Below are 57,671 nucleotides of genomic sequence, written 5' to 3'. Positions count from 1 at the left end.
GCGCGGCGTCGGCGATGACCTTCACCCGCAGGATCGCGTAGAACGCGACCGAGAGCAGGACCCCCGACATGAGCGCGGACACCGGGGCGGGTGCTTGGCTGTGGGCGTCGGGCAGCCAGGCGTGCAACGGCGCGAGCCCCGCCTTGGTGCCGAACCCGATGAGCAGCAGTACCACGGCGATGCGGGTCACCGCGGGGTCCAGGCCGGACGCGTGCGCGGTGAGCGCGGCCAGGTCCAGCCCCGGGCCGCCGGGCGCGTGCCTGCCGGCGAAGTTGAGCAGGAACGTGCCCAGCAGCGCGAGCGCGATGCCCGCGGAGCAGATCACCACGTACTTCCACGCCGCCTCGACCGCCGCACGGGTGCGCCGCTGCCCGACCAGGAACGCGGTGACGATCGTGGTGGCCTCGACCGCGATCCACACCACCCCGAGGTTCGCCGCCAGCACGGCCAGCGCCATGGCGGCCAGGAAGACCTGCACGAGCACGCTGTGCCGGGCCGCGGTCCGCGCGGTGGCCCGGCCCGCGTCGATCTCGCCGCGCAGATACGCCGGAGTGGCCGCGGTGGCAGGCAGCGCGACCGCGCCGATCACGATCAGCATGAACGTCGACAGCGCGTCGGCCCGCAGCAATCCGGTCTGCCGCTGCGATCCCGGTATGGCGGTGGCGATCGCGGCCGCCAGCACGAGCGCCGACGATCCGGCGCTCACCCAGCGGGTCGCCGGGCGCCATCCGGCGAGCAGGTAGACCGCGGCGCCGAGCAGCGGCACCACCACGGGCACGAGAACGAGGACGCCGGTCATGAGTCGCGCAGCTCCCGTAGTTCGTCGAGATCGGCGTCGCCGAAGGTTTCGCGCATCCGGGTGGCGAGGATCTGCAGCACCAGCACGGCCAGTAGCACATCGAGTGACACCCCGAGTTCCACGACCGGCCCAGCGCCGGCGGTGGTGAGAAACCCGACGGCGGTGATCCCGTTGTCCATCAGCAAGAACCCGACCAGTTGCGAGAGCGCGCGCCGCCGGGTGACGAGCACGAAGAACCCGATCAGCACGACCGTCATCCCGATCGGGATCGCCTGCGTCGCGGGCGAGGGCGCCAGCTCGACCAACGGCTGCGACACCGCGTAGGCCAGCAGCGTCAGCACCGCGGCCGCCAGCAGGGAGGCGGCCACGTTCACCAGCGGCCGCGTCTCCCGCCTGCCTTGCCCGGCGCCCGCCAGCGCGCGGCGCAGCAGATACGGCAGGACCCCCGCGCGCAGCACGGCGATCCCGGCCGCGACCACGGCGAGTTCGAGCGAGCGCTCGTGCGCGGCGAGCACCGCCACCAGCGCGGCGAGCGCCAGTCCCTGCGCGGCGAACACGCGGATGATCACCGCGAGCTCGCGCCGCCACACGATGAGGACCGCGGTCAACAGCAGCGCGCCGCACGCCAGATCCAGCGCCTGCGCATATCCCGTGTCAGTCACGGTCTGAGTCCTCAGTGGACATCCGACGACGGTCCTTTCGTTTCAGGCCAAGAAGAACGACGCGGCGACGGCGAGCAGCGCCAGCAGGAACGAGCCGGCGAGCAGCTCGGGCACCCGGAACAGGTGCAGCTTGGCCACGAACACCTCACCGGCCGCCAGCACGACGCCGAGTACCGTGACCTTGCCCAGCCACACCAGCAGGCCGAGGCCGATCGCCAGTGGTGTCGCCGAGGTCGCGATGCCCCATGGCGCGAACAGGTTGGCCAGCAGGCCGAGGAACACCGTCAGCCGCATCGCCGACGCGAGCTCGACCATCGCCAGATCCGGTCCCGCGTATTCGAGGACCATCGCCTCGTGCACCATCGTCAGTTCCAGGTGCGTCGACGGGTTGTCCACCGGCAGCCGCCCGGTCTCGGCGACGATCACCACGATGAGCGCGACCGCCGCGAGCAGGCTGGCGGGGGAGATCACCCGGGCCGGGTCGTGCAGGGTCGAGGTGACGATCGCCGCGAGGTTCGTCGACCCGACCCGCACCGACAACGCGAAGATCGCCACCAGCAGCGTGGGCTCCACCAGCGCGATGATCGTCATCTCGCGGCTGGCGCCCATCCCGCCGAACGCCGTCCCGGTGTCCAGCCCGGCCAGCGCCAGCGCGACCGTGCCCAGCGCGAGCAGCGCCACCACCGCGAACAGGTCCGCCACACCCGCCGCCGCCGACTCGGTGGTGAGCAGCGGGGTCACCACCGCGACGACCAGCGTGGTCGCCACCAGTACCAGCGGCGCGGCACGGAACACCTCGCTGGTGCCGCGCGGCGCGAGGGAGTCCTTGCGCAGCAGCTTGCGCAGATCACGCCACGGTTGCCAGATCCCCGCGCCTGCCCGGCCTTCCAGCCGCGCCCGGATCTGCCGCATCACCCCGACCAGCACGGGTGACCCGGCCACGACGACGACCGGCTGCAGCACGCCACCGACGACCCCGAGCGCGCTCATCGCGTCACCGCCAGCAGCAGCAAAACCCCGCACACCGTGTAGAAGCCATAGCCGAGATACCGGTGCACACTTCCGGTCGCGAGCCGCCGTCCCGCCCGTCCCCAGGCCGCCACCGCGGCGAGCACCGGCTCGTAGAGGCGGCGTTCGATCCGGTCCGGCACGCGGCGCCGGTAGTCCACGGCCTGCACCAGATACGCGGATTCCCGGTGGTGGGTCACGTCGATGTCGGTCTCGGGGCGCACGACGTCGTCGAACACCCGCTGCAGCGGCTCGGCGAACGACGTCGCGGTGTATTCCATCCGCGCGGACATCGGGCCCGCGCCGCAGTCCCACAGCCGCGCCGCCCGCCGCGTCCGCCGGGTCGCGGCCACCCGCACCGCACCGGCCACGGCGAGGACGGCGGCCACGAGCGCGAGCGTGAGCATCAGCGGCGAGAGGGAGCCCGCGAACCCGGCCAGCCGGAGGGTGACGGTCCCGCTCACCGCCGGTGCCGCGGAGTCCAGCACCGCGGACGCGGCCATGGTGACCGACGGCAGCACGAGCGCGGGCGCGAAGGCCAGTGCCGCGCAGGCCATCGCGGCGATGCCCATCCCCGCGAGCATGGTCGGCGGGCTTTCGCGCGCGTTCAACGCGCCGACGCCGCGCGGGCGCGCCAGGAACCCGACACCGAACGCCTTGACGAACGTCGCCACCGCCAGACCGGCGGTCAGCGCGACCGCCGCGACCGCGACCGGCATCGCGATCGCGGTCGCCACACCCGAGGCGGGCAGGCCGTGGATCAGCGCCTGCAGCAGCAGCCACTCGGACACGAACGCGGTGCCGGGCGGCAGCGCCGACGCCGCGAGCGCACCCCACCCGAACGCCGCGGTCGTCACCGGCATCGTGGCCCGCAACCCGCCGAGCGCGTCGAGGTCCCGGCTGCCGGTCGCGTGCAGCACCGAACCCGCCGCCAGGAACAGCAGCGTCTTGAACGCCGCGTGCCCGAGCACGTGCAGCAGCGCCGCGGCCAGCGCCAGTGCCGCCAGTCCGCGGTCGCCGGAGGTGGTGAACAGCCCGGCCGCGCCGACGCCGATGAGCACCAGCCCCATGTTCTCGGTCGTGGAATATCCCAGCAGCCGCTTGAGATCGGCGCTCATCGCGGCCTGCAGGATCCCGTACACCGCGGAGACCGCGCCGAGCGTGAGCACCAGCAGCCACCACCACCGGGCGCCGCCACCGAGCAGATCCAGCCCGACCCGCACGATCCCGTACACCCCGAGATTCACCATCGCCGCCGACATCAACGCCGACACCGGGCTCGGCGCCTCGGGATGAGCGCGCGGCAACCACGCGTGCAGCGGCACGATCCCCGCCTTCGACGCGAAACCCGCCAGCGTCACCACGAACACCACCCCCGCGACCGCGGGCGACAACCCAGCCGCGCGCAGGTCGGCGAACGAGTCACCGGTGGCGTGCCCGGCCAGCAGCACCAGCCCGATGAGGACGGCCGCGAAACCGAGATGTGTCATGACCGCGTACCACCGGCCCGCTCGGGCGACCTCCGGGCGGCGGCGGTGCTCGGCCACCACGAGCAGCAGCGACGTGACCGCCATCAGCTCCCAGCTCACCAGCACCGTGCCGACGGTGGAGGCGACCGGCACCAGCAGCATCGCCACCACGAACACCGGCAGCACCGCCTGGAACCCGCGGGCGGCCAGCCCGTGGCGGGTATAGGAAATCCCGTAAATGCCGGTGGCCACCGCGACACCGCCGGTCACGGCGACGAACAGCCCGCCCAGCGCGTCCATCGTGAGCGCCACGCCCGACAACGGCAACAACCCAGGCAACGCAAGGGAAAACGACTGACCCGTCATCGCCGCCGCTCCGGCCACCACGCCCGCGGCGCCGGTCACCGTGATCCCGGCGCCCACCACCGCCGCGCGCGCCCGTGCCGGCACCAGCAGAGCGGCGAGTGCACTGAGCACGCCGGACACCACGGCAACACCGAAGGCGGCTGATACGAGGCTCATCGGCCGGTCAGCTTCCGCAGCCCGTCGACGATCTCCTCGGGCCGCGGCGGGCAGCCCGCGATCTCGAGATCCACCGGCACCACGTCCGAGACCGCACCGGCCACCCCGTAGGCCCCGGCGAACGCGCCACAGTTGCGGGCGCAGTCACCGACGGCGACCACCAGCCGCGGCGCCGGGGTCGCCTCGTAGGTACGGCGCAGCGGAGCGGCCATGTTCCGCGTCACCGGCCCGGTCACCAGCAGCGCGTCCGCGTGCCGAGGAGACGCGACCAGCCGCGCGCCGTAGCGTTCGGCGTCATAGACAGGGCCGAACGCCGACCCGATCTCCACCTCACAACCGTTGCACGACCCGGCATCCACATGCCGCACCTGCACCGAACCGCCGAATCCCGCCGCCGTGGGCACGACAGGGCCACGACGAGGCGGCGCGGTTTCGGCCACCCGGCCGGTCCGGCGGATCTTGCGCCACAAACCCAGCACGTCAGCTCCTGACTCTCACCCTCATGCCTCGCGCTGCGCCGGCATCGTATTCAGCACTTGCAAACCTTAGCAAGTGTTGAATTATAGCGCCCGATAGGCCGTGTCCAGCTGACTACAGGGCATGACAAGGGGAGACGCGTGTGCTCGACCTGTCACAGGCCGCGCGGATGGTCGTGGCCGGAAGGCTCGAAGGCGATCGCGGATCGGCTGCGCACCGTGCACGGCTGGACCGCGGTCGTGCCACGAGACGGCGAGCGGGTGCTGCTCTGAGCGCGGCGATGATCCACCGCGTCCGCTAGGTCGTTCGCCCCCAAATGTTCTCGCTGACCGTATGGGCGGTGCTGCACCAGCTCGGCAAGCAAGGCGTGATCGACCTGTTCGATCACTACCTGCGCCACGCCCAGCTGCTGCGGGAGCTGATCAGCGAGCAACCCGACCTGGAGCTGGTCACCGCCGACCCCTGGGCGATCACCTGTTTCCGATACCAGCCCAAGGATTTCACCGGCGACATCGACGAACTCCACGCAGGCAGGCAACTGGTCACCAGCTGAGCCGACCTCCTCGCCGAGGTGTCACCTCGCGGAGGTGGGCCTTTGGTCCCGCCGCGGCGGGACCAAAGCGCGCAGCGGTATCGGTGCCGCGACCGTAGTTTCGAACCAGACATGATCAGGGAGGCGTTTTTCATGCGAGCCCGAGACGTGATGAGTTCACCGGTGATCACCGTGACGCCGCGGACCTCGGTCAAGGAGGCGGCCTTGTTGCTGTCCTCACACGGTTTCACCGCGCTGCCGGTGGTCGACGAGGATGACCGGCTGATCGGCATCGTCACCGAGGCTGACCTGATCCGCGACCGGATCCCGAAGGACCCGCGTTACCGTCACGGTGACACGGGTCCGGGCACGCATCCGTCGATCCCGGTGACCGTGCGCGCGGTGATGACCACCCCGGCCACCGGCATGGGGCAGGGCACCGATGTCAACGATCTGTGCCAGGCGCTGGTCGACGCCCGTATCCGTGCGATGCCCATTGTGGACGGTTCGACCGTGGTCGGGATCGTCACCAGGGGAGACATCGTCCGGGTGCTGGCCAGGACCGATCAGGCGATCGCCGCCGATGTCCGGCACCGGCTGGAGATCTACGGCGGTGCGAACCGCTGGACGGTCGAGGTGAACGACGGCTCGGTGCGTGTCGAGGACGCGTTCGACAGTGAGTCCGATCGGCACGTCGCCACGCTGCTCGCGCTGGCCGTGCCCGGCGTGGTCGACGCGGAGGTCGGCTTCGGGGTCAAGGGAAATCGGCGATGAGCGGGCAGCGGGTCGTGGCCGGGGTCGACGGTTCGCCCGAGTCGGACCTCGCGGTGCGCTGGGCCGCCCGGATCGCGGCCCAGCGCAGGCTGCCGCTGCACATCGTGCACGCGATCCACGTCGCGGGCCTGTACTACGGCGGCGGCGGGATGTCGGGTGTCGGCGCGTTCATCGCACTCGCGCAGGAAGACGCCGCGAAAATGATGAACGAGTCGATCGCGCTCGCCCGCGCGGTCGGGCCGAACCTGACAGTCACGTCTGAGATGCCGAGCATCGCCGCATCTTCCGCGCTGATCGAGCTGTCGCGCGACGCGAAGCTCGTCGTCGTCGGCAAATCCGGCCGCGGCGAGTTCACCGGCATGCTCGTCGGCTCCACCGCCGCGGCCGTGATCAGCCACGCGCACTGCTCGGTCGCGGTGATCCGGCACCGGCCCGATGTTCTCGCGGTCCCCGCCGGCGGCCCGGTCGTCGTCGGCGTCGACGCTGGCCCGAACAGCGACCACGCGATCGCGCTGGCCTTCGAGGAAGCCTCACAGCGCCGTGCGCCACTCGTCGCCCTGCACGCGTGGTCCGACGTCACTTACGACTCGACCGGCGGCGCCACCCGGGTCCCGGTGCAGTGGGAGAGCATCGAGGAGGACGAAAGGCGCGCGTTCGCCGAGCGGATGGCCGGCTGGGGCGAGAAGTACCCCGACGTCGAAGTCCATCGTGAACTCGTGCGTGACCGGCCGCGGCACGCGTTGCTCGAGCAAGCGGAGAAGGCGCAGCTCGTCGTGGTCGGCAGCCGCGGGCGCGGTGGCTTCCGCGGGATGCTGCTCGGTTCGACCAGCCAGGCGCTGGTGCACTTCGCGGCCTGCCCGGTGCTGGTGGCGCGTCCGTACGAGGGCTGATGACCGCGCCGGCGGCGCGGCACCGCTGCTCACGGCGGTCACCGCCGGCCGATTGCAAACTGAAACACGTTCTACTACGCTCGGCGCTGTGAGATACGGGATAGTGCTGTTCACGAGCGATCGCGGGATCGCGCCCGCTGCGGCCGCCCGCGCGGCCGAAGCGGCCGGGTTCGCGTCGTTCTCGGTCCCGGAGCACACGCACATCCCGGTCAAACGCGAGTCGCCGCACCCGCGCACGGGCGATTCGACGCTGCCGGACGACCGGTACCTGCGCACCCTCGATCCGTGGGTCGCGCTCGCCACGGCGGCTTCGGTGACCAGCCGGATCCGCCTCTCCACCGCGGTCGCGCTGCCGGTGGAGAGCGACCCGATCACCCTCGCGAAGACGATCGCCAGCCTCGACCACCTGTCCGGCGGCCGCGTGACGCTGGGCGCCGGCTTCGGGTGGAACGTCGACGAGCTGACCGACCACGGCATCCCTGGGAGTCGCCGCCGCACGGCACTGCGCGAATACCTGGAGGCGATGCGTGCACTGTGGACGGACGAGATCGCCGAGTACGAAGGCGAATTCGTCCGCTTCGGCCCGAGCTGGGCTTGGCCGAAACCGGCGCAGGCGCGGATACCGGTCCTGCTCGGCGCGGGCGGCACGGAGAAGAACTTCCGCTGGATCGCCCGCGCCGCCGACGGCTGGCTCACCACACCGTCCGATGTGGACATCGACGCGCAAGTGGCATTGCTGCACGAAGTCTGGCGCGACGCGGGCCGTTCCGGCACACCCGAGGTGGCGGTACTGGCCGGTCGCCCGGATCCCGAGAAGCTCGCACACCTGAAGTCGATCGGAGTCACGGAAGCGATCTTCGGCCTGCCCGATCGTGACGCCGCCGAAGTCGTGGCCTGGATCGGCCGATTGGCAGGGAAACTCGGTCTCGGCTGAGCCGTATTCATTGGGTAACCGGGGGCGGGCGGCGCGAGCGCCGCCCGCCCCCGGTCTCACCTTGCCCTGAAGTACCGGCTGGTGAGTTCGATGTTCCGGATCGCCTCGTCGACCAGCGGCAAGGTCTCCTTCGTCTGGCCGCTGAGGATGTTGCGGAACTGGAGCTCGAACCGGCCAGCCGCCCTGTCCTTACGCGAGGCCAGCTGCGAGCGGATGCAGTTGGTCAGCGTGTCCGGCCCGGTCAGCACGCAGACCGAACCGTCGGCTCCCTTGTCCAGCAATGGATTGTCGGTCACCGCCGCCTTGCCTGCTCGCAGGTTCGCCGCCTCCTGGGTGTAGATCGCGGGGAGGTTGGTGAGCGAGTTCGTCCCGTAGACGAGCGCGCGCAGTTGGTCGTCGGTCTCCTTCGCCCTCGGGAAACCCAAGTCCGTGTACGCCTTGAGTAGCCGCATGTTGTCCTTCAGTGCGGCGGTCTCCGGCAGCGCGTCCGGGCGGCTGAACTGCGATGCCACGAGGTCGTAGAACGAGGCCCGTCGCTGTGCCAGTTCCTTGTTGGCGGCGGCGACGTGGGCGAAGTCGAAGCGGATCGGCGGATCAGGCGTGCCGAACGTGCTGCTCATGGCCGCTGTCGCGTCGCCGCGGTCGCGGCAGTTCGCGGGCACGGCGTCGCTGGGCTCGTCGTAGCTCTTCCACGAACACAGCGGGATGTTCCGGTGACCGACGACTCCCTGCGCCACCGTGCCACTGGTGCCCGGCTCGGCCATGATCTCCCAGAAGGACGCCTGGTGCGGCGCCAGCCGGGTGTTGACATAGACCATGATCTTTTCGCCGTTGATGGTCTCCCAGTGCCAATCGTGGGCGTTGTACGGATCGGCACTCCACGCCGGGTTCAGCCAGCACGACCGGTATTGCCACTGCGGGTTGAGGTACTGCCCGAACATGGCGGCCTTGGGCAGGTTCTTCCCGGTGAGGAAGTCCGGCTTGTCGATCACCGTGCCTGCGCCGCTGCATGGCCCGACCTTGGTGAACGACGGCGCGGGCAGCTTGTTCACGTCGATGTCCTGCGTCACGTCGGCGAACAGGTCGAACTGGCGCTCCGGCGCCATCACGACGGGGTCCTTGGCCAGCCGTCCGGTAGCGGTCGTGAAGGCGTTGACCGCCGCCGCGTTGTCGTTCAGCAGGCCTGCGAACAAGGGGTTGGTCGCCGCGTTGGGGTTGTTGACCGGCGCGCTGAACCGCTGCGCCGCGTCCCTGATCGCCTTGCCGTTCGCGACGATCTGGTCGGCCCTGACGTTGCCTTCCTTGGCCGCGAACGCGGGGTTCTGGATCGCGGTCAGCGTGTAAGCGCGTGCCGCCTGCGCCCACAGGTCCGCGTTGGGCACCCGGTCGTCCGGCCCGCCCGCGGGCAGCCCGGCCCTGGCCGCGAGGTAGTCGATCGCCCCGACCGGGCCATTGCGCAATGCGTTGTCGAGGTTGCGGTCCTGGTAGTTGCCGAAGGTGAAGTTGTTGTTCCGCGCGGTGGTCTTGGCCGCGAAGGCGAACTTGCTCACCGCGTCCAGGTAGCTGACCGGGCCTTCGTAGTTCTGCAGCGGCATGCCGTTGTTGGTGACGGCGTAGTCGACGTAGCGGTCGGCGGCTTCGAAGAACGCCTGCTTGTCGACGTCGCTGACCCCGTTGAGGATCTGGAGGTTGAAGCCCTGCAGATCCGAGACGGCCTTGATCAGCACGTCGTTGATGCCGTCGAGCTTCTTGTCGACCTTTTCCAGTTCCGCGAGGATTTTGTCGAACCCGGTGAGCATGGTCTGGTAGATCGTGTTCAGGCCCTTTTCGATCCGGTCGAACCGCGTGTTCATCACGTTGTAGACCTTCTCGACGTACTCGCGCATCTGGGCGAAGCCGTTGCGGACCTCCTTGATCACCGCGAGCTGGATCTCCTGGGTCCGGTCGGGACCACTGACCAGCCCGGCGAACGCCTGGATCAGCCCGATGGCCGCGCCCGCGATCGCGCCGATGACGCCGAAGGTGCCCGCGCCGATGCCGGTGCTCACCGCGAGCGTCGCGATGCTGGTGTACAAGGTGTTGACCGCGGTGGCGACCTTGTACACGGTCTCCACAAAGGACGCGAGGTGCTTCGCGAAACCGGTGTCGATGTACTTCGCCAGCGCGACGACGACGTCGAGACCGCCCTTGATCCCGTCGATCTTCTCCTGCTGCGCCTTTTCCCGTTCCTTGGCCTTGTCGAGATCGGCCTTGCTGGGACCGCCGTTCGGCGCGCCGGGGAAGCCCGCCTTGGCGAGCAGGTCGTTGATCGCGGAGGAGACCTTGTTGTTCTCGCCGTTGAGCGTGTCGCGCATTTTGTTGAACTGCTTGCGCAACTCGTCGTAGAACGGAGCCGCGCCTGCCTTGCCCGCGGTGATCAGCGCGTCGATGTTGACGAGATCCTTGAGCGCGCCGAATTTCTTGAGATCGGAGAACGTCCAAGCCGGATTGAGACCCTCAGGGTTCTTCGCAGTCGGCTTGCCGAACTCGCCCTTCCAGGCGTCGCTCAGCACGGCGTCGACCTTGGTGCGGTCGTACACCGAGTTCCACAAGTTGGTCGACGCCAGGGAGTACGCGACGCTGAGCCCGTACTGCTGCTCGGCGCCGCTGAGCCGCTGGCCGACGTGCAGGGTGACGGTGCCCGGTGCGAGATCACGCGCGGTCAGCACGCCGAGCACGCCGGTCAGTTCGGGGCCGCTGAGCTCCGCGCCCGGTGCCGCGTAGACGATCTCGAGCAGCCTGCCCAGCTGGTCCGACCGGGAACGCTGGGCGTCGATCGCGGAGAACCCGGTGTCCATCGCCTGCTGGATGGCGGTGGTGTGCGCGCTGGTGTCCGCCGCGGTCGCGGCCGGGTGCTTGGCTCGCCAGTCGAGCAGCTCGGCGCTGCCGATGACGTGCTTGTCGAACTCCGGCCCCGAATCCTTGACCCGCACGGCCGCGCCGAACAACGCGCTCGACAGCTGCTTGTCGGTGAAGGTGATCGGATCGGCGGCGGCCGCGGGCTGGGCCTGGGTGAGCAGCACCGTGCCCACCAAGGCTCCCGCGATGGCTTTTCGGCGGAAAGGGGATCGCATTGCACTCACTTTCAGTAAACGCGGAATTTGCGTACGCGGTTTTTCTCGGTGCTGGTGAAATAAAGGGTTCCGGTGTTGTCCAGCGCGATCGCGTAGGGATTGATCGTTGCCGCGGTGGCAGGCCCGCCGTCTCCGCCGTCGCCGTACACTCCGGTGCCCGCGACGTCGCTGACGATGCCGTCGGTGCCGATTTTGTGGATGTAGGAATAGAGATCGGCCATGTAGACGTTGCCGTCGGGATCGGTCGCGAGCCCGACCTGCGGGTAGAGATCGGTTTGCGTGGCCTGCTTTCCCGGGCCGCCGTAGCCACGCCGCCCGGTGCCCGCGAAAGTGGTGATGACACCGGCGGGATTCACCTTGCGGATGCGGTAGTTGAAATTGTCGATGATGTAGACGTTCCCGGCGCCGTCGACCGTCAAGTCGGTCGGCGTGTTCAGCTGGGCGGCGGTGGCCTGCCCGCCGTCACCGGTGAACCCGGCGGTGCCGGTGCCCGCGACCGTGGTGATCACCCCGTCGGTGCCGATCCTGCGCACGCGGTGGGTGATCCAGTCCGCGAAGTAGAGGTTGCCCGCCCTGTCGATGGCGAGCCCGTTCGCGGCGATCTGCGCCGACTTCGCCGGGCCGCCGTCGCCGGTGTAGCCCGCCTTGCCGGTGCCCGCGATGGTGGTGATGACGCCTGCGGCGTCGACCTTGCGGATCCGCGTGGCGGCGTCGATGACGTAGAAACCCCCGCCTCCCGCGACGAGCGCCTGCGGTTCGAGCGCGGCCTGGGTGGCGGGGCCGCCGTCGCCGGTGAAGGCACGCTCGCCGGTCCCGGCGACCGTGGTGATGATCCCGTCCTGGCCGACCTTGCGCACCCGCATGCTCACCCCGTCCGAGATGAACAGGCCGCCCCTGCCGTCCGCGGACACCGCTCGCGGCCCTTGGAAGGTCGCCGTGAGCGCCGGCCCGCCATCGCCGGAGAACTTCCACTCGCCGGTGCCCGCGTAGGCGCTGACGGTCGTGTCGACGACCGGCACGACGACCCTGCGCACCCGGTGGTTGGCGTAGTCGCCGACCAGCAGGTTCCCGGTGCGGGTGACGGCCAGCCCCGACGGCGAGTTCAGCTGGGCGGCGGTGGCCTGGCCGCCGTCACCGGAGTAGCCGCCTGCCCCGGTGCCGGCCAGCACGGTGATCGACTGGTCGCGGTTGAGCCGCTTGATCCGCTGGTTCCCGGTGTCGGAAAGGTAGAGCGTGCCGTTGACGTCGGCCGTGACGCCAGCCGGATGGTTCAGCCCGGTGCCGATCTCGGTGCTGACGGCGCCCGCCGCGTCGATTTTCTGCACCCGGTTGTTGTCGGTGTCCGCGATGTGCACGACGCCGAACGCGTCGACCGCGACATCCTCGGGGTAGGCCAGTTCCTTGGCGCCCGAGCCGCTGGTGCCCGTTCCGTCCACAGTGGAGATCTGCTTGCCCGCCAGGTCGACACGCCGGACGCGGTGGTTGTCCCGGTCGGCGATGTACAGCCTGCCGCTGGGGTCCAGCGCGAGGCCGGACGGCCCGTTGAGCCGTGCGGTGGCGGTGCTCCCGTCCCCGGTGAAGCCGTCCTCGCCGGTGCCCGCGACCGTGGTGATCCGCCCGTCGGTGCCCACCTTCCGGACGCGGGCGTCGTAGGTGTCGGCGATGTAGACGTTGCCGTCCTTGTCGACGGCGACACTGCCCGGCGTCTTCATCTTGGCGTCCTTGGCGAGAATGCCGTCGACGTCGCCCGCGCCGTACTCGCCGGTGCCGGCGAAGGTGGAGACCCGGCCCTGCGGGTCGATCTTGCGCACCTTCGAGGCCCAGCGGTCGGCAACGTAGGTGTTGCCCGCGGCGTCGACGGCCACGTCTGACGGCGCCTTCAGCTTGGCGGCGCCCGCGAGCCCGCCGTCACCGGCGGAGTCGTCGTCCCCGGTGCCCGCGAAAGTGGAAATGAGCCCCAGCGCCTCGGCTGGTGCGGCCAGTGCGGGTGGGACCGCGGCACAGCCGAGCACCAGCGCACTCGTGGTCACCGCCCAGATCCGGGCGCGCCGGATTCGGTTGTCCATGCGCGTCTTCTTCCTCGATAGGCGAAAGTTGCCGTCTCAGCCTGAGGTTTCACCGCACGGGAGCGCATGAGTGATCGTCCCGAGAAGCCGGGAGAAACACCCGGTTCTCCAGGACATCCGCTCCCGCCCGGGGGACACGCCGGTTCCACTGAGCACTCACACGGACGGGTGATTCACCGGGGGAAGCAGGTGCCGCTTCCCTGGTCACGTGGACTTCTGCCGATATTTCTGCCAGCTGAAGTGCCTGGTCCGACGTCCACAGGGGATTTACGTTCCCAGCCATGATCACTACTCTCAAGCGGGGCGTCGCCCTCGCGACCGCGACCGCCATCGGCCTCACCCTGACCGCGGGCACCGGCCACGCGGCGTCCCGGATGATCGACGTCTACTTCCACAACGCCGGCGCCTACACCGCCGAAGTCGCGGTTTTCGAAGGCCAGTTCCCCAACGGTGGCGAGAACAACAATCGCCGGATCAACGCGCGCTCCGTGACGGCGGGCCAGGATGGCTATTTCCGCGTCTACCTCGACGACGTGAACGGCTGGACCGCGCGCGGCAGCGCGATGCTCGGCCGCAGGAGCTACTTCGTGTTCGGGCAGGGCTCGGCGAGCAAGGTGTGCTTCCGCTTCGACGGCACCACGATCGCCGGCTTTGAATTCAACATCACCGACTGCTGAGTCACCGTCGCGGCAGCGCGGCTTTGGCCGTTCGGCGGCTGGGTCGGCCGATCGGCCGATCTCACCGCCGCACGCTCCACGCCAAGGTGTGCGCATGAAGATCACGAAGTTGCTCGGCGCCGCGTTGGCCTCGTTGCTGGTGGTGCCGCTCGTGCCCGCCGTCGCGGCCGCGTCGCCGGTGAAATGGCGGCTGTGCCGGGAGGTCACGCTGCACTGGCCGGCCGACGACGCGCGCACCGAGTGCGCGATGGTGACGGTGCCGGTCGACTACGCCAAGCCGGGCGGGCGCTCTGTCGACGTCGCGATCAGCCGGATCAAGGCGTCGGGGCGGCGTGACGGCGTCGTGCTGATCAACCCCGGTGGGCCAGGGGGACCTGGCATCTCGTTGTCGCGGTCGATCGCGGAGTCGAGGGCGGGCGGGATCGGCGTGCACCACGACCTGATCGGCTTCGATCCGCGCGGGGTCGGCTTCAGTGCCGCGGTGGAGTGTCCCTACGACTGGACCCAGCCTGATCCTTCCTTGCCCGCCAAGGAAAAGGCCCGGTTCGTGTCCGAACGCGACAGTCGAGCGCTGCAGCGCTGCGTCGCCGCCGATCCGGAGTTCGCCCGGAACCTGACCACGGCGAACATCGCGCGTGACATGGACCGGATCCGGCTCGCGCTCGGCGAGCCGAAGATCGGCTACTACGGCATTTCCTGGGGCACCATGCTCGGTGCGCAGTACCGCACGATGTTCGACCGCAACGTCGACAAGATGCTGCTCGACTCGGTGATGATGCCGGTGCTGGACCTGACCAGGCTGGAACGTGACGACCTGACCGCGCAGGAGAACTCGTTCCACGAGTTCGCCGCCTGGATCGCCCGCAACGACGACGTCTACCATTTCGGCGGGACCGGGCCCGAGGTGGTCAAGGCGTTGCTGGAGCTGCGGTCGCGCTTCGTCGGCAAGGACGGGCTGTTCGACGGCTGGCTCACGTCCCCGCGCAAGGACTGGCCGCGCTCGGCCCGCGACCTGGTCGGTGCCCGCGAAGGCGCCGCGAGCACCATGGGCTGGGAAGACCGGCACGGCTTCAGCTCGTTCCAGCAGAGCGCGGTGTTCTGCAACGACTCGGTCAGCACCAGGGACTTCGAGCAGGTGTGGCGCAACCGGCAGGCGTTGATCGCGACGCTTCCGGTCGCAGGAAGCCACGGCTCCGACGATGGCCGATGCGCGGGCTGGCCGTTCCCCGCCGACCCGACTCCGTTCACCGCGGGCACCAGCCCCCTGCAACTGGTCGGGCACGCCTTCGAGCACACCACGCCGATCGCCTGGGCCCGCGACATGCGCGCCCGCATCGGCGGCGCGCTGCTCACCGTCGAAGACGACGAGCACGGCTCGCTGATGGCCTTGCCGTGCGCGGTCAAGGCAGTGGAGTTCTTCGACACCGGCACGACCTCGACCGGCAGCTGCCCCGGCAGTCCCATCCCGCCCGCCGCCTGAAGTCGCACCCAGGCAGTACAGCAGGTCCAGCGCACAGGCTGCCAACGTCCGGCCTTTCGAACTCCAGCCAGGCCAGGTCGTGCACCTTGATCACCGGGTTCGCGGCCCGGCCGGGATGCTCGCCCGTCAGGGCGCCGTGCTCGCTGTGCTTCCTAGGGTGGACGGCGAACCGGGCTCGGGTATCGGGCTCCCGCTCGACGATCGCCTGCGCTTTTCTTTGGTGGCGTGAGGTTCCGCGCATCTTGTGGTGATCGTATGGCGGCGCCTGATAAGCCTTAGCGCTCTGGGAAGAGGGGGACGTATTGACCGGGCTCGTCAACGCCGACGTGGTCGAAGCACTGGCGCGCGGCGGAGCCGATGCGCAGTGCCGGATTCTGGACGAACGCTCGGCTGAGGTGGCCGACGTGATGGCCAACGGATTCACGCGCCGCTACCCGGAGATGGCGGCGAAGCCGGGATTCGCCCGCTGGCAGCTCGCCGTGCTGGCGATGATCGTCGCCGGCGGGCTGGCCGGTGTGGTGTTCGCGCCGCTGGTCGTGCTCGCCGTGCTGACTGTGCTGGCGACGGTGTACAGCCTGCTGAACCTGGTGGTGATGGTGGCCGGATCACTGTCTGGCGGGCGCCGGGGGGCCGGGGGTGATCCGCCTGTGCCGGACGTGGATCTTCCGCGCTACACCGTGCTGGTGCCCGCTTACCGGGAAGCCGAGGTGATCGGCGGGCTGGTCCGGCAGCTGGCCGGGCTCGACTACCCGCCCGACCGGCTCGAGGTGCTGATCCTGGTGGAACGGCACGACCCGGACACCGCCCGCGCGGTGCGGTCCGCGGACCCGCCCGCGTTCGTCCGGATCGTCGAACTCCCGCCCGGTCCGCCGCAGACGAAACCGCGGTCGGTGAATCTGGGGCTGCTGCTGGCCCGCGGCGAACTCCTGGTGATCTTCGATGCCGAGGACCGTCCTGAGCCCGATCAGTTGCGCCGTGCCGCGGCCCGGTTCGCCGCGCGCGACGGGCGGCTGGCCTGCGTCCAAGCGCGGCTGCTCTACCACAACGCCGGGGCGAACTGGCTGACCCGGCAGTTCGCGTTCGAGTACGCACTGCGGTTCGGGCTGGCTCTGCCGGGATTGGCGCGGCTGGGGATGCCGGTTCCCCTTGGTGGCAGCAGCAACCACTTCCGCACCGAGGCCTTGCGACGGCTCGGTGGCTGGGACGCCTGGAACGTCACCGAAGACGCCGACCTCGGCATGCGGTGCGCCTGCCTGGGATACCGCGTCGAGATGATCGGATCGGTCACCTGGGAGGAAGCCGTCGATACGATCGGCCCGTTCGTGCGGCAGCGAACCCGGTGGTTCAAGGGATTCCTGATGACGACGATGGTGCACACGCGTCTTCCGTGGCAGGCACTGCGCCGGTTCCGGGCACGGGGAATCCTTACGCTCCTGGGGATCGTCGCGAGCGCCCCGGTGACCGCACTGGCCCAGCCCCTGATGGCCGCTCTCACCGTGCTCGCCGTATCCGGCTCGATGTGGTCGTCATCCGGCGCCGGTCTGCTTGTGCCCGCGGTGACGCTCCAAGCGGTTTCGGCTGCCACGTGGATCGGCATCACCTTCGTGGCCGCCAGACGGTCCGGCCTGGCTGCGCCGTGGCAGGCGGTGTTCACCCCGTGCTATGCGGTGCTGTGGTGGATCGCGGCCTGGCGTGCCGTGTTCCAGCTGGCGTTTTCCCCGTTCAGCTGGGAGAAAACACCACACCGGAACAGGCCGGAGCAGGCCTAGTCCCTCGATCCCCGGCCGAGGCCTGTCTCGTGAGCGAGGAAAGCGAGAGTGGCGGCGGCTGCCGCGAGGGCCTGTGAGCGGGCTCGGGGACCGTGGCCCATGTCGGGCAGGTTCTGGAACAGCACGGGCCTGCCGTCCGGGTTGGCGTGCTGCAGGCGGGCGCACATCTTCCTGGCGTGCATGGGATCGACGCGGGTGTCGTTGCCGTACACCTGAAGCAGCACCGCGGGATAGTCGGCTCGCCGCACGTGGTGATAGGGCGAATAGGACAGCAGCCAGTCGAGCTCCCGGGGATCGTCCGCGCTGCCGTACTCCTGCCGCCAGGACGGGCCGAGGCCGAAATGCTCGTAGCGGACCATGTCGAGCAACGGTGCTATGCAGACCGCGGCACTGTACAGCTCGGGATGCTGGGTCACCGCGGCTCCCACGAGAAGACCTCCGTTGCTCGCCCCGAAGGCGCCGAGCCGGTCGGGCGAGGTCCAGCCGCGGTCGATCAGCCAGTGGGCGGCGGCGGTGAAGTCGTCGAAGCTGCGTTGCTTGGCCTGCCCCCTGCCCGCGTGGTGCCAGCCGGCGCCTTCCTCGCCGCCGCCCCGGACCGCGGGGATGGCGATCAGGCCACCTGCTTCGACCCAGGCGACCACGGACGGGTCGTAGGCAGGACGCACACTGATCCCGAAGCCGCCGTACCCGGTGATGAGGGTGGGACGCGGACCGGACGTGTCTTCGGCCCCGATCAGGAGCATCCGCACGGCCGTGCCGTCCAGGGAGTGGTAGGTGACGTGGCGGGTGGCCACGGCACGGCTCGGGGCCTCGCCCACAGGCCAGAAAGGTGCTGGACGGCGACGGCGACCCGCTCTGGGCCAGGAGGCCCGCGCTCGCGGTGGAGATCGCGGCGGCGCTGTGGGACCCGCACAGCGACGCGGCGATCGCCGAGTCGCTGGTGCGGGCGGGCCGTGAGTCGGGGTCACCGCTCGCGCTGCGCCTGGCGCTGGCCGAGATGGCGTCCGCCGCCGCGATGACCGGCGATGTCGGGAAGGCGATGGCGGCGATCGCCGAGGAGACCGCGATCGCGGACGCGACCGGCGGGCGGCCGGTGTACTACCACCAGCTGCGGCTGGCCGCGCTGCGCGGACGCAGGCAGGAAGCGACGGACCTGATCGACCAGGCCATGGCGGCGGCGCAGGAGCGCGGCACCGAGCAGCTGATGGCCAACGTCCACTGGGCGTCCGCCTTGCTGCACAACGGACTCGCGGAATACCAGGCCGCCGCGGCCGCGGCCAGTAACGCCGTCGAGTACGGCGATCTCTTCCTCGGCGGGTTCGCACTGCCCGAACTGGTGGAGGCGGCCGTCCGAAGCGGCGAGCACGACACCGCCGCCACCGCGCTGGAGTCGTTGACCGAACGCGCCGAAGCCGGCGGGACGGAGACGATTCGGGGTGTCGCGGCGTACGCGAGAGGATTGGTGTCCGGCGCCGAGGATGACTACCGGGAGGCCGTCGAACTCCTCCAGGGCAGCCCCATGCTCCCGTACCGGGCCAGGGCGAATCTCCTTTACGGGGAATGGCTTCGGCGCGAGAACCGCCGCAAGGAGTGCAGGCAGCAGCTTCGCCTCGCCCACGAGCTGTTGTCCCAAGCGGGAATGGACGCCTTCGCCCAGCGAGCGGCCGTCGAACTCCAGGCCACCGGGGAGAACGCCCGCACCCGCTCCGCGCAGGCGCACAACCAGCTCACCATGCAGGAAATGCACATCGCGCGCCTGGTCGCCACGGGCGCGACCTCCACCGAGGTCGCTGCCCGGCTGTTCATCAGCCACCGCACCGTCGACACACACTTGCGCAACGTGTACCGCAAACTCGAGATCACCTCCCGCAAACAGCTCAAGGACCTACCCGGCTTCTTGACGGCGTGACGTGAAAGACCGGCCAGCCGATCTCGGTGCGCCACGCGGCGGGATCGCTCGCGTCACGAGGGCCGACAACGTAGACCTCCCGCACCGGCCCGGCCACCGACATCGCGTTCTCCACCACCCAGGTGCCGAGTTCGCCGTACGTGACCTCGACGCCGTCGTGCTCGCCGACGTGGGTGGTGACGGCCAGTTCCGCGGCCGGGAGGACCACGGGGTGCACGCGTCCGGTGCGAGGTGGCGCGGCGGTCGGCAGGTAGACGAGCGCGTGCCCGCGTTCCTGTTCGAACAGGGCGTTGTCGTAGCAGCCGCCCGGCGGTCCGGTCACGGAGGCGCCGACGGCCGCCTCCAACTCGGCCATCGCGCCCGCGAACCAGGCCGCGACGTCGCCATGCCCGACCACGGCCTCCACCGCCGCGACCGTACGGGCGGGCTCCGCACGCAGCTCGACATCGATCGGCGCGGGATCGGGCCGGAGCAGGCGCCGCAGCGACACGACCGCCGCGCGAGTGCGGTCGAGCACGTCCTCGAGGCGTTGCAGGTGGTCCGCGACCAGTGCCGCCCGGACATCGGGGTCGGGGGCCCGCAGGATGCGCTGCACATCGCTCAAGGGGACGTCGAGTTCACGGAGCCGGTGGATGACCTGCGCGACCGGGATCTGGTCGAGCCCGTAGTAGCGGTAACCGGTGGTCTCGTCCACCACGGCGGGCTCCAGCAGGGCCGCCTCGTGATACCGGCGCAGCGTCCGCACGCTCAAGTGGGTCAGCCGCGAAAACTCCCCGATGCTCAGCATCCCTCCATTCTGGACTCTCCCCCTGGGAGAGAGTCCACGGCTTGACCCTCCCACGCCGCGAGGCCACACGATGGGCTCATGACACAACACACCAATCTTCTCCCGGCCACCGTCCGCGAGTTCTTCGCCGCCCACATCGTCCGCGACGCCGACACCGCATCGTCTTTCCTCACCGAGGACGCGGTGATCGTCGATCAGGACGAGACCTTCCGCGGCCGAGAGAAGACCTACGCGTTCCTGCGGGACGCCGGGTCCGAGTTCGAGTACACGACCGAGCAGATCGGCGCTCACCGCGTCGACGACGCCCATTGGGTGGTGACCGTGCGGCTCGAGGGCACCTTCCCGGGCGGCGTCGCCGAACTCGATTACCGGTTCACGGTGCGAGATGGCCTCATCGCCGAACTCGTCATCGCCAACCACACGGCCTGACCGGATCTTCAACTTCCCGGGAGCGATGCGGGTACGTGATCGACGGCGGAACCGTTCCGACCGTCTGAGCCGGCAACGCCCGGAAGCTCCCAGCCTCGCGAAAACCATTGGTGAATCGACTTGCTCCGCTGATGTACTGATGGCCACTGTGGATCTGCCGCGTGCCGGAGGTAGTGGTTGTGACGAGTTATGACGCGATCGCCGAGGTGTACGAGTGGCTCATCTCGGATGCGAAGCTGACTCCGGCCGAGTTCGCAGCGTCGTTCGATGATGTCCTTGGTCTTTTGCCGCCGAACGCTCACGTCCTCGATTGTTCTTGTGGGACCGGACAATTGGCGGTTGGCCTCGCCGGTCTTGGCATGCGGGTCGCCGCAACCGACGCCAGCGAGGCGATGGTCCGCCGGACCGCGGCGTTGTCCGAGGAGTTCGGGGTATCCGTCCGGACAGTGCGGGCGGACTGGCGAGAATTGCCCGATCATTTCGAGGACAGCACTTTCGACATGGTGTTCTGCGTTGGCAACTCGCTGCACCATGCCGAAGGCGCGCGAGGCAGAGTCGCTGCTCTGGAGTCGATGTCACGGCTGCTGAGCCGTGGCGGGCGTTTGGTGCTCACCTCCCGCACGTGGGAACTCGTGAGGGCCAGAGGTTCCCGGCTGGACATCAGTGACCGGCTCGTCCGCCGGAACGGTCGCGACGCCGTCGTGGTGTACCGCTGGGACATCGCGCCGAACTGGGAGGACGAGCACCACATCGAGATCGCGATCGCGCAAGTGGATCCGGCCGGGTCGGTTCTTGCCCGCTCGGAACTGCTGTCGAGCTGGCCCTACCGATACGAAGAACTCGAAGCCGAATTGCGCCGGGTCGGGCTCCGGACGGAACTGAGCACGTTCGACCTCGAGGCCGAGAATTACATGGTGGTGGCGAGCAAGGTATAGACACGCGGTCCGGCTTAATCCCTCGTTCGTGTACCACGATCATGCGTTTAGCGGAGTGACCGTCGATGATCTCCGGGGCCAGAGTGCAATACGTCGGGTAATCGATATTGCACGAGGGGTGACAGCGTGATGTTGAAGGTTCTGACGGTGTCGGGGTTGTTGGCGGCCTGCCTGATGGCGCCGGCCGGCGCTAGCGCGACGGTCGCGGCGACCTGCGTGGTTCCATCCGCGTCGGCGTTCGGCGACGGCTTGGGCGAGGATGCCGACTCGCCCGGTCCAGGGGTGGCGGCGGCTGTGGAGCGCGATCTCCAGGCGCGTGTCCGTGCCAACCCGGCTCCGCGGCTGTTCGGCGCGTTCACGGTCCCGGTCGTCTGGAATGTGTTCTACGACCAGGAAAACCCGGCCGACGGCAACATCCCGGACGCCGCGATCCAGCAGACGATGAACGTGGTGAATTCCTACTTCAACCAGGCCGGGCTGTCCTTCAGGGTGGCGAACGTCGTGCGCAGGGGAGCGCCGCACAGCGTGGTGCACGGCGCGGCGATCGACAACGCGGTCGAGCGCCAGCTCAAGCAGTACCGGCAAGGCACCGTGCAGACGCTCAACATCTACACGGTGGCGCACAACTACAACAACGACCTGGCGGGTTGGGCCACCTTCCCCTGGGACTACGCGTCGAATCCGCAGAACGACGGCATCGTCTATGACTACAACTACCTGCCGGGCGGAAAGCACGTCGGTTACAACACGGGCAAGATCATGGCCCATGAGATCGGCCATTGGGTCGGCCTGCTCCACACCTTCCAGGACGGCTGCCACGGCGGCGACTTCGTCGACGACACCCCGGCCGAAGCCACCCCGGCCCATGGCTGTCCTGTCGGCCGTGACACCTGCGCCGCCCCGGGAATTGACCCGATCGACAACATGATGGATTACTCCAGCGACAACTGCCGAGTCCGTCTCACCAGCGGCCAGTACAACCGGTTCGCCCAGGTTCTCTACCAATACCGGGGAATCAACCTCTACTGACGTCGTGAGTGTCGGGGTCGTGAGTGTTTTCGCCGGTTAGAACCGGCCGGAACACTCACGACCCGTTTGGTACAGGTCGGTGGCGAGTGTCACGCGTTCCCTCCGCTCGCTCTGGGTATTCCAGTTCGGACGGAGGGAGCCACGGATGGAACGCGACCACGCTTCGCAGACCAGACTGCGCGTGCTGGAAGCGATCACGGACAGCGCCTTGCGTGAACTGGATCTGGACACGCTGTTCAAGGTGCTGCTCAGCCGCGTGCAGGAGCTGCTGACGGTGGACACGGTCACGGTGCTGCTGACCGATCCGGCCGGGGGCCACCTAGTGGCGCGGGCCACGCGCGGCCTGGACGAAGAAGTACTCCAGGGTGTCCGGGTGCCGGTCGGCGCCGGGTTCGCCGGACGGGTGGCGCAGCGCCGCGAGGCGCTGCAGATCACCCACGTCGACGAGTCGACGGTGATCAATCCGCTGCTGTGGAAGCGGGGACTGCGCGCCATGCTCGGCGTGCCCATGGTCACCGGGGGAAGCCTCGTCGGGGTGCTGCACATCGGCTCGCTCACCGACCGGCGGTTCAGCGACGACGAGGTCGAGCTGCTGCACCTGATCGCCGATCGGCTGGCGGCGGGCGTGGACGCGCACCGTGCCCGCGCCGAACGGGCCGCGGCGGCGTTGCTGCAGGAAAGCCTGCTGCCGGGGCATCTTCCCGAGATCGACGGCTGGAGCCTGGCCGCCCGGTACGTGCCCGACGCGGGCAGCGGTGTCGGTGGCGACTGGTACGACGTGTTCACCCTGCCCGACGGGCGCCTTGGCCTGGTGATCGGCGACGTCGTCGGTCACGGGCTGGGCGCGGCGGTGGTCATGGGCCGGTTGCGCAGCGCGCTGCGGGCCTACGCCCTGGAATTCAGCGACCCGGCCGTGGTGCTGGGCAAGCTGGACCGCAAGGCCTCCTACTTCGAGCACAAGACCATGGCCACCGTCGCCTATGCCGTCCTCGACACCGCGACCGGCCGCGTGGACCTCGCCCTCGCCGGACACCCGCGACCGGTACTGGCCATCCCCGGCCGGAAGGCCACGTTCGTCAGCGGTCCCGTCGACCTGCCCATCGGCTTCGACCTGGCCACGACCGGCCGCCACACGATCACCGTCGACCTGCCGCCCGGCGCGCTGGCCGTCTTCTACACCGATGGCCTCGTCGAACGCCGCGAGGAGGACTTCGACCAGCGCATGGAACTGTTGCGCCACACCGTGACCGCCATGCCTGCCGAAGCCGCCTGCGCCTGGGTCATGTCCGAACTCGTCGGCGGCCGCCCCGCCACCGACGACATCGGCCTCCTGACCGTCCAGCGTGCTCCCGGCCCGTCGTGACACCTGCGAGTGGGCTGGACCATTGGGCAACCAAGCCCTCCCTCCGGGCGTGTACGCCGTGCATGCAGGAAACGAGGGAGGACCAGCATGACCTTACGAAGATCACTGGTGTTGTCCGCCGTCGCGCTCGCGGGCGCGCTCACCATCACCGATGGCGCGATGGCGGCGGCGGACACCGGTCAACAGCGTTCCGAGGTGACGCTGTCGGCGACGTCCTGGGGTTACGTCGACTCAGCGACACCGGCCACCGCCTACTTCAAGCCGAGCGGCAACCTGCCGATCGGCACCTGGGACACCACACCGCATCTCCGGCGCTCGTACGTGACCTTCGACCTGACCTCGCTGCGGGGTGCGCCGTTCACGACGGTGCTGCTGTCGGCAGGCGAGACGTACTACGCCGACTGCCGCGGCCGCGCCACCGAGGTGTGGCGGACCTCCGCCTACACCAAGCAGACGACCTGGCAGAGCCGCCCGGCTGAGCAAACGCGGGTGGCGTCCAGGGGCGCCGATGGCAGCTGCCTCGACAACGACGCCACGTTCGACGTCACCAATGCGGTGCGGGACGCGGTCGCACACAAGGTCCGTCATCTCACGCTGGCCCTCCGCGTCGCCGAAGGTCACGAGGCGGACCCGGCGTTCTATCGGATGATCAAGGCCCCGGCGACGCTGCGGGTGGTCAACAACACGCCGCCCGCGACGCCGGCCGACCTCCGCACCAACGACGAACCCTGTGCCAAGGACGGCACCGGAGCGCTGGTGAGCGGCCAGGCGAAGCTGAGCGCGCGGATATCCGACCCGGACGGTGACTTCACCTCAGGGCAGTTCGCGTGGTGGCCGGTGGCGGATCCGTCGCACCGGTACACGGGTGTGGGGTCGGGCAACCCAGCCGCGGCGTACCCGGACACCTCGGACCTGGCCGACGGCACCTACGCGTGGGAGGTGTACGCACAGGACCGCTGGGGCGCGAAGTCGGCCACGACGGGACCGTGCCGGTTCACCGTCGACCGCACGGACCCGAACGCGCCCGCCGTCGTTTCCGCGACGTACCCGGCTGGCGCCGAGGGCGGCGGGGTCGGTGTGGCGGGTGACTTCACCTTCTCTCCCAACGGTTCCACCGATGTCGCCCGGTACGACTACAACTTCGGCGGGGACATGCGGGAGATCGCCGCAGGCCCCGACGGGACGGCCACCGTCAGCTTCACGCCGTCGGCCAACGGCTGGCAGTCGGTGGTGGTCCGGGCGTGGGACCGGGCGGGCAACCTCTCGCTCAGCACCTACTACTCGTTCATCGTCAAGGAGACGCGGCCGACGGTCACCTCCGACCGCTACCCGCCGCAGGGCGGCCCGGACGGCGGCATCGGCGTGCCGGGCGTGTTCCGGTTCGCGCCGGGCACGCCGAACGTCGTGGCGTACGACTACCGGCTGGACGGCGGCGCGTCCGCGACGGTCACGGCAGGCCAGGACGGCGTCGCCGAGGTGACGATCACCCCGGCCACGGGTGGTGAGCACGTGCTGTTCGTGCGCGGCACCGACGCCGCTGGCGTGAAGTCGCCGGAACGGGAGTACCGATTCCTCGTCGACGCGTCACCGGTGGTACGCGGGCCCGAAAGCGTCGACCTGGGCACCTCGGCCACGTACACGGCGGGCCCGAGAATGCCGAACGTCGTCGAGTACGACTACTGGTTCGCGAGTGCCGAGAGTACTAAGTGGACGGTCAAGGCGAGCGCCGACGGAACCGCCACGCTGCCGGTCGAATTCGTCTCAGCCGACCAGAGCCTGCTGCGGGTCCAGGCCCGCGACGCGTCCGGCGGGCTGTCCCCGGTGGCGGAGAAACGGTTGTGGCTCAACACCTGGCGGCCGACGCTCGGCTACGAGGGCGACATCGGGACGGAGGGCAGAGCCGCCACGTTCACGTTCACCACCCCGATGCCGAACGCCGTGGAGTTCGAGTACTGGCTGACGGCGGACCCGGCGACCAGGTGGACCGTGCCGGTCAGCGGCACCACCGCGAAGGTGAGCTACACCCCGCCGAGGATCGGCGACTACGAGATGCTGGTGCGCGCGAGGAACACGGCGGGCGTGTGGTCGTCCACGGACAACCTCACGTGGACGGTGACGAACACACCCACGGTGAGCTCGAAGGAGTTCCAGTCGAACGGGCGGGTGTTCCCCGGCACCTTCACGTTCGAAGCCCGCCAGCCGGGCGCGGTGCGGTTCGAGTACTCGTTCGACTGGGGTCCTTTCCAGCAGCAGGCCGCCGAGAACGGGCGCGCCGTGCTGCAATGGACTCCGCCGCTGCCACCCGAAGGCTCGGCCTACCACAACCTGCGGGTGCGCACGGTGACGGACGGCGGCGTCTCCTCGCAGGAGAACACGTACTGGTTCAACATCTTGAGCGCGCCCTACGTGTCGTCCAAGGAATACCCGGAAAGCCAGTGGTCGGGCGGTCGTGGTGTGCCCGGGACGTTCACCTTCACGCCGGGTATGCCGGGCATCGTCTCGTACACCTACTCCGTCCACGACGACCGGGGTGCCGTGACGGAGGAGCTCACCGTGCCCGCGGACGGCTCGGGTGCGGGGACGATGACGTGGACCCCGCCGGACCGGGGCATCTACTCGGTCATCGTGCGGGGCACCACGGCCGACGGCACTAGGTCCGGTGGCATCGGCTACTCGGTGTACGTCCACTGATCGCGTGATCGGCGGCCCCGCTCCCGGCCGGGGAGCGGGGCCGCTTTTCGCGCGCCTGGGCACGCCCTGGGCGCGATCTGGGCAAGCGATGCCGGACAGTGGGACGAGCGGCGCCACGGTCGGGAGAGTGAGCGCCGGGTATCCGGGGGGATCGAGCGTTGACCGAGGAAGCCAAACTGCGGGCTCGCGCCTGCCGCCGGTTCGAGGACGAGTACTACGTCGAGCCGCTGGAAAGCGAGCACCGCAGCCAGGTGGCCGGACAGGACCTGGCCGCTGTCTTCGCCTACATCTACCGCGCGAATGCCTGGCACGGCGGCGAATCGGCGGCGGGGGAGGGGTCCGACTCCGCGGCCACGCTCACCGTGCGCACCGAACTGCCCGGCCTGCTCCGGAAGTGGCGGATACGGAGCATTCTCGACCTGCCATGCGGTGACGCGGCGTGGTTGCGTTCGTTGCCGCTGGGCGAGATCGGCTACGTGGGCGGCGACATCGTCGAGGACATCGTTCACCGCAATCGGGCCGCCTGCCCGGGTTCGCGGTTCGAAGTGCTCGACATCGTCAAGGACGAGTTGCCCGCCGCGGATGTGTTGGTGTGCCGGGACTGCCTCGTGCACCTGCCGCTCGCCGAAGCCGTCGCGGCACTGCGGAACATCGCCCGGAGCGGCTGCAAGTACCTGCTGGCCACCACTTTCCTCGGGCTGGGCCGCAACGTGGACATCGAGCCGGGTGACTGGCGGCCGCTGAACCTGCGGCTGCCGCCGTTCGGCCTGCCCGAACCACTCGACGTCCTCGTCGAGGTGGACCCCGCCGCCATCGGCGGACTGCCCGCGAAAGCGCTGGGGTTGTGGGACATCGACAGTTTCCGGGAGCGGTGAGATGACGGGAGCCGCGATCGCCGGGCTCGGTGTCACCGACGTGGGCAAGGTCTACGGCCGCACGGCGCGTGACTTCGCCGCCGACGCCGTGCGCCGTGCGTGCGACGACGCCGGGCTGCGGACTGCCGACCTGGACGGCTTGCTGGTCACCCCCGGTTTGAGCCCGGGGTTGGACGTCTCGCTGATCGTCGATCTGGGCGTAGCCGAACTCAAGCTTCTCACCGAAATCGGCGGTGACGGCACCTCCGTCTGCACGGCGGTCTCCTATGCCGCGATGGCGATCGCCGCGGGGCAGGCCACCACGGTCGCCTGTGTGTTCGCCGACGCGCCGCTGCGGCGAGGAACCGGCGCCGGCGCGGTGTTCGAGCCGGGTGAGCGGCAGGCCGGATTCGAAGGACTGCTCGGCGACGCTGGGCTCGCCCCGGTGCAGAGCCGGTTCGCGCTCGCGGCACGACGGCACATGGAAACCTTCGGCACCACCTCCGGCCAGCTCGGCGCGATAGCGGTGGCACAGCGGGAGTGGGCCGCGCGGAACCCGCTCGCCCAGCAGCGCGAGCCGATCACGGTCGCCGACCACCAGAACTCGCGGCTGATCGCCGATCCGCTGCGGTTGCTGGATTGCTGCCTGGTCGGCAACGGCGGTGCGGCGGTGATCGTCACGTCGGCCGAGCGCGCCGCGGCGCTGGCCCAGCCACCGGTGCACGTGCTCGGATTCGCGCAGTCGCACCCCGTCTATCGCGAACACCGGGGCAGTGGGTTCGGGCTCGTCAGCGGAGCCGCCGAATCGGGGCGTGCGGCGCTGCGCATGGCGGGAGCCGGGATCGGGGACGTCGACATCGCCGAGCTCTACGACTGCTTCACGATCGCGGTGCTGCTCACGCTGGAGGACTACGGGTTCTGCGGAAAAGGGGAGGGCGGGCCGTTCGTGGAAGAAGGGAACCTGATGCCGGGACGGGGGCGGGTGGCGGTGAACACCGGTGGCGGGCAGCTGTCCGGGTTCTCCTTGTGGGGTATGACACCGCTGGTCGAGGCGGTCGTCCAGGCACGCGGCGCCGGCGGGGACCGCCAAGCCGCGCGTAACCGGGTGATCATGGTGAGCGGCAACGGCGGCGCGTTCGACCACCACGGCACCCTGGTGCTCGGCCCGGACCGCGGCTGAGGCCCGTGATGGTGCTGCGAGATGAGGCTTCCGCGCCGTTCTTCGACGCGCTGGCGCGCGGTGAACTGACCGTGCGGCAGTGCTCGGACTGCGGGGAGCTGGCCGCGCCGCAGGCACGAGCGTGCCCGGTGTGCTCAGCGACCGAGCACGCGTGGACGGCGGTCGAGGGCTCCGGCGTCGTCGTCAGCTGGACGGTGCGACGCGACCGCGGCGGCGAGATCCTCGCGGTGGGCGGGATCGTGGAACTCGCCGAAGGGCCGTGGTTACGCGCCCGGCTGGCCGTCGAGCCATGCCGGTTGTCCGCCGGGTTGCCGGTGACGGTGCTGATCGAACGGCGGGACGGCGAAGAACCCGTTCCGGTCTTCACACTGTGAAGGGGAAGGAATCCATGGTGGACATCGACGCGATCGTCGACGATCTCGATGCCGAGCGCGCGGACCTGGACGAAGCGGTCGCCGGTCTCGACAGCCGCGGCTGGCGGTCGCCGACTCCCGCGGAGGGACTCACGATCGCCTGCCAGATCGCGCATCTCAACTGGACCGACGAGCTGGTGTTGCGCGCCATCGCCAGCCCAGCGGAGTTCGCCGGCGGCACTGAAGGAGTGCTCGCACCGCCTGACGCGACCGACGCGATCAACGCCGGGGCCGAGTTCGTCAACGCCGGCACGCGGCAACGGTCGGAATGGCCGAAGGACAAGCTGCTCGCGGCTTGGCGGGACAGCGCCGCCGAGCTTTCACGGACGCTGCGCGCACTGCCGCGCGGCACCCGCATTCCCTGGTTCGCTCCGCGCCCGCTGTCCGCGGCGGCGATGGCGTCGTCCCGCCTGATGGAAATCTGGGCACACGGCCAGGACGTCTTCGACGCGCTCTCGCTCACCCGTGAGCCGACCAGGAGGCTGATGCACGTGGCGCGGCTCGGCGTGCGCAGCCGCGACTTCGCCTACCAGCTGCGCGGCATGGTGCCGCCGGAGCGGGAGTTCCGCGTCGAGCTGCGCGCGCCGGGCGGCGAAGTCTGGTGCTGGGGCCCGGAGGACGCGGCGGAGCGGGTGGAAGGGTCCGCTTTGGACTTCGCGCTGGTCGCGACGCAACGGCTGCACCGCCACGATTCGGACCTGGTGGCCCGAGGCGAAGCCCCCGAAGCATGGCTCGCCATCGCGCAGGCGTACGCGGGGCCCGTGGGATCCGGGCGTCCCCGGCTCGGCCCGCCGGAGGGCCTGCCCGGTGGCGGCTGAGCGGCGCGCCGGCGGGCTGGTCGCCTGCACGACGATGGCCGCGGCGTTCCTCGCGATGATGGACTCGTCCATCGTCAACGTGGCCCTGTATTCGATCGGCGCGGACCTGCGCGCGCCACTGTCCGAACTCGGCATGGCGATCAGCGGCTACGTACTCTGCTACGGCCTGTTCTTGATCTGCGGCGGCCGTCTCGGCGACATCTACGGCCATCGGCGGCTGTTCATCATCGGAGTCGCCGGTTTCACCGCCGCGTCCGCGTGCTGCGGCCTCGCCCCCAGCGCCGAACTGCTGATCGCGCTGCGCTGCGTGCAGGGCCTGTCGGCAGCGCTGTTCTTTCCCCAGGTCCTGTCCATCATCCACACCACGCTCCACGGAGCGGAACGCGAACGCGCGCTCGGCGTGTTCGGACTGGTCATCGGCTTGGCTGGGGTCGTCGGCCAGGTGCTCACCGGAGTGCTCGTGCACGCGGACGTGCTGGGCCTGTCGTGGCGCCCCGCGTTCCTGCTCAACGTCCCGATCGGACTGGCGGTACTGGCGGGCGCGATCTTCGCACTCCCGAAGCGAACACCGACCGCACAGTCCGAAGTGGACTTCGCGGGCGCCGGTCTGCTCGCCGCCGGCATGCTGCTGTGCGGCTACCCGTTGGCGGAGGGCCGATCGCTCGGCTGGCCGCCGTGGTGTTTCGCGATGCTCGCCTGCGCCATACCGGCATTGGCGGGTTTCTGGTTCTGGGAGCGACGGTTCGCCTCGAGCGGGCGGCAGCCGCTGGCGAATCCGGTGTTGTGGCGGGTGCCCGGCTATCGCCCCGGCAACGCGGCGCTGCTGACCCTGCTCGGCGGCAACGCCGCGTTCTTCTTCGTCATGGTGATCCAGGTCCAGGGCGCGATGGGCTACTCACCGCTGACCGCCGGTCTTCTGCTCACGCCGCACGCCATCGCGTTCGGTCTCGCCTCGCTGGCCGCGAGGAGATTCGAAGCGCTCGCGCTCGGCTGCGGCCTGAACGTTCTCGGCTATGCGATCGCCCTCGCCACCACTCTGTTCGGTGGGGACGGCCTCGCCCTGATCCCGGCGCTGGTGGTGACCGGCGCCGGGCAGGGCATGAGCGTGATGCCGCTGCTCAGCCGCACACTGGCCAAGGTACCCGCGGAGCACTCCGGCACGGCGTCCGGAGTGCTGGAGACCGCGATCCAGCTGGGCATCTCGTTCGGCATCACCGTGATGGCGCTCGTGTACTTCAGCTCGGGCGCGTTCGCGGTGTCGATGGCCTTCAGCTTGGGCTTGGCCGTGGTGGCGTGGCTCTTCGTCCCGCGAGCTTGGCAAGCGCCCGCTGTCACTGGCTGAGCAGAGTGTCGACCAGGGTGGCGAGCGGCTGGTTTCGCGCGGCCGACACGACCTCGTCCGCCGCCGGGCCGAGGGCTGCGCGGGCGGCCGCCAACGTGCTTTCGCGCCGCGCCTGGCGGTCGGGGCCGAAGGACGGTGTGCCGAACCGTTCGCGGGCGCGGGCCGTGATCGTCAGCATGCGCAGCGCGGTTTCGGGGTTTTCCTCGGCGAGTTCGACCGAGGCGAGGCCTTCGATGACCTCGATCTCGCCGAGTGCCAGGTCGAGGTCGAGGAACGTCGCCAGGCTGTCCATGAAGAGCGAGCGTGCCTGCGCCAAGTCGCCGTGGCTGAGGAAAGCCACCGCGAGGTTGTTCACCGTCGACGCCTCGCCGCCACGTTCGCCTGCCGCCCGATAACTTTCGCGCGCTTGGCGGAACATCGCGACGGCCTCGTCGTGCCTGCCGAGCGCGTCCAGCGCCTGTGCCCACGGGTTCAGCACGCTGACCAGCACCATCTCGGCGCCTGCCGCCATCGCGATCGCACGGCATTCCTCGGCGAGTTCGAGTACCCGTGCGAATTCCCGCGTCTCGAGCAGTACGTAACAAAGCCCGGCCAGCGCGCCGATGGTGCCCATGACGTCGTCGAGTTCGCGATAGGCGGCGAGTGTCCGCTCGGCTCGGTCCAGCGCGCGCGGGACGTCACCGATGGACATCGCGAGCGCCGTCTCGGCGTGCATCGCCCGTGCGTGCAGCTCCGGCGGCAGTACCGTGCCGCCGTCCATCGCGCGGCGGAGCCAGCCGTACGCCTCGGGTGCGAGGCCTTGCGGCCAGCAGAACCACCAGAGCGCGGTGACGATCCGGACGACCGCGCCGGGGTCGCCGCCGTCGCCGAGACACCAGTGCACGGCCGCCCGGAGGTTGTCGAGCTCGGCCATCAGCCGGTGGACGACCGCGGGGTCGTTGCCAGACGGAACCGAGGTTTCGGCCAGTTCGACGCACCAGTCCGCGTGCCTGCGCCGGGCCGCGGCGGTCTCGCCGGACTCGGCGAGCCGCTCGGCGGCATAGTCCAGGACGAGTCTCAGCGAGTAGAAGCGGGTGCGGTCGGCGCCGGGCACGGCGACGAGCAGTGACCGGTCGGTCAGGCGGAGCAGGACATCCTGGGCGACACCGGCCACCCGTTCGGCGGCCGATGCCTCGAAGCCACCGGCGAACACGGCCAGTCCGCGGAACGCGGTCTGCTCGGCTTCGGTGAGCAGCCGGTGACTGCTCTCGATCGCGGCGCGCATGGTGCGGTGCCGTTCGGGAGTGGTGCGGGTGCGGTGGTCGGTCAGATCGAGCCGCTTCGCGAGGTTGTCGGCCACTTCGCCGAGCGAGAGGGCGCGCAGCTGCGCGGCGGCGAGCTCGATGGCGAGCGGCAGGCCGTCCAGGTCCCGGCACAGCCTGCCCGCGACCGCCAGATCCTGGTGCCGCAGCGTGAATCCCGGCCGTGCGCTCGCGCCGCGTGCCACGAGCAGGCGCACTGCTTCCGATCGCGAGATCGTCGCGTCGTCGTCGTCCGCCGAGGGCACGGAAAGGCCGCCGAGCGGCCAGACCTGTTCACCGGGCACGCCGAGCGGTTCGCGGCTGGTGGCGAGGATCCGCAGCCCGGCGCAGTGGCTCAGCAGGTCACCGGCGACCGTCGCGCACCCGTCGACGAGGTGCTCGCAGTTGTCCAGCACCAGCAGCCGGCGGCCGCGCTTGAGCCGGTTCACCAGCTCGGCGGGCGGCAGCTCCAGTGCGGCGGCGATCCGGTCGGCGATCGCCGCGCCCTCGGTTTCGGTGGCCAGCCAGACGACGTGCACGCCGTCGGGATGGTCCGGCACGGCGTCGCCCGCCAATTCCAGCGCCAGTCTGGTCTTACCCGCTCCGCCGGTGCCGGTGATGGTCAGCAGCCGGGTGACGCCCAGCCGCGCGGTGAGTGCGTCCAGCTCCTTGCGGCGGCCGACGAACCGGCTGGGCGGCGCCGGGATGGCCGAGGGTGGATCGAGCGCCGGGTCACGGCGCCGGATGGCCTTGGCCAGCGCCGCCGTCTCGTGTGCGGGAACTTCACCCAGCTCGGCGTCGAGACGTTCGCACAGCTCACGGTAGGCGTCGCGCGCTTCGGCGTGCCTGCCGTCGCGGTACAGCGCGAGCAGCCGCAGCCGCGCGAGCCGTTCGCGCAGCGGGTGTGCGACGACCAAGCCCGCCAGCTCGGCGAGCACCGACCGGTGCCTGCCCAGTGCGAGCTCCGCTTCGATCCGGTCTTCCGTGGCCGTGAGCCTCAGCTCGATCAGCGCGACCCGCGCGGCTTCGACGTCGGAGCCGGCGCCGACGTCGCCGTACGGCTCGCCTCGCCACAGCGCCAGCCCGTCGGCGAGCTCGGCCACCGCACGCGCTGGATGCGTGGTGAGATGCGTGCGGGCGGCGGCGACAGCGGCGGTGAAGGCGTCGGCATCGGTCTCGGCGTCCAGCCGGTAACCAGCGCCGACGGTGACCAGCCGCGCTCCGAGCACCTTGCGCAGCGCCGAAACGTACACCTGCAGCGCGGTACCCGCGGTGGCGGGCGGTTCGTCGCCCCAGACCTGGGCGATCAGGTGGTCGGCGGAGACCGTGCGACCGGCGTGCGCCAGCAGCACGCCCAGCACCGCGAGCGGCTTCGGCCCGCCCACATGACGTGGCTCGTCGTCGGCGTCGAGCAACTCCACCGGCCCGAGCACGCGAAACCTCACGACGCCCCCCTTTTAACCCGATCTTTAGCGCCCGATGTCAATCTCCCGCGTTCAGGGGACACAGTGCAAGGAAAGGAGCCGGGGGATGGGGGCGACCGTGGTAGTGGCGGACGGCCACGCGGGCGCGCGCGACGCTCTTCGCGAGCTGCTCTCGAGCGCGGAGGACATCACGGTGGTCGCCGAGGCGGGCACCAGCGCCGCCGCCGAGCGCCTGCTCGCCCGTCATCGCCCTGACGTGCTGCTCGTCGACCCGCGCATGTGCGGACCCGCCGGGCTTTCCACGCTGGCGAAGACCGCCGGGGCGGCGGCGATACTGGTGTTCACCACGCTCGACGACGACGGCTCCGTGCTGGCCGCGATACGCGCGGGCGCCCGCGGCTATCTCGGCAAGAACGCGTCAGGTGAGCAGGTGGTGCGGGTGATCCGCGGGCTGGCGGCGGGCCAGGCGCTGTTCGACGCGCACGTCGCGTGCCGCGTGACCACCCTGCTGTGCGGTGACCGGCGCCCGCCGACGCACCGGCTCACCACCCGGCAACGAGAGATCTTCGACCTGGTCGTGCTGGGAATCCCGGACACCGCGATCGCACGCAGGCTGCGGCTCTCGCCGAAAACGGTACGCAACCACGTATCCGCGATCCTCACCCAGCTGAACGCGGCCAGCCGGGCGCACGCCGTCGAGTGGTACCTCAGGCCGGGGTCGTGAGCGTCGCGGGCGGTTCTATTGAGGGGAAGCGCAAAGGTGGCGTGGTCGTGGGCTCGGCTTGGGCATGGGGGTCGTGAGTGTTCCGGCCGGTTCTAACCGGCGAAAACACTCACGACTCCCCACTCGGCAGGCTCGCCCGACTACCCGTGTAACCCGGATTGGGTGAGGGAGGCCCTCACTCAGCTGCCCTGCGACACGCCATGTTTGGCTTTCCCCTCAATAACCGCCCGCAACACTCACGACGCCGCTACTCGGCTTCGTTGACGATGTCGTCGATGTCCTTACCGGAATCCCGGATGGCCTTGTACGTCTCCTCGACGATCGCACTGCCCACGACGCCGCCGGCGAACCCACCCGCGGCGCCGCCGTACCTTCCGCCGAGCGCGCCTCCGACGAAACCGCCTGCGGTTCCGGCGGCGACTTCGTCCCAAGGCTTGTCCTGCGACAGGTCGTACGCGGCCGCCACGCCGGTCATCATCCCGCTCGTCACGCGTTTGAGCGTCTTGGTGATCTTCGCGGTCTGCTGACTTGCCCGGAAATCGTCCGCGGCCTGGGCGGCCACCGTCCTCAGCGCGTTACGCTTCTCGGTCAGCTCCGCCTGGCGTTCCGGTGGAATGCTGCCGTCTGGCAAGCGCACGGTCCGCTTGAAGTCGGTCAGCTCGCGAGCGGAGTCGCGCGCGTTTTCCGCCGAGGTGGCGAATTTCTTCTGCGCCTTTTCCTGTGTCTTCTCGAGGTTGCTCCCGGCACCGACGTCCATGGCCGCGGTCCCCATCTTGATGACGTCCTGCACGTCGTTGCCGATGCTGTCGGCGATCTTCTGGGGAACCGGCTTACCGGCGTCGTCCACGTATTCGAGCCAGGCGGCGTTCCGCTTCGCGGTCTTGACGAGGCCGTCGAGTGTCGCACGCGCCTCCGTGCCTTCCGGCTGCTGATCGCGAAGGTCCGCCAGCGCCTTCGCCTGGTCCTTGGCAGGTTCGACGCCCGCCGCGATCTCGGCCTTGACTTCCCACGCCCTTGGCCCGCTCACCGGAGCCGCAGGCTGTTGGTAGCCACGCCGGATCGTCGGCTTCGGTTTCGGGGGCGGGACGAAGTACTTGTTCCGCGGACCCGCGATGTGCTCGAGTCGCTTGGCCTCGGTTTCCGCTTCATCCGCGAGCTTCGCCGTGGCCTTCCAGGTCTGGATCGAACCGACCGGTCCCTTGTCCCGCTTCCTGGCCAACTGATCCGCGCGCTCGCGGGCCTTGTCGGCGGCCTGCTCGATCTCCTTTCCCGTCTCCAGCGCCTTCAGCCCGTTGACCGGTGTGGTGTTCTTGCCCGCCGATCCGGTGTCCTGGGACTTCAGGTAGACGTTGCCCTTGCCGGTTTCCTTGGCTCGCTTGTTGTTCTCTTCGCGTTCCTTGTCGCGGGCGTTGAGCGCCTTCAGCTTTCGATCGTTCTGATCTTCGATCGGATTCTTCGGCGCTCGTTGAGCGGTGTCTTTTTCAGCCTTTTTGTCTCCTTCTGTCCGCTGCGGCGATTTCACGTTCGGCACGGGGGTGCCGAACTTCTTCTCCTTCTGCACCTGCTGCACCCGGCTCGGATTCGCCTTCGCGGGCGCATCCTTGACCTGCGGTGCGGTTTTGGCCTGCGCTGGAGCTGCCCTCGTCTGCGGCTTGGCGGTGGTGTCCCCGTCCAACAGTTTCGCCTGCGCGGAAGTCACACCCAGCACACCGAAAGCCATCGCGATGAAGCCGCCGGAAAGCGTGTACTTGATCACCCTTCCGACGGGTACTGTCGTGCCTTTCATCCCCTTGCTCCCTTATCCGGTGAGGCATGCGGCGCCGAACAGCATGGGCCGGGCCGGTTCACTGGTGATTCATCCCGGTGAACCCGTACGCCAAGAGTCAACCTCCCCAGTGAGCGCTTCCAGAGCTCAAGTCGCTTCGTGACCCCGCTGTTCCAGCACTTCAGCGAACCCGTGCCACATCTCCGCGTACTGCCGCGCTATCTCCGCGATCAGCACGGCGCAATGCGGCGGCACGGAGGGCACCACCCACGCGTCGTCGTCCGGACGTAGTGCGTGACCATCCAGCCAGCGCAGCAGACGCCGTCCGGCTTCGGTGAACCGAAGCGAAGGATCCTTTCGCAGTGACTGCAGGGTCGACGCTGTGTCGTCCGCGGTCGTGCGGCCGAAAGGCGTCGCGGGGTCGCTGTTCGGACTCGGCGTCTTTACCGGAGTGGGGCCCTTTTTATCGCGACCGCCGGGAGCAGGGTCCAGCCCTCGCTTGACCCGGTCGCGGACATCACGCGCCGTGCCGACCGAGATGCCCGCCTCTTTGGCGATTTGCCTCAATGAGGCGTCCGGCTTCTCCTCCAGCACTTGGCTTGCCCGGATCCGGCCCTGTGTCGAGTCGACCGGCCGGACTCGGCCGTCGCGCCCGATCCGGGCGATCGGGGACTGCCCACCGCCCAAGCCGGAATTGCGCCGGACGCGGGCCACCGCCTCGGCGGACAGTCCCACGGCGGCGGCGATGCTCCGGTCCGACCAGTCGGCGTGCCGCTCGACGATGCGTTGCGCGGCCGCCCTACGGTCGGCCAGTGAGAGTGGTAGCCCATGGGCGAGATTGGCCTCGACGGCCATAATGAAAGCGCTATCCTCGTCGCCGTCGAAAAACCGGGCGTCGAGCTCGTCCTCGCCGCGCAGCAATGCGGCACGAACCCGGTGCTCGCCGTCGATGACGCGCATCGTCTGCCGGTGCACCACGATGGGCGGGAGTGGGGCGGCGATCTCGGCCAGCAGTTTGGTGTGGGCCGGATCCTCGCCGTCGATCCGTGGCGAGTCCGTCAGCTTGAGCATGCTTATGGGAACACGTACAATTGATTCTTCACCGTTTCCGTTGTAAGATATCTCTGATTCCGAGCGCAGCATGGCGCGCTTCGAGTGTGATATCGCCGTAGCAGCGCCTTCGACGTGCGACATGAATGTATCCCCCGGTGAGATTACCGATGCTGTCGGCTTCGTTCGAATGTACCTGAACAGGTTTGACCGCGCTGATAATCCGAATGCCCCCCAGAGGCGCGGATCCTTTGCGCTAGCGACAAATAGTATGCTCATTGTATGCGGGAAATCGTCAAGCGGTCAACTGTTCACATATCTGAATAGTGAGAGGTGACCAAATGCGCCCGAATGTCGCAATCTTTCAGCCGCTCGCAGCGTTCAAGTGCCGGTTCCTGGCGGTTGCACGCCAGCGGAGCCATGCGACTGGTCCGGACCAGTCGCCGGTGTGGTACGGACCTGTGGGTGAGGTGGGCGTGGGAACACGGCTGGCGCAGGTCATCGCCCGCACGGGAGATCGGCGATCCGGGTGTCGGGGTCCTTGGTCACGGCGGCGAGAATGTTCGCCAGATCCTGTGCCAGCCGGATGATGGTCTCTTCGTCGAACAACCGGCTGTTGTACTGGATCAGCCCGCCGGTCCCGTTGGCGCGGAGTTCGAAACTGGGGTTTTCCTTGGCCATGAGCCGATGCTGGGCCGGGCTCGGTGCTTCGGCTGGTGGGTCTGTGAGGTCGTACTGGAACCGCTCGGCGAACAGGCCGCCCAGCATCCGCGTGGTGATCGGCGGAACGTCGAACTGGAGCCAGGCGTGATACAGGTTCTGGGCGGGCCATGGGCGCGCGGCATCGAAATCGGAGTGGAGACTTCTTGCGATGGCCGGGAAAGGGGCGGCGTGCGCGTAGGCGTCTCTGGCCGTCCGGGAAAGCTGGACGAGCAGTTCGGTGAAGGTGGCCGCGGGGTCTATCGCGGCGCGGAAGAAGACCACGTTGTTGAACAAGCCCATGAGGTCGATGGTCGTGCTGTCGGTGCGCTGTGCGAAAACCGAGCCGATGACGATATCGCGCTGGCCCGTCTTGAGGTGCAGCAATGCCTGATAGGCGCTGAGGAAAAGTACGTAGAGACTGACTCGGCTGCGCCGGGCAAGGCCCGCTGCCGCATGGGCGAGCGCGGTGTCGATGGTGAAGATGTGGAAGGCGTTGTCGCAGCCGTCCATGCTCGCCCGCGGACGGTCGGTCGGCAGGTCGAGCGACGGCGGCGCGTCCTCGAGCCGCCGGGTCCAATACTCGACCGACGCCTCGGCGTTCGGGCACGGGCGGCCGGCGAAGTCCTGGTAGCTACCGGCAAGAGCGGGCAGCTCGTCACCGGCGTACAGCGCGGTCAGCTCCTTGCGCAGGACCCAGGCCGACCATCCATCGGTCACGAGATGGTTGAGCGTGAACACGAGAACGTGGTCGGTTTCGGCCAGCTTGCAGACCGATGGGTGGATCAGTGGCCCGTTGACCAGGTCGAACGGCCTGCTGTCCGCTTCCGCCGCGTAGGCCGCGGCGGCGGGTTCACGGTCCTCCCTCGGTAAATGGGTCAGATCCACCAGCGACAGCGGGACGATCAGCCGGGGCGTGACGCGCTGGCGTGGCTGGACGCCGAGGTCGGTGAGCGTGAGCCGCAATGCGTCGTGCCTGCTGACGAGAATGTTGAACGCGCGTTCCATCCGGGGTACGTCGAACTCGCCGGTGATCCGGTAGGTCAGAACCTGGTTCATCGAGGTGCTGCCGGGGTCGGCCGGGTTGAGGAACCTGAGGTTCTCCCACATGTACTGCTGTGGCGCGGAGAGCTCGAAGGGGCCGGTCACCGGTCGGACGTCCCGCCGAGGAGTTCGGCCTGCTCGGCGACCGTGGGGCGATCGAAGATGTCCGCCACGTCGAGTTCGACCCCGAGCGAGCTTTTCGCGCGTGCCGCGATTTCGATGGCGGCCAGTGATTCGCCGCCGAGTTCGAAGAAGTTCACGTCCACACCCACGGCCCCCACCTCGAGGACCTCTGACCAGATCCCGGCCAATGCCCGCTCCGGTGCGGACCGGGGTGCGACGAACCTGGCCGGACCAGGCCTGTCCAGCAGGTCGACGACGTCCCGCGCGTTCTTGGGGAGCTCTGGCAGCACGAGAATGAGCGCGGGGGAGTCCCGCACCGGCAGCTGCTGCCTGAGATGCTGGTGGAGTTCTCGCACACCGACGTCGTACCGCACGGTCACTGCGGCCACGGTGGCTTCGCCGAGCGCCTGATGGGTGAGTGCGAACACCGCGGACCCGGTCACCGCGTGGTGGTGTGTGAGTGCCGACTCGACTTCGCCTGGAGATACCGCGTCGGTGGTGTCCACTGGTCTGGATTCTCCCCCTTGGTCGACTGCTGGCGAAAAGTGCCGGATAGCGCGATTCATCGGCGCGCCGAGAATCGAAACATCGGCTTCGGCTAAGCGTCAAGGACACGTGCTACGCGTTTGCCCGGAGGATCGCTACAGTGGTGCGACGGGGTCGCGGAAACGGGGGACGGAATGAACGTTGTCGAGGTCCGTGACCTCACAAAAAGCTTCAAGGTCCGTAAGCCGGACAAAGAATCGGGCCCGATCCGTAATCTGCTCCGCCCGCGCTGGGAGTACAGGGAAGCCTTGTCCGGCCTGTCCTTCAGTGTCGCCGAAGGTGAGATCGTCGGCCTGCTCGGCTCGAACGGCGCCGGTAAGTCCACCACGATGAAATGCCTTTGCGGCATTCTGTTGCCCACGAGCGGATCGGTCCGGGTGTCCGGGTTGGACCCGTTTCGCGATCGCGCCGGAGCGCTCCGGGAGCTCGGCGTGGTGTTCGGGCAGAAGACGACACTCTGGTGGGACGTACCGGTCATCGAGACCTATCGCTTGCTGCGGCGGATATATGACGTCTCCCAGCACGATTTCGATCGCGTGCTGGAAAACGTGACCGAGGTGCTCGGGCTGGCGGATTTCCTGCACACTTCCGTGCGGCAACTCAGTCTCGGTCAGCGCGTGCGAGCCGACCTCGGCGCCGCGTTCCTGCACCGGCCGAAGGTCCTGTTCCTCGACGAGCCCACGATCGGCCTGGACGTCGCCGCGAAGAGCAGGCTGCGCGAATTCGTCAAGCGGATCCGTGACGAGACCGGTGTGACGATCCTGCTGACCACGCACGACTTGCGCGACATCGAGTTGTTGAGCGACCGGATCATCCTGATCGACAAGGGCGGCAAGCTCTTCGAAGGCACTCTCGCGGAGACTATCGCCAGGTTCTCGCCGTACACCACCGTGAAAGTCGAACTGTCCGAGGACATTCATGGTCCGTTCGAGGTGCCCGGCGCGCTCGCCGGACTGGAGAGCCCGCTGACCGCGTGGGTCAGGTTCCGCCGCGAAGACCTGCCGATCACGGAGGTCACCGGACATCTGATGCGGCATTACCCCGTGCGCGACTTCACGGTCGAGGAGCCGCGGATCGAGGAGATCGTGCGGCAGTTCTACACCGACGGCCTCGAAATCCCGGTGCCGTGACCACCGCACTCGTGCCTCGCTGGCTCGTGCTGCTGCGCGCGTTCGCCCGGCAGGGCGTCAACCAGCGGCTCGCGTATCCGGCGGGTTACTGGATGCACTTGGTCAACACGGTGATCAAGATGTTCGGTGTGGTGGTCGTCTGGTCGGTGCTCTACTCGGTGTCCGCGTCGAGCTTCCCGATCCCGCTGCCGGACATGATCGCGTACGGCGTGGTCTCCGCGGTGCTCAGTGAGCTGCTCGGATGGTGGGACGGTCCGCACTTCCACCTCGCCAAGCGGGTGCGGACCGGGCTGGTCACCGGTGACCTGCTGCGCCCGATGTCGGTGCCGTATCAGCTGTTCTGCCTGTGGCTGGGGGAGACGCTGGTGGTCGCCGCCCTGGTGGTGCTGCCGGTCTCCGCGGTCGCCGCACTGGCCTTCGACGTGGCCGGACCGGTCAGCGCGCTGGCCGGCATCCAGTTCGTGGTGAGCGTGCTGCTGGCTTACGTGCTGCTGTTCTGCCTGAACTTCCTGGTTGGCCTGCTGGTCATGCTCACGATGAACCTGTTCGGGCTGATGGTGCTGTACCACGCGGTGATCACCATGCTGTCCGGCGTCTGGATCCCGTTGTGGTTCTACCCCGGCTGGCTGAGCGCGGTGACGAACTGGCTCCCGTTCCGCTCGATCTTCTTCACCCCGCTGTCGATCTACGTCGGTTTCGCCGACAGCACGCAGGCATGGCGCGGCCTGGGCCTGCAGGTGCTGTGGACAGCGGCCGCGATCGGCGCGGTTTCGTTGGCATGGCGTGGAATCCGCCGCAAACTCGTGATACAGGGAGGCTGACGGTGCGACACACGCTCAAGCTGTACGGTCACCACCTGCGCCTGGCGGTGAAGTGCCAGCGGGAGTATCGAGCGGACACCGTGCTGCTCTCGGCCGGGATCATCCTGATCAACGTCGTCGACCTGCTGCTGCTCGGTGTCCTGTTGAAGACCTTCGTCCAGCTGGGTGGCTGGACCGTCTGGGACGTCGTGTTCCTGTATTCGATGTTCCTCGTGGCGCTCGGCGTGCAGTCGTTCTTCACCAGGCAGCTGATGGAGATCGAGACCTACGTGCAGGACGGCACACTGGACCAGATGCTGATCCGCCCGGTGCCGGTGCTGGTGCAGATCTTGGGGCGGGAGCTGAACTTCAAGGACATTACGCATGTGGTGCTCGGTGTGGCGGGCGTCGTGCTGGCCGCGGAGAAGCTCGGCCTGCCGTGGACACCCGCGCGGATCGCGTATCTCGTGCTCGCGGTGCTGTCCGGGGGCGTCGTGCTCGCCGGGATCACGCTCGCGCTCTGCAGCCTGGCGTTCTGGACGACGCACTCGCGAGTCTTCCTTTCCGGCACCCATGAGCTCCAGGAGATCGTGCAGCATTATCCGGCGCATATCTTCGGCACCTGGTTCCTGGGGCTGATTACGACCTTGCTGCCGTTCGCCTTCGTCAACTACTACCCGGCCCGGCTGCTGCTGCATCACGAGTCCGGCCTGCCCGGCTGGTTCCTGGTGCTGGGCCCGCCGGTCGCGGCCGCACTGGTGTCCGCGGTCGCGCTCGCCGTGTGGCACACCGGGCTCGGCCGTTACCAGGGAAGTGGCAGCTGATGCGCGTCGAACGTGACCTTCGGATATCTTTGCGCGACGGCGTCGTCTCGCGCGCCGATCTGTACCGGACGGCCGGTCGCGAACCGCGGCCGACGCTGCTGCAGCGCACCCCGTACGGCAAGGCCGTCTATCCACCCGGCAGCCCGGCGGACGTCGACCGGCTGACCGCCGCCGGGTACAACTTGCTGGTACAGGATGTCCGGGGCCGCTGGGACTCGGCGGGGGTGTTCGAACCCTACGAGTACGAACTCGGCGACGGTTACGACACCATCGAATGGATCGGCAAGCAGGACTGGGCCACGGACGCCGTCGGCATGCTCGGAAGCTCCTACGAGGGCGCGGTGCAATGGCAAGCCGCGGTGAGTGGCGCGCCGAACCTGCGTGCCATCGCTCCGCATGTGACGTCGAGCGACTTCCACGAGGGCTGGACCTATCAGGGCGGCGCGTTCCAGCTCGGCTTCTGCCTCCGCTGGGTGCTCGCGGACTTGACCTTGCCTCCACTGGGGGACGGCAAGCTCCGGGCCGCCGTCGACCGGGCCGTCGCGGGGATCGAGGCCGGCTATCGGGACCCGTCGTCGCTGTCCGGGTTGATCGGGCGGGTAGCGCCCTATTACCAGAGGTGGCTGGAGCATCCGGTCTACGACGACTACTGGCGCGGGATTTCGGTACGCGAGCGCTATGCCGAGATCACGAAGCCCGCGTTGAGCATCGGTGGCTGGTACGACATCTTCGTCGCGGGCACGGTCGCGAACTACGCCGCCATGCGCCGATTGGGCGTGTCGCAGCGGCTGATCGTCGGGCCGTGGTCACATTGCCTGATGGCCGGGCGGTTCCCGGAACGTGAGTACGGCCCGTCGGCGGACGCGGCGACGTTCGACCTCACCGGGGCGCACCTCGAGTGGTTCGATGAGCACGTGCGCTACGGTCCGCCGTCGGCAGAGCCGCCGGTCCGGTTGTTCGTGATGGGCGCGGACGAGTGGCGGGGCTACGCTGATTGGCCGCCGCCCGAGGCCCAGCCTGTTCGTCTCTACCTGCACAGCAACGGGTCCGCGAACACCCGGGCAGGCGACGGCGTGCTGGCGGCGACCGGTCCGGAGGACGAGCACGCCGACGTCTTCCGGTACGACCCGGCGGACCCGGTCCGCACGGGAGGTGGCTCGACCCTGATGGCCGGGCTGATGAGCGGGGTGGACTGCGGGCCGCTCGATCAGCGCTCGATCGAGTGCCGGGCCGATGTCCTCTGCTACAGCACCGAAGCGCTGGCCGAGCCGGTGACCGTGGTCGGCATGGTCACACTCGTGCTGTACGCGGAATCGTCCGCGGTGGACACCGACTTCACCGCGAAGCTGGTCGACGTCGCTCCGGATGGTCGTGCGGAAATCCTTTGTGACGGGATACTGCGCGCCCGGTATCGCGACTCGCTGTCCGAACCGCGGATGCTGACACCGCACCGGGTTCACGAGCTCCGGATCGAGGTCGGGCCGACCGCGAACGTGTTCCGGCGTGGTCACCGCGTCCGCTTGGAGGTGTCGTCGAGCAACTTCCCCCGGTTCGACCTGAACCCGAACACCGGCGGGTCCGGCACCGCGCACGGCGCCGGACCCGCTGTGGTGGCGGTGAACCGGGTGCACCACAGCCGCGCGTACCCGTCTCACCTGGTGCTGCCGATCCTGCCTCAGGAGTAGGACCGGATGACCTCCTGGCCGGCGGCCTCCACGTCCTTCCAGGTCATCAAGCCCTGCCGGTACGCGGTCGGGCAGTTGTGGAACCGGCTGCCCCGCAATGCTTTTCCGACTGTCTCGGCCTGTTCTGCCGACAGCCGCAGGCCTGCGTCGTCGTCGCGGCGCGCGATCCACATGGCGTCCAAGCCGACGAGAAGGTCGCGGAGGCGAAGAAGGTCGTCTCCTTGCAGCGTTGGTGTCGAGACGACTTCGTAGTCGCCTTCCGGCGACAGGCAGACCCAGCCCGGTTCTTGGCGGTAGCGTTCGAACGCCGTACCTGGAATAAGCTGCAGCATCGAACAAAAGAGGGTCGCGTCGGGGTATTTCTCCAGCAGTTCCGAGACCGATTGCAGGCAGTCGTCCAATGTCTGCTCGGGCATCCCGAAGATGAGGTCGATGTGCACCGTGCCGCGATCCGGCATCCGCCGGTACAACAGGTCGATGGCGTCGTGAAGCTTCTGTGTCTTGGGGCTGCGTTTGGAAAGCCTCAGCACCCCGGGCGCGAGCGACTGGACGCCGATCGCGGCGAAGTCGATCGGCAGCCTCGCTATGCCTTCGACCAGTGCCGGGTCGAGGAACTGGGCGTGCATCTCGAAACCGAACTTCGTGCGGCCGCCCCAGCCTTCCAAATGCTTCAAAATAGCCAGGCCGCGTTCGACGTCCCTGCCGAAGATCGTGTCCGTGAACCACACCATCTCGTAGTTCTTCCCGGCGATCACGTCGAGCTCGGCCAGTACCTTGTCCAACGGGAAGAGGCGTTCGTTGAGATTGTCGTGCCAGGCGCAGAACGAGCACCGGAAGACGCAGCCGCGGGTCGTGGAATAGGACGGTAACCGGCGTCCGTTCGGTTCGTGGAAATGTCCCGTGAGAATCGGTGAGGGCAGGGATTGCAAGGGGATCGCCTGTGTCCTCGGCTTACCCCTGCGGATGCCCTCGCCGGTGACCAGGCCACTGCCTTCGGGTAGCCTGCTCAGTGTGTCTTCGGCGAGTACGGCGTCGATGAGCTGGCAAAACGTCTGCTCACCCTCGCCGAAGACGAGCACGGTTCCCGCGGGCAGCGTCATCAGGTCCGGCTCGAACGCCGTCCGGGTCTGCGGCCCGCCGACGATCAGTGCCGCGTCCGGGAGTAGCTCGGTCACGAGCTTCGCGATGTGCCGCACCAGGGCGTCATTCCACGAGTACCACGAAAGCCCGATGATGTCGGGACCGTCCTTGACGATGTCGGAGATGGCGAGTGAGACATCGAATCCCCGGTTCCGGACATCCTCGCTGTCGTAAATGAGCTGTTCGACGGTCGCCATGCCCTGGAATTGCTGGTCGACTGTCGCCGCGAGAAAAGCGAGCGCCGAACTAAAGCCTTCGGGATTGATCGCGACGAGGCGGACTTTGAAAGGGCGCCTTGCCGTCGAAGGTGTGGCATGCGTTGTCGCGCGAAAAGTGGGCATTGCCAGATCTGTCGATTGCACCTGATTGCCTCCGAAATTTTCACTGGGATCGGGCGTGACAGGAAAGGCGATGACCGGAATCTTCAGCGGATGGCGAGCGACCCTACAATTCCGCGACCCTCCGAGTTGTGTCAAGTCTCCGGCTATCCGGCATAACCGTCTTTACAAGCGAGGTGGGCTATGCGCATACTGCCGGACACGACAGGCGTGGGGGCCAGGATTCATTCGCGTCGGCTGCCGGCGGCATCGCCAAGGATCGGAGGATTCGTGCTGGGGTCTGTGTTGGGGCAAAGTCCTATTCACCCGAGGCGGGGTGACGGTAGGCCGTTGGTACTGACCGGAGGCAACGGCGTCTACGTCCACGACGACGCCGGCAACACCTGGATCGATTTCGACAACGCCCGCAGCTCGGTGCTGCTCGGCCACGCCGATGCGCGGGTTGCCGAAGCGGTCGCCGAGGCCGCGCGTGGCGGCCGTGGCACCACGACCGGCTGGACGGCCACACTCGACTCCGTGCTCGATCGCCTGCACCGGTTGTGCGGAGGTGACCGGATTTCCCTGTTCCGCACCGGGACCGCGGCCGTCCGCGCGGCGGTCGGCGCGGTCCGCGACAGCACGGGGAAGCGGCTGGTGCTGTCTTCCGGTTACCACGGCTACGACGTGATGTGGTCGGCGCCGCCCGCACTGTTCGAGCCGAACGCCGACGGGATCATCGACTTCCTTTACGACCTCGAGGTGCTGACCCGCTGCCTGGACCGGGAACCGGGCGCGGTGGCCGCGGTCGTGGTGTCCACGGACGCGATCCACCTCGACGAGGGCTGGTACCGGAGGCTTGACGCGATCGCCCGCCCGCGAGGTGTGGTGGTGATCCTCGACGAGGTCAGGACCGGGCTGCGCCACCGGCCGGGCCTGCAGATCGCTGGCCAGGTGATCCCGGCCGATGTGTGGGTGCTTTCCAAGGGTATGGCCAATGGCCATGCGATCTCCGCCGTCGGCGGGGACGCCACCTTGCTGAACTCGCTGCGGCAGACCAGTTTCACCTCGTATTTCGAGCCGACCATCCTGGCGGCAGCCGAGGCCACCTTGGCGGTTGTCGAAACCGGTGAGGTGCAGAGCGCCGTTCTCGCGCAGGGCGACCACTTCATCGCGGAGGCGGGATCCGCGCTCGCCGAGGCGGGTTTGCCCATCGAGATCATCGGTGGCGGTGCCATGTTCCAGTTCGTGTGCGCGAACGCGGTGGTGGAGAACGAGTTCTATCGCGCTGCCGGCGCCGAGTTCCTGTTGTTCTACCCCGGCGACCACCAGGCGCCCTCGCTGGCGCTTTCCGGTGACGCGCTGGACGAGTCGGTGCAGCGGTTCCGGAAGGCCTGCAAGGTGCTGGCAGGTCGCTGGCCCGACGTGAAGATCGACGAGAAGTCGCGCTATCGGGCCGCGTGGTGGGAGATGTGCGGGCTGGGCGACTTCGCGCGCACGCCGGACGAGACCAGTCGGTGGGTCGACTGGCTGAACCAGACGGACTGACGCTGTGGACACGCGCTCATGACCTACCTCGTGCGCCCGGCCACGCCGTCTTTGACGGAGCTGCTTCACAGCTCCGCCGAGCGACGCCCGGACGCTGTCGCGATCGCTGAGGACGGCACGGACCTGACATACGCTCAGCTATGGACGCGAGTGCGAGGCTTCGCCCGATCCCTTGCCGGGCAGGGGATCGGGCCGGGCAGCCGGGTCCTCGTGACGGTCAGTGGCGCGGTGCGGACAGCGGTCTCCGTCTATGCCGTGTCGCAGCTCGGCGCGACCGTATCGGTGATCGGCGACCGATACAGCGCGACCCAGCGCGCGATGATCGAACAGGACTACGCGCCCCACCTGATCCTCACCGGGCGCGAGGAGGAACCGGTTGTCGAGCCCGGCCCTGGGGGAGAGGTCGAGGAGACGGGAAACCCGGAACTGGTCATCTACACCTCCGGCTCATCGGGACGCCCGGGCGGCGTGATCTGTCACCGGGAAGCCGTCACCTTCAGCGTCGACGCCATTCAGCGGAGGCTCGGCTACCGGCTGGCCGATCGTGTGCTCGCGGTTCCCCCGTTCTCCTTCGACTATGGCCTGTATCAGCTCTTCCTGGCGGTGGCCTCCGGTGCGACGCTGGTGGCGGCCACACCGGGTGACGCGCTCGCCACGTTCGCCGGCGCCGGCCGCTCGCGGCCCACCGTCCTGCCGATACTGCCCGCGCTCGCCCGGTCCTGCCTGTCCTTGGCCGCGCGCTGGCCCGCATCCGTCCGCGACGGCGTCCGCCTGATCACCAGCACCGGCGCACATTGGGACGACGACACCCGCGCCGCGCTGCGCGCGCTCTTCCCGCGCGCCGGGCTGGTGTCGATGTATGGGCTCACCGAATGCAAACGGACCACCATCTCGGCCGTGGACGAGGATGTGGCGGCCCCCGGCACCGTGGGACGGCCCCTGCCCGGCACCAGGGTGTGGATCGAGAGACAGGACGGGCGCCCGGCCGCCCCCGGCGAGGTCGGCCAGGTCGTGGTGTCCGGCCCACACGTGATGCGTGGCTATTGGAACGACCCGGTCCGGACACGGGCGACTTTTCAGGAGCGCGAGGGCGTCCGCGTGTTGCTGACCGGCGACGACGGTCGGCTGGACGCCGAAGGGCGGCTCTACGTGCACGGCAGGCGCGACGGGCAGGTCAAGATCCGGGGCACCCGGGTGTCCACCGCCGAGATCGAGCGTGCGGCGGCCCAGCTCGACTCGGTCAGCGCGGCCGCGCTGGTCGTCGGCCCGCGGGGTGGCGAACCGGTCCTGTACGTCGAGGGGACCGCCGCGGACGCCGATATCCGGCGCCGCCTAGGCGCGCTGGTCGGCGTGTGGAAGGTGCCGAACGAGATCCGTGTGCTCGACCGGCTTCCGGTCAACGATCGCGGCAAGGTCGACCTTGCCGCGCTACGGGAGCGCTGACATGCCACGCGGCCACGTCACGGCCGAGAGCTTGCACACGCCGGCGATGCCGGAAGAGACCTAGGTGGGATATGACCTTCAGCGCAACGATATTCTCCGCCCATCTCGACGACGCGGTGCTTTCCGCGGCGGCGCAGCTGAGCCGCCCGCGAGCCCGGGTCGTCACAGTGTTCGCGGGTCCACCGCCCGCGTCCATCGACCGCACCAGGTGGGACAAGATCACTCGCGCCAGTAGCTCGGCGGAACGCTACGCCGAGCGGCTCGCCGAAGACGAACGCGCGGTCGCGGCACTCGGCTGTGCGTCGGTCCGTTTGCCCGAACCCGAGGACCAATACCGTGATGGCGAGCTGGACCAGCGAGAGCTGATCGCCAAGCTACGGCCCTATCTGGCCGAATCGGCCGAAATCTGGCTGCCTGCCGGCATCGGAGACCATCCGGATCACGCCCTGCTGCGCGACGCCGTACTCGCCGCGCTCCGGGAGGGGCCGGCCGCGCCCGCGGTGTTCGTCTACGCGGATCTGCCCTACGCACTCCGCTTCGGCTGGCCGTCCCGAGCGACCGGAGTGGACAATCCGCCTTACCTCGACGTGGACTTCTGGATCAACGAAGAGCTCGTGGCCTGCGGCTTCGACCGTTCTCAGCTCACTGAGCGGGTCTTCGAACTCACCGAGGACCTGAAACGCGCCAAGGAACGAGCGGTTCTGTGCTATCGCTCCCAGCTGCCGGCCCTGGTCCTCACTCCGGATGACACCCGCCGCTGGCAGTCCTTCTTCCGCTACGAACTGGCCTGGGAGCTGGCTGTCTCCGGACAGTGACCGTGCGGCGGTGGTGGGCGTTCCCGGCGGTGCTCACCGCCGGGAACACCGGCCACGTGGGTCATCCTCCGATCGCGGCCTCCGGCACATTCCACCCGGCCAGGGTCACCACGGGCCGCGCACCGCGCAACTGTGCTGCTCGGTATCGGGCGGTGACGGTCTGGGTTTCTCCCGGCCACAGCGTCAGGTCGTTCTGGCTCCACTGGATGGGCAGCACCTGGTTGTCGCCCGCCGAGGGGCGGCCGTCGGCGCCGCGCCGGATGTCGGCGCGCACCATGAACGCGACCGTCGGCCGAGCGGACACGTTCCGCACGGTCACCGACGTGACGAGGTCGTCGCCGTCCCGGCGGGTCTGCGCGTCGAACTCGACCTGGGCGGGCGGCAGGCTCTGCAAGCCGGTCAGGTCGGCATAGCCGCCGGGCTGGAACTCGGCTCCGCCCCAGTCACCGATCGTCTTGGCGTAATCGACCTTGTCGGGTTTCGTCGACAGCCAGTACACGTTACGGCTTATCTCGCGGTCGCCTTGGTTCAGCTGGAGCTTCAGGAAATAGGTCGACGAGATGTCCGGCGGCACCATCGGCTTGAGTACGCTCTGTACGTCCTGAGTGGACAGACTGGGGACGTCTGCTCGCAGGGTTTGCCGTACGGTGCCGTCGAGGTCGATGATCTGAGCGGTGGCGTGCAGATCGGACTGGGGCCTGCCCGTCAGGTTCGCCACCTTGACCGAGCCGTCATCGTAGGCGTACATGATGTGGACCGGTTCGTTCGCCATCTTGGCGCCGAAGTACGTGCCTGACTGGTCGAAGTCGTAACCGTAGAGTTCCCATTGAAGCGAGGGCCAGGCCTTGTTCATCTGCCAGTAGATCAGTCCGGTGCTCGGGTTGGCCGGGTCTTTCGAGTGCCCGAGGTAAGCCTCGAACTGCGCGCGAGTCACCTCGTAACCGCCGGCCTGGGCAATGCGCTGGTAGGACATCATGTCGGTCCAGTGGCCGTAGCGATTCCACAGTGGAGTGTTGTACTTGCCGAGCCTGCCGACCGCGGTGTAGGGATTGAAGTGGCTCGTGTGGAAGATGTCCGGGCCGCTGGTCCTGCCGTTGGTCGAGCTGATGTCCCAGACCTCGCTTTGTTCGGCCGGGGTGAGGAACCGCCTGAGGGAGTCCTGTGTGGGGATCGTCGAGCCGGAACTGGTTTCGGTGTTGAAGCCGAACGAGCCGCCTGCGTTGGTGTAGTCGCCGCCCTTGTTCATCTCCGGCCCGTTGTTCCACCAGTACGAGGGAGGTGAGTAGTTGTACGGGCCCTCCTTGGCACCGGCTTGCCCGAGTCGTGCGGAAGCCTTGTACTCGGCCGACGCGATCTGCGGAACGGACCACTCCGCGGCCTCGAACGCGGTCAGGAAGATCGCTTCCTTTTCCGGGTCGGGCTCATTGTCGCTGCCCTGGAAGTAGGAGAACACGCTCGGATGGTCACGCAGCCAGGTGGCCACGGCTCCGGCCTGATTGGCTGCGCTCGCTTTGATCTCCTCGTTCCACCCGGTGTGCTCCCACTTGTCACAACATTGCCAGCCTGGCATCGCCAAGATGCCCATCCGGTCCATTTGCCGGAACATGTCGTCCGGTGGGAAGTTCCCTTCGAAACGGATGGTGTTCAGGCCGATGTTCTTGATGTACTCGAGCTGGTCTCGTGTGTTCTGGGCCGAGTAGCGCAGGAACATCTCCTGCGACCAGCCGCCACCGCGGACGACGAACGGCACGCCGTTGATCGCGAACTGCCGGTATCCATCCGGCGCCAGCGTCTTTCCGGGGACGACCGGCGTCAGGGCCGAGGTGACCGTGCGGATGCCGAAGTCCTCCGAGTGTTCGCCTACGACGGACAAGCCGGAAAAGGCGAGAAGATTCATGTGGTACAGGGGTTGCGCGCCCATCTGGTACGGCCACCACACCTCGGGACTCCGCAGGTGGCTCGTAGGCAAAGAGACCGGTTTCGTGGTGTTCGCCCGCACTGTCACACGCTGATGACTCGGCAGTGCGGTACCCGGCCGGGTGACGGAACCGAACAGGTCGACCACCTGGTCGGCGTCGGTGTTGTTGCGCAGATCCGCCTTGATCGTCAGGTCGGACGCGCTCATGTCCGGCGTGTTCTTTTGCAGCACATGGGCGTTGCGCAGGGAGACAACGCCGTCTTGGATCAGTTCCGGTGCGAACTGCAAACCGGTCCAATGGTCCGGTGCGGCCGGGTTCCAGTCGACCATGTCGAGTGTCAGCTGGCTGGTCTTGTCGCCGGTGCCGCGCTGCTCGGGCGCCTCGAACTCGCTTTCGCTGTCATTGTGGAAAATGTCTAGTGCGATGACGTTCTTGCCGTCGCGCAAAAGTGGTGTGAGGTCGTATTCCAGTCGTGAGTAGGCGCCCTGCAGCTGTGACTGGTCCGCGACTTTCCTGCCGTTGACCCACAGGTTCGCGCGGCCGAGCACGCCGTGCATCAGCAGGAACTGGTGCTGACCGTGTCCAGGGTGGACAGTCACCTCGTCGCGGTACCACCAATTCGGCTTGAACTGGGCGGTCGGCACCCCGGCGAGGTTTTTGGACGTGAAGATGTCCGGATACCTGCCATTCTCCAGCAGGCCCGCCATCACGGTCTCCGGCTGGGAGACCCGCAGCCAGCCCGCGGTGGAGTAGCCGGGCCGGGACACCACGTCTCCGGTCTCGGTGGCCACCGAGGAGGACTGGATTTTCCAGCCGTGCACCAGTTCGCCGAAACCCTGCGACGTGCTTTCCGTGGCATCCAGCGGCGGAGCGGAAAGAAGTGCCACCCCGGTCACCACGGCTGAAAAGAAGCTGATCCACTTACGAGACAACCTCATGCGGATCCCCATCTGCGGTCTCGGTAAAGGGATGACGAACATTACAGGCCAGTGCGGCGGGGTCAAGGTCGTGAGTGCTGGCGCGCGGAGAATACTCGGGGATCGTTGACACGTAGCCGAATCCGGTATTTGGATGGGTGCCGGATGAATCGCCTTCTGTCCTCCCCGGGCATGGTCATCCGGTGGATGGCGAACCAAGGAGTGGGGGTTGCACCAGATGGGCGAACCGGAAGGCGTGCGATGACGGTCGTCGAGTGTGCCTACACGGCGGGTGCCGGTGCCGGTGAAGGGCCGCTGACCTGGGCGCAGCGCTTCATGTGGGAGGCGATTCTTGCCACGGGAGGGGACTGCGCCTCCTGGGACATGGCAGTCCAGCGGGATTTCCCCGAACCACTTCCCGTGACGACGGCCGTCGACCTCGTGCGCCGTTTCCTGCTGCGCCATCCGGTGTTGCGCTCGTCGATCACCGTCCTGCCGGACGGCACGCCTGTGCAACGCGTTCGTGCGGAGGGCACGGTGCCGGTGCGTCTTTTCGAGGACGCCGGCGCTGAGTGGGGCCGCCTGTGGGAGACGGCCTCGGGGACGACGCCCACCGATTTCTGCAGACCGCTGCTGCTCCTGAACGAGGGACTGGTGGTCCAGCTGATCATGCGGGTCAGCCATTTCGCCACCGATGGCTGGGGCCGGCAGATATTGGCTGACGACCTGGCCGATTTCCCCTTGGCCGGTGACCTGCCTGCCACGAAGTCGCCGATCGACCTGGCCGCGCTCGAGAACTCCAGCGAAGGCGAGGCGATGGAGCGACGGGCGGTGGCGTTCGCCGCGGTCCGGTACGCGGACTGTCCGCCCACCACCTGGCTGCGGGACCGCCGCCGCCCGGACGCGGTTCGCTTTTGGTACGGCGAACTGCGGTCGGCGGCCTTGCTCGACGGGCTGGAGCTGTTGTCCAGGAAGAAGCGGCTCGGCTGGGCGGGGATGCTCTGCGGCGCGCTCGCCGCGGTGTCCAGCGCACGGGCAGGGCTCGATTCGGCGCTGCTGTTCACCATATCCAGCAACAGGTTCACCCAGGGCGACCGCGAATATCCCGGCCCGCTCTCCCAAGAGGCCATCCTCCACCTGCCGATCAAGGGCACCGTCACGGAGACCATGCGCGCGGCAGGTGCCGAGTCGATGCGGTCTGTCCAGGTCGCGCGGTACGCGCCGGCCGCGATGCGTGCTCTGTGCGCCCGGTTCGAGCGGGACCGGGGCGTCTGCTTCGACAAACTGGGGTCGGCGATCATCGTGAACCTGCTGGCCGGGGTACCGCGCCGCGGTCCGCGTGCCGAGGACGGCCCCGGTCCGACGACGTTCGAGTGGTACGACAGCACGCATCACGAGAATCTGGGCTTCTACGTGGATGCCTTCCCCGCGGACAGCCAGTTCGTGCTGCGCGTCCGGGTCGACACCACGCGGTTGTCCCTCGACGAGGCCGAAGCGTGGCTGCGGACGATCGAATGGCTGGTGGTCACCACCGCCGAACGTGACATTCCCGCCGCCGAGGTCCAGAGTGTGCTCGCCGACCTGCTCGGCTGTGCAACTGTCGATCCCGGACAGTTGCACATCAGCTGATCGTTTCTTGACACTTCCCGACAATGTGACTTAACGTCGATCCGATCTCGCCATATATCGGTTCGAGCCTTGATGCGTTTTGTATTCGAGCATAGGGAAGGAATGTATGGCGATTCATCGTTCCTCGGCCGGGGAGAGCTGACATGCCGCTTTCCCAGGACCAGCTGCGTGATCTGGCCGCACGATGGGGCACTCCGCTGTATGTCTACGACCTGGCGCGCGTCCGGTCCGCGGCGGCACTGCTCCGGGCCGAGCTGCCCGCCGAAGCCCGGGTCTTCTACTCGTTGAAAGCCAATCCCCATCCTGCGATCGTGAGCACTTGCCTGGCCGAGGGCCTCGGGGCGGAGGTGAGCAGTGCGGGGGAGTGGTCATCGATCCCGGACGGCACGCCCGCGACGTCGGTCATCTACTCCGGCCCCGGCAAAACCCGGGACCAGCTCGTGGAATTCGCCAAGCGGTGGAGTGGCTACGTGACCGTGGAGAGCTTCCGCGAGCTGGCCGAAGCCCGCGCGGTCGGCGGGTTCGCCGGAATACTCCTGCGGGTCAACGTGTCGTCCGCGCATCAGGGCGCCTCGTTGGCGATGTCGGGCAGGCCCAGTCAATTCGGCGTTGATGACGCCGACGTGCTGGCCTCGTGGTCCACCCACGACCTCGGCGCCGGCGACGTGGTCGGGTTCCAGTCCTACGCGATGTCCAACCAGGCAGATCTGCGCGTGCTCGCCGCCACCGCGGGCGAGGTGGTCCGGTTCGTCGGTGAGGTGACGCGAAAGTGGGGCTTCCGGCCGTCCATAGTGGATCTGGGCGGTGGCTTCCCGGCGCCCTTCGGCAGGCCAGGCGAGCTCGGTTTGACGGAGCTGCGTGCGGCCTTGGCGGCCGAACTCGCCGCGACGCCCGCGGACGCGCGACTCGTCTTCGAATCCGGCAGGTTCCTCGCCGCGACCGCGGGCAGCCTGTACGCGAGCGTGCTGGATGTGAAGTCTTCCCATGGCCGGGAGTACGTCATCCTCGACGCGGGCGTGAACTGTGTCGCGGGGTTGCAGGCCAGCGGACGCACCTTGCCCGCGCCGCTGGATGTCGAGGTTGTGCACCGTCGTTCCCCGGCGGGCGTACGACGGCCGGTGACGGTGACGGGGCCGCTGTGCACGCCCTTCGACGTGCTGAACAGGGAACTGCTGCTGGACGTCATGCCAGGAGACCTGGTCAGAATCCCGAATGTGGGCGCTTACGGCCTGTCCGCCAGTGCGGTCGGTTTTCTGTCCCGCCGGTTGCCCGCCGAGGTCATTGTGGACGGAGCCGAAGTGATCGGTGCAACGCGAGTGACGATGGTGAGGGATTTCTGTGGTTGACGAGGACGCGGTGACCGCAGCGATCCGCAAGGTCTGTGGCATCGCACCGGATGCCCAGCTGCCGCCGAACGCCCCGTTGTGGGAGATGGGCATGGATTCGATGCGGGTGGTGGAACTGGTGGTGCTGCTCGAGACCGAGCTGGACATCACCCTGCCCGACGAGTACCTGGTGGGGGACACGTTCGCCACGGTGAAGTCCACATTGGACGTTGTCGGCAGGTTCGCGAACTGAAATCGCCCGGTCCGCATAGAGGACCGGGCGATTCATCCGGCAGCGACGGCGTGGCCGAAGAAGCGAGTGTCAAGTGTGGCCAGGCTCCATGAGCAGGCCGGATACCGCCGTCCACAGCGTCGCCGCTGAGAGGAAGGTCTCCCTGACGAGCAGTTCGTCCGGGATGGAGACGCCGAGCGAATCCTCGAGTTCCAGCACGAGGTTCACCGTGCCGAGTGAGTCGAGTCCCAGGCCCGCGAGAGCGGCGTCCGGCTCGACCATCGCTTCGGCCATCGGCAGGTGCCGGATCAGGATTTCCCGGAATGCCGCCGACCATTGCTCTTCGGACAACTGCGTTCCCTTCGTGGCCGTGGTGGGTACACCTACATCAGGTCGGCGGGCGCCAGTGTGACGACGCGGTCGAGGAGGGACAGCGTGCCGGTCGCCGTGGTGATGCGGTCGTTGCTGTAGTTCAGCGCGGCGGACCGCAGATCCCGGAACACCCGTTCCACTGGGATCGGCGAGTCGCGCCGGTAGCCCTTGGTCAGGCCTGCGACCTGCATCAGGCCGTCGACCGCGCGGAACGTCAGTTCGGACGCGGCGACCTTGAGGTTGTTGAGATGGATCTGGGTGGGCATGGCCGACAGCGACGTCCCGGCACGCCGGTGCGCCCGTACCTCGTCACGCACCGCCGCCAGGTAGGACGCGACCAGTTCGACGTCGATCCGGGCGCGGGCGAGCCGGTCGGCTGTCAGGTCCGGTACCTTGTCCGTGCCCTGGGCCCGCATCATGGTGAGCACGTCCGAGAGCACGGCCCGAGCCGCCCCCAGCCACACCGCGGACCAGCCAAGGTGCCCCGCGGGAATCATGCTTTCCGCCGCGACCGCCCGAAATCCGCCGGGCTCGCCGACCACCTGGTGCGCCGGGACCTGGCCGCGTAACCGCATGCCGGCGCTCGCGGTGCCGCGCATGCCGAGTGTGTCCCAGGTGCCCGTGGTCTCCACTGTCAGCTGGTCGCGGTCGGCGTAACACAGGGTCACCCGCCGCTCGTCGGCATCCGGCGACTCCCGCATGGTGATCAGAAAGCCGTCAGCGTGCTTGCCTCCGGTCACGATCGGCGCCTGCCGGTCGATCGCCAGCATGTCACCGGCACTCACCACGGGAGCCTCACTGCTGAACAGGTATCCGCCCTTGCCCGCCTCGGTGGTGACGGAAGCGAGGTACACGTCACCGGCCGCGATCCTCGGCAGCAGGTCGGCACACAGCCGCTCAGGTCCGAAGCGGACCACGCAGTCGACCTGCTGGCAGTGCATCGCCCAGATCAACGCGGTGGACACGCACTTGGTGGCGAGCAGGCCCGCCACGGCCACGAGGTCCCCGAGGTCGCCGCCCGCGCCGCCGTGCTCGACCGGAACCAACAGCCCCATCAGACCTGCGGCGCGCAGTTCATCCACGGCTTTGACCGGGAATTCCGAGGAATGGTCGGTCGTCGCCGCGTGTTGTTCGAGCACCGGAAGCGTGGTTCGCGCCGCTTGATATGCGGCGGCCAATTTCTCGGCACGATCTCCCATTGTGAGCCCCCTGGGTTTGAATTGATGTGCCTGGCCCGGCGTCAACCGTAGATTGCGCTTGCCAGCAAGGTCAATGAAGCGCACGAGCCGCACTGTTCCCGTCCGATGTGTTCCATCACGGTTGCACGCACTTGACGATTCACCTCGCCTTTGGTGAGCTCGGTGACACACGCCAGGGCAGTGGACTAATCAATTCCGTCCCATTGGTTGGGCTCGAGGCGCGCGCCGTTCTGGAAATCTCTTTCACACAGAGGGGGGTACATGCCCGAGTCGTTGTACAAGCAGCGGGTGGGTCGCGTCGAGACACCCGAGTTCGCGGAACTCGACCAGCACCGCGACCTGATCATCGCCGCGCTGCCCGGATACTCGCAGCACGGGCCGACGCACGCCTCCACCTGTTATGTGTGGCCGTCGGCCGAGTGCCCGGTCGGCTGCGGGCACTGCAACTACGCGTCCCCGATGTCGACCGACCGGCTCACCCGGTACAGCGTGGCACGCGAGCCGGCCGCGGTGATGCGCTTGATGAATGGCATGGGTCTGTGGAAGGCCGTGCTGTCCGGTGGTGGCGAGCCGATGGTGGAGCCGGAGTTCTGCGAACTGTTCGTGAACGAAATCGATTCGCCGGACCTGACGGAGATCGAACTCATCACCAGCGCTCATTTCGCCGACGGTCCACAAGAGACGCGCGACGCGGTCCGGCGTCTTGTCCGGGCTTGGCGTGAACGCGCGCACGGCCTGGCGAAGGCGAGCTTCACCATCAGGATCAGCCTGGACTGGTTCCACGCGCAGCGGATCGGCGTGG

49 protein-coding genes (2 of these 49 cut by a window edge) are annotated in these 57,671 nt (G+C 68.4%); 31 read left to right on the top strand and 18 right to left on the bottom strand.

Features of this window, described 5'->3' with window-relative positions; all coding sequences use genetic code 11:
* The 5 genes in view from BLV57_RS39660 to BLV57_RS39640 are tightly spaced (at most 42 nt apart) and all read right to left on the bottom strand, a layout consistent with a single transcriptional unit that may run on beyond the window.
* Nucleotides 1–799: the 5' portion of a proton-conducting transporter transmembrane domain-containing protein gene (locus tag BLV57_RS39660; protein WP_091299060.1), read on the bottom strand. It extends 668 nt beyond the left edge of the window; only the first 799 of its 1,467 coding nucleotides appear in the window; the start codon lies at nucleotides 797–799; its stop codon lies beyond the left edge, outside the window.
* Nucleotides 796–1,461 (bottom strand): hypothetical protein, encoded by a 666-nt coding sequence (locus BLV57_RS39655; protein WP_091299058.1) that lies wholly within the window; start codon nucleotides 1,459–1,461, stop codon nucleotides 796–798. Before BLV57_RS39655 ends, BLV57_RS39660 begins: the two co-directional genes overlap by 4 nt.
* A 42-nt stretch (nucleotides 1,462–1,503) precedes the next feature.
* Nucleotides 1,504–2,451 (bottom strand): respiratory chain complex I subunit 1 family protein, encoded by a 948-nt coding sequence (locus BLV57_RS39650; protein ID WP_091299055.1) that lies wholly within the window; start codon nucleotides 2,449–2,451, stop codon nucleotides 1,504–1,506.
* Entirely contained in the window at nucleotides 2,448–4,460 is a 2,013-nt protein-coding gene (locus BLV57_RS39645; RefSeq protein ID WP_091299052.1) for a proton-conducting transporter transmembrane domain-containing protein, read from the bottom strand. Before BLV57_RS39645 ends, BLV57_RS39650 begins: the two co-directional genes overlap by 4 nt.
* Complete coding sequence (locus tag BLV57_RS39640) at nucleotides 4,457–4,939, bottom strand: NADH-quinone oxidoreductase subunit B family protein (protein WP_218134983.1); 483 nt, start codon at nucleotides 4,937–4,939, stop codon at nucleotides 4,457–4,459. Before BLV57_RS39640 ends, BLV57_RS39645 begins: the two co-directional genes overlap by 4 nt.
* A gap of 138 nt (nucleotides 4,940–5,077) precedes the next feature.
* Between BLV57_RS39640 and BLV57_RS44300 the strand changes: the two genes are divergently transcribed.
* From BLV57_RS44300 to BLV57_RS39620, 5 genes are all read left to right on the top strand, one after another.
* Nucleotides 5,078–5,209, top strand: coding sequence for a hypothetical protein (locus BLV57_RS44300; protein ID WP_281244475.1), 132 nt, complete (start codon nucleotides 5,078–5,080; stop codon nucleotides 5,207–5,209).
* A 44-nt stretch (nucleotides 5,210–5,253) separates the two neighbouring features.
* Nucleotides 5,254–5,490, top strand: coding sequence for a hypothetical protein (locus BLV57_RS39635; RefSeq protein ID WP_091299049.1), 237 nt, complete (start codon nucleotides 5,254–5,256; stop codon nucleotides 5,488–5,490).
* A 132-nt stretch (nucleotides 5,491–5,622) separates the two neighbouring features.
* Nucleotides 5,623–6,243, top strand: coding sequence for a CBS domain-containing protein (locus tag BLV57_RS39630; RefSeq protein ID WP_091299163.1), 621 nt, complete (start codon nucleotides 5,623–5,625; stop codon nucleotides 6,241–6,243).
* A complete protein-coding gene (locus tag BLV57_RS39625) occupies nucleotides 6,240–7,133 on the top strand; it encodes a universal stress protein (RefSeq protein WP_091299047.1) in 894 nt (297 codons plus the stop codon). The genes BLV57_RS39630 and BLV57_RS39625 overlap by 4 nt, the downstream gene beginning before the upstream one ends.
* A gap of 88 nt (nucleotides 7,134–7,221) precedes the next feature.
* Complete coding sequence (locus BLV57_RS39620; RefSeq protein WP_091299044.1) at nucleotides 7,222–8,067, top strand: LLM class F420-dependent oxidoreductase; 846 nt, start codon at nucleotides 7,222–7,224, stop codon at nucleotides 8,065–8,067.
* A gap of 56 nt (nucleotides 8,068–8,123) precedes the next feature.
* On the opposite strand, the gene BLV57_RS39615 is transcribed toward BLV57_RS39620, so the two are convergent.
* On the bottom strand, nucleotides 8,124–11,180 hold the full coding sequence (locus BLV57_RS39615; protein ID WP_143047277.1) for a hypothetical protein: 3,057 nt from the start codon (nucleotides 11,178–11,180) through the stop codon (nucleotides 8,124–8,126).
* Between the two features lie 11 nt (nucleotides 11,181–11,191).
* Nucleotides 11,192–13,246, bottom strand: a complete 2,055-nt coding sequence (locus BLV57_RS39610; protein WP_091299038.1) for an NHL domain-containing protein — start codon at nucleotides 13,244–13,246, stop codon at nucleotides 11,192–11,194.
* A 281-nt stretch (nucleotides 13,247–13,527) separates the two neighbouring features.
* Here BLV57_RS39610 and BLV57_RS39605 point away from each other — a divergent pair, with 281 nt between their 5' ends.
* The 3 genes from BLV57_RS39605 to BLV57_RS39590 all read left to right on the top strand — a co-directional run bounded on the left by BLV57_RS39605 (nucleotide 13,528) and on the right by BLV57_RS39590 (nucleotide 17,172).
* Nucleotides 13,528–13,923, top strand: coding sequence for a hypothetical protein (locus tag BLV57_RS39605; protein ID WP_091299036.1), 396 nt, complete (start codon nucleotides 13,528–13,530; stop codon nucleotides 13,921–13,923).
* Between the two features lie 94 nt (nucleotides 13,924–14,017).
* Complete coding sequence (locus BLV57_RS39600) at nucleotides 14,018–15,403, top strand: alpha/beta fold hydrolase (RefSeq protein ID WP_091299033.1); 1,386 nt, start codon at nucleotides 14,018–14,020, stop codon at nucleotides 15,401–15,403.
* A 302-nt stretch (nucleotides 15,404–15,705) separates the two neighbouring features.
* Nucleotides 15,706–17,172 carry a glycosyltransferase family 2 protein gene (locus tag BLV57_RS39590; protein ID WP_091299027.1) on the top strand — a complete coding sequence of 489 codons (1,467 nt, stop codon included), beginning with the start codon at nucleotides 15,706–15,708 and terminating at the stop codon, nucleotides 17,170–17,172.
* On the opposite strand, the gene BLV57_RS39585 is transcribed toward BLV57_RS39590, so the two are convergent.
* A complete protein-coding gene (locus tag BLV57_RS39585; protein ID WP_245757711.1) occupies nucleotides 17,169–17,990 on the bottom strand; it encodes a prolyl oligopeptidase family serine peptidase in 822 nt (273 codons plus the stop codon). The genes BLV57_RS39590 and BLV57_RS39585 overlap by 4 nt on opposite strands.
* Nucleotides 17,991–18,001: 11 nt before the next feature.
* Here BLV57_RS39585 and BLV57_RS39580 point away from each other — a divergent pair, with 11 nt between their 5' ends.
* On the top strand, nucleotides 18,002–19,081 hold the full coding sequence (locus BLV57_RS39580; RefSeq protein WP_091299024.1) for a helix-turn-helix transcriptional regulator: 1,080 nt from the start codon (nucleotides 18,002–18,004) through the stop codon (nucleotides 19,079–19,081).
* Here BLV57_RS39580 and BLV57_RS39575 read toward each other — a convergent pair.
* Nucleotides 19,050–19,868: a MerR family transcriptional regulator gene (locus BLV57_RS39575; RefSeq protein WP_091299022.1), complete on the bottom strand. Its 819-nt coding sequence runs from the start codon at nucleotides 19,866–19,868 to the stop codon at nucleotides 19,050–19,052. The genes BLV57_RS39580 and BLV57_RS39575 overlap by 32 nt on opposite strands.
* A gap of 78 nt (nucleotides 19,869–19,946) precedes the next feature.
* Here BLV57_RS39575 and BLV57_RS39570 point away from each other — a divergent pair, with 78 nt between their 5' ends.
* From BLV57_RS39570 to BLV57_RS39525, 10 genes are all read left to right on the top strand, one after another.
* Nucleotides 19,947–20,297, top strand: coding sequence for a nuclear transport factor 2 family protein (locus BLV57_RS39570; protein WP_091299020.1), 351 nt, complete (start codon nucleotides 19,947–19,949; stop codon nucleotides 20,295–20,297).
* A gap of 161 nt (nucleotides 20,298–20,458) precedes the next feature.
* A complete protein-coding gene (locus BLV57_RS39565; protein WP_245757710.1) occupies nucleotides 20,459–21,232 on the top strand; it encodes a class I SAM-dependent methyltransferase in 774 nt (257 codons plus the stop codon).
* Between the two features lie 129 nt (nucleotides 21,233–21,361).
* Complete coding sequence (locus BLV57_RS39560) at nucleotides 21,362–22,261, top strand: zinc metalloprotease (protein ID WP_091299017.1); 900 nt, start codon at nucleotides 21,362–21,364, stop codon at nucleotides 22,259–22,261.
* Nucleotides 22,262–22,406: 145 nt separating this feature from the next.
* Nucleotides 22,407–23,624, top strand: coding sequence for a PP2C family protein-serine/threonine phosphatase (locus BLV57_RS39555; RefSeq protein WP_091299014.1), 1,218 nt, complete (start codon nucleotides 22,407–22,409; stop codon nucleotides 23,622–23,624).
* An 87-nt stretch (nucleotides 23,625–23,711) separates the two neighbouring features.
* Nucleotides 23,712–26,315 (top strand): hypothetical protein, encoded by a 2,604-nt coding sequence (locus BLV57_RS39550; protein ID WP_143047275.1) that lies wholly within the window; start codon nucleotides 23,712–23,714, stop codon nucleotides 26,313–26,315.
* A 158-nt stretch (nucleotides 26,316–26,473) separates the two neighbouring features.
* Nucleotides 26,474–27,190 carry a class I SAM-dependent methyltransferase gene (locus tag BLV57_RS39545; RefSeq protein ID WP_091299010.1) on the top strand — a complete coding sequence of 239 codons (717 nt, stop codon included), beginning with the start codon at nucleotides 26,474–26,476 and terminating at the stop codon, nucleotides 27,188–27,190.
* A gap of 1 nt (nucleotide 27,191) precedes the next feature.
* Nucleotides 27,192–28,349: a thiolase family protein gene (locus BLV57_RS39540; protein ID WP_091299009.1), complete on the top strand. Its 1,158-nt coding sequence runs from the start codon at nucleotides 27,192–27,194 to the stop codon at nucleotides 28,347–28,349.
* A gap of 8 nt (nucleotides 28,350–28,357) precedes the next feature.
* Complete coding sequence (locus BLV57_RS39535; RefSeq protein ID WP_091299007.1) at nucleotides 28,358–28,723, top strand: Zn-ribbon domain-containing OB-fold protein; 366 nt, start codon at nucleotides 28,358–28,360, stop codon at nucleotides 28,721–28,723.
* 14 nt (nucleotides 28,724–28,737) lie between these two features.
* Nucleotides 28,738–29,580: a TIGR03084 family metal-binding protein gene (locus BLV57_RS39530; protein WP_091299005.1), complete on the top strand. Its 843-nt coding sequence runs from the start codon at nucleotides 28,738–28,740 to the stop codon at nucleotides 29,578–29,580.
* On the top strand, nucleotides 29,570–30,922 hold the full coding sequence (locus BLV57_RS39525) for an MFS transporter (RefSeq protein WP_218134982.1): 1,353 nt from the start codon (nucleotides 29,570–29,572) through the stop codon (nucleotides 30,920–30,922). Before BLV57_RS39530 ends, BLV57_RS39525 begins: the two co-directional genes overlap by 11 nt.
* Here BLV57_RS39525 and BLV57_RS39520 read toward each other — a convergent pair.
* Entirely contained in the window at nucleotides 30,912–33,647 is a 2,736-nt protein-coding gene (locus tag BLV57_RS39520; RefSeq protein ID WP_091299002.1) for an ATP-binding protein, read from the bottom strand. The genes BLV57_RS39525 and BLV57_RS39520 overlap by 11 nt on opposite strands.
* Nucleotides 33,648–33,732: 85 nt before the next feature.
* On the opposite strand from BLV57_RS39520, the gene BLV57_RS39515 reads away from it, so the two are divergent.
* A complete protein-coding gene (locus tag BLV57_RS39515; protein WP_176969019.1) occupies nucleotides 33,733–34,350 on the top strand; it encodes a response regulator in 618 nt (205 codons plus the stop codon).
* A 247-nt stretch (nucleotides 34,351–34,597) separates the two neighbouring features.
* Here BLV57_RS39515 and BLV57_RS39510 read toward each other — a convergent pair whose 3' ends face one another.
* From BLV57_RS39510 to BLV57_RS39495, 4 genes are all read right to left on the bottom strand, one after another.
* Nucleotides 34,598–36,136 carry a hypothetical protein gene (locus BLV57_RS39510; RefSeq protein ID WP_143047274.1) on the bottom strand — a complete coding sequence of 513 codons (1,539 nt, stop codon included), beginning with the start codon at nucleotides 36,134–36,136 and terminating at the stop codon, nucleotides 34,598–34,600.
* Between the two features lie 126 nt (nucleotides 36,137–36,262).
* Entirely contained in the window at nucleotides 36,263–37,309 is a 1,047-nt protein-coding gene (locus BLV57_RS39505; protein ID WP_245757709.1) for a ParB/RepB/Spo0J family partition protein, read from the bottom strand.
* A 354-nt stretch (nucleotides 37,310–37,663) separates the two neighbouring features.
* Nucleotides 37,664–39,013 carry a condensation domain-containing protein gene (locus BLV57_RS39500; protein ID WP_091298994.1) on the bottom strand — a complete coding sequence of 450 codons (1,350 nt, stop codon included), beginning with the start codon at nucleotides 39,011–39,013 and terminating at the stop codon, nucleotides 37,664–37,666.
* The gene (locus BLV57_RS39495; RefSeq protein WP_176969018.1) at nucleotides 39,010–39,537 is read right to left on the bottom strand and encodes a phosphopantetheine-binding protein; all 528 of its coding nucleotides are present in this window, start codon (nucleotides 39,535–39,537) and stop codon (nucleotides 39,010–39,012) included. The genes BLV57_RS39500 and BLV57_RS39495 overlap by 4 nt, the downstream gene beginning before the upstream one ends.
* A gap of 174 nt (nucleotides 39,538–39,711) precedes the next feature.
* Between BLV57_RS39495 and BLV57_RS39490 the strand changes: the two genes are divergently transcribed.
* The 4 genes from BLV57_RS39490 to BLV57_RS39475 are packed head-to-tail and all read left to right on the top strand — an operon-like array spanning nucleotide 39,712 to nucleotide 44,016.
* On the top strand, nucleotides 39,712–40,707 hold the full coding sequence (locus BLV57_RS39490; protein WP_091298991.1) for an ABC transporter ATP-binding protein: 996 nt from the start codon (nucleotides 39,712–39,714) through the stop codon (nucleotides 40,705–40,707).
* Complete coding sequence (locus BLV57_RS39485) at nucleotides 40,704–41,528, top strand: ABC transporter permease (protein ID WP_091298988.1); 825 nt, start codon at nucleotides 40,704–40,706, stop codon at nucleotides 41,526–41,528. Before BLV57_RS39490 ends, BLV57_RS39485 begins: the two co-directional genes overlap by 4 nt.
* 2 nt (nucleotides 41,529–41,530) lie before the next feature.
* On the top strand, nucleotides 41,531–42,331 hold the full coding sequence (locus BLV57_RS39480) for an ABC transporter permease (RefSeq protein WP_176969017.1): 801 nt from the start codon (nucleotides 41,531–41,533) through the stop codon (nucleotides 42,329–42,331).
* Complete coding sequence (locus BLV57_RS39475) at nucleotides 42,331–44,016, top strand: CocE/NonD family hydrolase (RefSeq protein WP_091298984.1); 1,686 nt, start codon at nucleotides 42,331–42,333, stop codon at nucleotides 44,014–44,016. Before BLV57_RS39480 ends, BLV57_RS39475 begins: the two co-directional genes overlap by 1 nt.
* Here the strand turns inward: BLV57_RS39475 and BLV57_RS39470 are convergent.
* Nucleotides 44,007–45,632 (bottom strand): B12-binding domain-containing radical SAM protein, encoded by a 1,626-nt coding sequence (locus BLV57_RS39470; protein ID WP_143047273.1) that lies wholly within the window; start codon nucleotides 45,630–45,632, stop codon nucleotides 44,007–44,009. The two genes, BLV57_RS39475 and BLV57_RS39470, sit on opposite strands and share 10 nt — an antisense overlap.
* A 192-nt stretch (nucleotides 45,633–45,824) precedes the next feature.
* On the opposite strand from BLV57_RS39470, the gene BLV57_RS39465 reads away from it, so the two are divergent.
* The 3 genes from BLV57_RS39465 to BLV57_RS39455 all read left to right on the top strand — a co-directional run bounded on the left by BLV57_RS39465 (nucleotide 45,825) and on the right by BLV57_RS39455 (nucleotide 49,276).
* Nucleotides 45,825–47,018, top strand: coding sequence for an aminotransferase class III-fold pyridoxal phosphate-dependent enzyme (locus BLV57_RS39465; RefSeq protein ID WP_176969016.1), 1,194 nt, complete (start codon nucleotides 45,825–45,827; stop codon nucleotides 47,016–47,018).
* 18 nt (nucleotides 47,019–47,036) lie between these two features.
* Nucleotides 47,037–48,461 (top strand): class I adenylate-forming enzyme family protein, encoded by a 1,425-nt coding sequence (locus tag BLV57_RS39460; protein WP_091298975.1) that lies wholly within the window; start codon nucleotides 47,037–47,039, stop codon nucleotides 48,459–48,461.
* A 71-nt stretch (nucleotides 48,462–48,532) separates the two neighbouring features.
* Entirely contained in the window at nucleotides 48,533–49,276 is a 744-nt protein-coding gene (locus BLV57_RS39455; RefSeq protein WP_091298972.1) for a PIG-L deacetylase family protein, read from the top strand.
* Between the two features lie 61 nt (nucleotides 49,277–49,337).
* Here BLV57_RS39455 and BLV57_RS39450 read toward each other — a convergent pair whose 3' ends face one another.
* Nucleotides 49,338–52,577 (bottom strand): glycoside hydrolase family 2 protein, encoded by a 3,240-nt coding sequence (locus tag BLV57_RS39450; RefSeq protein WP_176969015.1) that lies wholly within the window; start codon nucleotides 52,575–52,577, stop codon nucleotides 49,338–49,340.
* Between BLV57_RS39450 and BLV57_RS43550 the strand changes: the two genes are divergently transcribed.
* The 3 genes from BLV57_RS43550 (at nucleotide 52,533) to BLV57_RS39435 (ending at nucleotide 55,319) form a co-directional block, all read left to right on the top strand.
* A complete protein-coding gene (locus BLV57_RS43550; RefSeq protein WP_176969014.1) occupies nucleotides 52,533–53,741 on the top strand; it encodes a condensation domain-containing protein in 1,209 nt (402 codons plus the stop codon). The genes BLV57_RS39450 and BLV57_RS43550 overlap by 45 nt on opposite strands.
* A 143-nt stretch (nucleotides 53,742–53,884) precedes the next feature.
* Nucleotides 53,885–55,087, top strand: coding sequence for a type III PLP-dependent enzyme domain-containing protein (locus BLV57_RS39440; protein WP_091298963.1), 1,203 nt, complete (start codon nucleotides 53,885–53,887; stop codon nucleotides 55,085–55,087).
* Nucleotides 55,088–55,097: 10 nt separating this feature from the next.
* Nucleotides 55,098–55,319: an acyl carrier protein gene (locus BLV57_RS39435; RefSeq protein ID WP_176969013.1), complete on the top strand. Its 222-nt coding sequence runs from the start codon at nucleotides 55,098–55,100 to the stop codon at nucleotides 55,317–55,319.
* A gap of 69 nt (nucleotides 55,320–55,388) precedes the next feature.
* Here the strand turns inward: BLV57_RS39435 and BLV57_RS39430 are convergent, their stop codons facing one another.
* Nucleotides 55,389–55,649 (bottom strand): phosphopantetheine-binding protein, encoded by a 261-nt coding sequence (locus BLV57_RS39430; protein WP_245757708.1) that lies wholly within the window; start codon nucleotides 55,647–55,649, stop codon nucleotides 55,389–55,391.
* Nucleotides 55,650–55,681: 32 nt separating this feature from the next.
* Complete coding sequence (locus BLV57_RS39425; RefSeq protein WP_091298957.1) at nucleotides 55,682–56,869, bottom strand: acyl-CoA dehydrogenase family protein; 1,188 nt, start codon at nucleotides 56,867–56,869, stop codon at nucleotides 55,682–55,684.
* A 261-nt stretch (nucleotides 56,870–57,130) separates the two neighbouring features.
* Between BLV57_RS39425 and BLV57_RS39420 the strand changes: the two genes are divergently transcribed.
* On the top strand, nucleotides 57,131–57,671 hold the 5' end (the start) of the coding sequence (locus BLV57_RS39420; RefSeq protein WP_218134981.1) for a radical SAM family protein. Its footprint extends 761 nt past the window's final position; 541 of the gene's 1,302 nt are visible here — the first part of the coding sequence; it begins with the start codon at nucleotides 57,131–57,133; its stop codon lies beyond the right edge, outside the window.

The sequence above is a fragment of the Amycolatopsis xylanica genome, assembly GCF_900107045.1.
Lineage (GTDB): Bacteria > Actinomycetota > Actinomycetes > Mycobacteriales > Pseudonocardiaceae > Amycolatopsis > Amycolatopsis xylanica.
This window is presented reverse-complemented; position numbering and strand designations above follow the sequence as displayed.

Excerpts from the sequence above, each read along its gene's own strand:
- BLV57_RS39650 (WP_091299055.1), bottom strand. The coding sequence starts at position 2,451 with ATGAGCGCGCTCGGGGTCGTCGGTGGCGTGCTGCAGCCGGTCGTCGTC.
- BLV57_RS39645 (WP_091299052.1), bottom strand. The coding sequence starts at position 4,460 with ATGAGCCTCGTATCAGCCGCCTTCGGTGTTGCCGTGGTGTCCGGCGTG.
- BLV57_RS39635 (WP_091299049.1), top strand. The coding sequence starts at position 5,254 with ATGTTCTCGCTGACCGTATGGGCGGTGCTGCACCAGCTCGGCAAGCAA.
- BLV57_RS39630 (WP_091299163.1), top strand. The coding sequence starts at position 5,623 with ATGCGAGCCCGAGACGTGATGAGTTCACCGGTGATCACCGTGACGCCG.
- BLV57_RS39625 (WP_091299047.1), top strand. The coding sequence starts at position 6,240 with ATGAGCGGGCAGCGGGTCGTGGCCGGGGTCGACGGTTCGCCCGAGTCG.
- BLV57_RS39615 (WP_143047277.1), bottom strand. The coding sequence starts at position 11,180 with ATGCGATCCCCTTTCCGCCGAAAAGCCATCGCGGGAGCCTTGGTGGGC.
- BLV57_RS39610 (WP_091299038.1), bottom strand. The coding sequence starts at position 13,246 with ATGGACAACCGAATCCGGCGCGCCCGGATCTGGGCGGTGACCACGAGT.
- BLV57_RS39605 (WP_091299036.1), top strand. The coding sequence starts at position 13,528 with ATGATCACTACTCTCAAGCGGGGCGTCGCCCTCGCGACCGCGACCGCC.
- BLV57_RS39600 (WP_091299033.1), top strand. The coding sequence starts at position 14,018 with ATGAAGATCACGAAGTTGCTCGGCGCCGCGTTGGCCTCGTTGCTGGTG.
- BLV57_RS39575 (WP_091299022.1), bottom strand. The coding sequence starts at position 19,868 with ATGCTGAGCATCGGGGAGTTTTCGCGGCTGACCCACTTGAGCGTGCGG.
- BLV57_RS39570 (WP_091299020.1), top strand. The coding sequence starts at position 19,947 with ATGACACAACACACCAATCTTCTCCCGGCCACCGTCCGCGAGTTCTTC.
- BLV57_RS39560 (WP_091299017.1), top strand. The coding sequence starts at position 21,362 with ATGTTGAAGGTTCTGACGGTGTCGGGGTTGTTGGCGGCCTGCCTGATG.
- BLV57_RS39555 (WP_091299014.1), top strand. The coding sequence starts at position 22,407 with ATGGAACGCGACCACGCTTCGCAGACCAGACTGCGCGTGCTGGAAGCG.
- BLV57_RS39550 (WP_143047275.1), top strand. The coding sequence starts at position 23,712 with ATGACCTTACGAAGATCACTGGTGTTGTCCGCCGTCGCGCTCGCGGGC.
- BLV57_RS39540 (WP_091299009.1), top strand. The coding sequence starts at position 27,192 with ATGACGGGAGCCGCGATCGCCGGGCTCGGTGTCACCGACGTGGGCAAG.
- BLV57_RS39535 (WP_091299007.1), top strand. The coding sequence starts at position 28,358 with ATGGTGCTGCGAGATGAGGCTTCCGCGCCGTTCTTCGACGCGCTGGCG.
- BLV57_RS39530 (WP_091299005.1), top strand. The coding sequence starts at position 28,738 with ATGGTGGACATCGACGCGATCGTCGACGATCTCGATGCCGAGCGCGCG.
- BLV57_RS39515 (WP_176969019.1), top strand. The coding sequence starts at position 33,733 with ATGGGGGCGACCGTGGTAGTGGCGGACGGCCACGCGGGCGCGCGCGAC.
- BLV57_RS39510 (WP_143047274.1), bottom strand. The coding sequence starts at position 36,136 with ATGAAAGGCACGACAGTACCCGTCGGAAGGGTGATCAAGTACACGCTT.
- BLV57_RS39505 (WP_245757709.1), bottom strand. The coding sequence starts at position 37,309 with ATGTCGCACGTCGAAGGCGCTGCTACGGCGATATCACACTCGAAGCGC.
- BLV57_RS39490 (WP_091298991.1), top strand. The coding sequence starts at position 39,712 with ATGAACGTTGTCGAGGTCCGTGACCTCACAAAAAGCTTCAAGGTCCGT.
- BLV57_RS39475 (WP_091298984.1), top strand. The coding sequence starts at position 42,331 with ATGCGCGTCGAACGTGACCTTCGGATATCTTTGCGCGACGGCGTCGTC.
- BLV57_RS39460 (WP_091298975.1), top strand. The coding sequence starts at position 47,037 with ATGACCTACCTCGTGCGCCCGGCCACGCCGTCTTTGACGGAGCTGCTT.
- BLV57_RS39455 (WP_091298972.1), top strand. The coding sequence starts at position 48,533 with ATGACCTTCAGCGCAACGATATTCTCCGCCCATCTCGACGACGCGGTG.
- BLV57_RS39450 (WP_176969015.1), bottom strand. The coding sequence starts at position 52,577 with ATGGCGCAGCAGGAAACGGCGCACGAGGTCGACGGCCGTCGTCACGGG.
- BLV57_RS39440 (WP_091298963.1), top strand. The coding sequence starts at position 53,885 with ATGCCGCTTTCCCAGGACCAGCTGCGTGATCTGGCCGCACGATGGGGC.
- BLV57_RS39425 (WP_091298957.1), bottom strand. The coding sequence starts at position 56,869 with ATGGGAGATCGTGCCGAGAAATTGGCCGCCGCATATCAAGCGGCGCGA.